Origin of the sequence: Stenotrophomonas sp. MMGLT7 (assembly GCF_021168555.1) — a bacterium.
GTDB lineage: Bacteria > Pseudomonadota > Gammaproteobacteria > Xanthomonadales > Xanthomonadaceae > MMGLT7.
In genome coordinates this window covers 57,672-111,743 of sequence record NZ_JAJOZS010000001.1, presented here as the reverse complement: position 1 = coordinate 111,743, position 54,072 = coordinate 57,672, and the positions used below count along the sequence as shown (strand labels likewise).

Annotated in this window: 59 protein-coding genes and 1 tRNA gene (1 of these 60 cut by a window edge); 36 read left to right on the top strand and 24 right to left on the bottom strand. The window is 68.8% G+C overall.

What is annotated here, in order from left to right; translation table 11 throughout:
• The 4 genes in view from LRX76_RS00535 to LRX76_RS00520 are tightly spaced (at most 1 nt apart) and all read left to right on the top strand, a layout consistent with a single transcriptional unit that may run on beyond the window.
• On the top strand, positions 1-482 hold the 3' portion of the coding sequence (locus tag LRX76_RS00535) for a hypothetical protein (RefSeq protein WP_231800575.1). Its footprint begins 67 nt before the window's first position; the window shows 482 of its 549 coding nt (coding positions 68-549); its start codon lies off the left edge, out of view; the stop codon is at positions 480-482.
• Complete coding sequence (locus LRX76_RS00530) at positions 479-943, top strand: hypothetical protein (protein WP_231800574.1); 465 nt, start codon at positions 479-481, stop codon at positions 941-943. Before LRX76_RS00535 ends, LRX76_RS00530 begins: the two co-directional genes overlap by 4 nt.
• Positions 940-1,413: a hypothetical protein gene (locus tag LRX76_RS00525; protein WP_231800570.1), complete on the top strand. Its 474-nt coding sequence runs from the start codon at positions 940-942 to the stop codon at positions 1,411-1,413. Before LRX76_RS00530 ends, LRX76_RS00525 begins: the two co-directional genes overlap by 4 nt.
• Before the next feature lies 1 nt (position 1,414).
• Positions 1,415-1,684 carry a hypothetical protein gene (locus LRX76_RS00520; protein WP_231800569.1) on the top strand — a complete coding sequence of 90 codons (270 nt, stop codon included), beginning with the start codon at positions 1,415-1,417 and terminating at the stop codon, positions 1,682-1,684.
• 47 nt (positions 1,685-1,731) lie between these two features.
• Here the strand turns inward: LRX76_RS00520 and LRX76_RS00515 are convergent, their stop codons facing one another.
• On the bottom strand, positions 1,732-2,040 hold the full coding sequence (locus LRX76_RS00515) for a helix-turn-helix transcriptional regulator (RefSeq protein WP_231800568.1): 309 nt from the start codon (positions 2,038-2,040) through the stop codon (positions 1,732-1,734).
• 113 nt (positions 2,041-2,153) lie between these two features.
• Here LRX76_RS00515 and LRX76_RS00510 point away from each other — a divergent pair, with 113 nt between their 5' ends.
• The 22 genes from LRX76_RS00510 (at position 2,154) to ssb (ending at position 15,933) form a co-directional block, all read left to right on the top strand.
• Positions 2,154-2,351: a hypothetical protein gene (locus tag LRX76_RS00510; protein ID WP_231800567.1), complete on the top strand. Its 198-nt coding sequence runs from the start codon at positions 2,154-2,156 to the stop codon at positions 2,349-2,351.
• Positions 2,351-3,109 (top strand): recombinase family protein, encoded by a 759-nt coding sequence (locus LRX76_RS00505; protein ID WP_231800566.1) that lies wholly within the window; start codon positions 2,351-2,353, stop codon positions 3,107-3,109. The genes LRX76_RS00510 and LRX76_RS00505 overlap by 1 nt, the downstream gene beginning before the upstream one ends.
• Complete coding sequence (locus LRX76_RS00500; protein ID WP_231800565.1) at positions 3,106-3,357, top strand: hypothetical protein; 252 nt, start codon at positions 3,106-3,108, stop codon at positions 3,355-3,357. Before LRX76_RS00505 ends, LRX76_RS00500 begins: the two co-directional genes overlap by 4 nt.
• 12 nt (positions 3,358-3,369) lie before the next feature.
• On the top strand, positions 3,370-3,945 hold the full coding sequence (locus tag LRX76_RS00495) for a hypothetical protein (protein WP_231800564.1): 576 nt from the start codon (positions 3,370-3,372) through the stop codon (positions 3,943-3,945).
• A gap of 112 nt (positions 3,946-4,057) precedes the next feature.
• The gene (locus tag LRX76_RS00490; RefSeq protein ID WP_231800563.1) at positions 4,058-4,291 is read left to right on the top strand and encodes a hypothetical protein; all 234 of its coding nucleotides are present in this window, start codon (positions 4,058-4,060) and stop codon (positions 4,289-4,291) included.
• A 1-nt stretch (position 4,292) separates the two neighbouring features.
• Positions 4,293-4,610: a hypothetical protein gene (locus LRX76_RS00485; protein WP_231800562.1), complete on the top strand. Its 318-nt coding sequence runs from the start codon at positions 4,293-4,295 to the stop codon at positions 4,608-4,610.
• Positions 4,611-4,634: 24 nt separating this feature from the next.
• Positions 4,635-4,874 carry a hypothetical protein gene (locus LRX76_RS00480; protein WP_231800561.1) on the top strand — a complete coding sequence of 80 codons (240 nt, stop codon included), beginning with the start codon at positions 4,635-4,637 and terminating at the stop codon, positions 4,872-4,874.
• Between the two features lie 122 nt (positions 4,875-4,996).
• Positions 4,997-5,905, top strand: a complete 909-nt coding sequence (locus tag LRX76_RS00475) for a recombination-associated protein RdgC (RefSeq protein WP_231800560.1) — start codon at positions 4,997-4,999, stop codon at positions 5,903-5,905.
• 3 nt (positions 5,906-5,908) lie between these two features.
• The gene (locus LRX76_RS00470) at positions 5,909-6,871 is read left to right on the top strand and encodes a tyrosine-type recombinase/integrase (protein WP_231800559.1); all 963 of its coding nucleotides are present in this window, start codon (positions 5,909-5,911) and stop codon (positions 6,869-6,871) included.
• Positions 6,859-7,122, top strand: a complete 264-nt coding sequence (locus LRX76_RS00465) for a hypothetical protein (protein WP_231800550.1) — start codon at positions 6,859-6,861, stop codon at positions 7,120-7,122. The genes LRX76_RS00470 and LRX76_RS00465 overlap by 13 nt, the downstream gene beginning before the upstream one ends.
• Positions 7,112-7,378 (top strand): helix-turn-helix domain-containing protein, encoded by a 267-nt coding sequence (locus LRX76_RS00460; protein ID WP_231800548.1) that lies wholly within the window; start codon positions 7,112-7,114, stop codon positions 7,376-7,378. The genes LRX76_RS00465 and LRX76_RS00460 overlap by 11 nt, the downstream gene beginning before the upstream one ends.
• A gap of 35 nt (positions 7,379-7,413) precedes the next feature.
• Positions 7,414-7,968 carry a DUF1566 domain-containing protein gene (locus LRX76_RS00455; RefSeq protein WP_231800546.1) on the top strand — a complete coding sequence of 185 codons (555 nt, stop codon included), beginning with the start codon at positions 7,414-7,416 and terminating at the stop codon, positions 7,966-7,968.
• A 39-nt stretch (positions 7,969-8,007) separates the two neighbouring features.
• Positions 8,008-8,475, top strand: coding sequence for a DUF1566 domain-containing protein (locus LRX76_RS00450; RefSeq protein ID WP_231800544.1), 468 nt, complete (start codon positions 8,008-8,010; stop codon positions 8,473-8,475).
• A gap of 25 nt (positions 8,476-8,500) precedes the next feature.
• Positions 8,501-8,947 (top strand): four helix bundle protein, encoded by a 447-nt coding sequence (locus LRX76_RS00445; protein ID WP_231800542.1) that lies wholly within the window; start codon positions 8,501-8,503, stop codon positions 8,945-8,947.
• A complete protein-coding gene (locus tag LRX76_RS00440; protein ID WP_231800540.1) occupies positions 8,944-10,302 on the top strand; it encodes a reverse transcriptase domain-containing protein in 1,359 nt (452 codons plus the stop codon). The genes LRX76_RS00445 and LRX76_RS00440 overlap by 4 nt, the downstream gene beginning before the upstream one ends.
• Positions 10,299-11,153 carry a hypothetical protein gene (locus tag LRX76_RS00435; protein WP_231800539.1) on the top strand — a complete coding sequence of 285 codons (855 nt, stop codon included), beginning with the start codon at positions 10,299-10,301 and terminating at the stop codon, positions 11,151-11,153. The genes LRX76_RS00440 and LRX76_RS00435 overlap by 4 nt, the downstream gene beginning before the upstream one ends.
• Positions 11,146-11,421: a hypothetical protein gene (locus LRX76_RS00430; RefSeq protein ID WP_231800538.1), complete on the top strand. Its 276-nt coding sequence runs from the start codon at positions 11,146-11,148 to the stop codon at positions 11,419-11,421. The genes LRX76_RS00435 and LRX76_RS00430 overlap by 8 nt, the downstream gene beginning before the upstream one ends.
• Positions 11,411-12,559, top strand: a complete 1,149-nt coding sequence (locus tag LRX76_RS00425; protein ID WP_231800537.1) for a hypothetical protein — start codon at positions 11,411-11,413, stop codon at positions 12,557-12,559. Before LRX76_RS00430 ends, LRX76_RS00425 begins: the two co-directional genes overlap by 11 nt.
• On the top strand, positions 12,552-13,166 hold the full coding sequence (locus tag LRX76_RS00420) for a hypothetical protein (RefSeq protein WP_231800536.1): 615 nt from the start codon (positions 12,552-12,554) through the stop codon (positions 13,164-13,166). The genes LRX76_RS00425 and LRX76_RS00420 overlap by 8 nt, the downstream gene beginning before the upstream one ends.
• A gap of 202 nt (positions 13,167-13,368) precedes the next feature.
• Complete coding sequence (locus LRX76_RS00415; RefSeq protein WP_231800535.1) at positions 13,369-13,665, top strand: hypothetical protein; 297 nt, start codon at positions 13,369-13,371, stop codon at positions 13,663-13,665.
• Positions 13,658-15,496, top strand: coding sequence for a DNA cytosine methyltransferase (locus LRX76_RS00410; RefSeq protein ID WP_231800532.1), 1,839 nt, complete (start codon positions 13,658-13,660; stop codon positions 15,494-15,496). Before LRX76_RS00415 ends, LRX76_RS00410 begins: the two co-directional genes overlap by 8 nt.
• On the top strand, positions 15,493-15,933 hold the full coding sequence (gene ssb / locus LRX76_RS00405; RefSeq protein ID WP_231800531.1) for a single-stranded DNA-binding protein: 441 nt from the start codon (positions 15,493-15,495) through the stop codon (positions 15,931-15,933). Before LRX76_RS00410 ends, ssb begins: the two co-directional genes overlap by 4 nt.
• A 1-nt stretch (position 15,934) precedes the next feature.
• On the opposite strand, the gene LRX76_RS00400 is transcribed toward ssb, so the two are convergent.
• From LRX76_RS00400 to LRX76_RS00365, 8 genes are all read right to left on the bottom strand, one after another.
• A complete protein-coding gene (locus LRX76_RS00400) occupies positions 15,935-16,840 on the bottom strand; it encodes a tyrosine-type recombinase/integrase (protein WP_231800530.1) in 906 nt (301 codons plus the stop codon).
• A 291-nt stretch (positions 16,841-17,131) separates the two neighbouring features.
• Positions 17,132-17,548 carry a hypothetical protein gene (locus tag LRX76_RS00395; RefSeq protein WP_231800528.1) on the bottom strand — a complete coding sequence of 139 codons (417 nt, stop codon included), beginning with the start codon at positions 17,546-17,548 and terminating at the stop codon, positions 17,132-17,134.
• A gap of 208 nt (positions 17,549-17,756) precedes the next feature.
• Positions 17,757-17,969: a hypothetical protein gene (locus LRX76_RS00390; RefSeq protein WP_231800526.1), complete on the bottom strand. Its 213-nt coding sequence runs from the start codon at positions 17,967-17,969 to the stop codon at positions 17,757-17,759.
• A gap of 91 nt (positions 17,970-18,060) precedes the next feature.
• Positions 18,061-18,948 (bottom strand): 3-hydroxyisobutyrate dehydrogenase, encoded by an 888-nt coding sequence (gene mmsB, locus LRX76_RS00385; RefSeq protein WP_231800525.1) that lies wholly within the window; start codon positions 18,946-18,948, stop codon positions 18,061-18,063.
• Positions 18,945-20,132 carry an enoyl-CoA hydratase/isomerase family protein gene (locus LRX76_RS00380; RefSeq protein ID WP_231800523.1) on the bottom strand — a complete coding sequence of 396 codons (1,188 nt, stop codon included), beginning with the start codon at positions 20,130-20,132 and terminating at the stop codon, positions 18,945-18,947. The genes mmsB and LRX76_RS00380 overlap by 4 nt, the downstream gene beginning before the upstream one ends.
• On the bottom strand, positions 20,129-20,911 hold the full coding sequence (locus LRX76_RS00375) for an enoyl-CoA hydratase (RefSeq protein WP_231800522.1): 783 nt from the start codon (positions 20,909-20,911) through the stop codon (positions 20,129-20,131). The genes LRX76_RS00380 and LRX76_RS00375 overlap by 4 nt, the downstream gene beginning before the upstream one ends.
• Positions 20,908-22,062 (bottom strand): acyl-CoA dehydrogenase family protein, encoded by a 1,155-nt coding sequence (locus LRX76_RS00370; protein ID WP_231800520.1) that lies wholly within the window; start codon positions 22,060-22,062, stop codon positions 20,908-20,910. The genes LRX76_RS00375 and LRX76_RS00370 overlap by 4 nt, the downstream gene beginning before the upstream one ends.
• 8 nt (positions 22,063-22,070) lie before the next feature.
• Positions 22,071-23,573, bottom strand: coding sequence for a CoA-acylating methylmalonate-semialdehyde dehydrogenase (locus LRX76_RS00365; protein WP_231800516.1), 1,503 nt, complete (start codon positions 23,571-23,573; stop codon positions 22,071-22,073).
• A gap of 117 nt (positions 23,574-23,690) precedes the next feature.
• Here LRX76_RS00365 and LRX76_RS00360 point away from each other — a divergent pair, with 117 nt between their 5' ends.
• Positions 23,691-25,079: a short-chain fatty acyl-CoA regulator family protein gene (locus tag LRX76_RS00360; RefSeq protein WP_231800514.1), complete on the top strand. Its 1,389-nt coding sequence runs from the start codon at positions 23,691-23,693 to the stop codon at positions 25,077-25,079.
• Positions 25,080-25,529: 450 nt separating this feature from the next.
• On the top strand, positions 25,530-26,648 hold the full coding sequence (locus tag LRX76_RS00355) for a hypothetical protein (RefSeq protein ID WP_231800505.1): 1,119 nt from the start codon (positions 25,530-25,532) through the stop codon (positions 26,646-26,648).
• Positions 26,649-26,684: 36 nt separating this feature from the next.
• Here LRX76_RS00355 and LRX76_RS00350 read toward each other — a convergent pair whose 3' ends face one another.
• The 4 genes from LRX76_RS00350 to serS all read right to left on the bottom strand — a co-directional run bounded on the left by LRX76_RS00350 (position 26,685) and on the right by serS (position 30,463).
• Positions 26,685-27,575, bottom strand: coding sequence for a universal stress protein (locus LRX76_RS00350; protein WP_231800503.1), 891 nt, complete (start codon positions 27,573-27,575; stop codon positions 26,685-26,687).
• 307 nt (positions 27,576-27,882) lie between these two features.
• A tRNA-Ser gene (locus LRX76_RS00345) sits at positions 27,883-27,972 on the bottom strand.
• An 88-nt stretch (positions 27,973-28,060) separates the two neighbouring features.
• Entirely contained in the window at positions 28,061-29,053 is a 993-nt protein-coding gene (locus LRX76_RS00340; protein WP_231800501.1) for a LysR family transcriptional regulator, read from the bottom strand.
• Between the two features lie 129 nt (positions 29,054-29,182).
• A complete protein-coding gene (gene serS / locus LRX76_RS00335) occupies positions 29,183-30,463 on the bottom strand; it encodes a serine--tRNA ligase (RefSeq protein WP_231800500.1) in 1,281 nt (426 codons plus the stop codon).
• Positions 30,464-30,575: 112 nt separating this feature from the next.
• Between serS and LRX76_RS00330 the strand changes: the two genes are divergently transcribed.
• Complete coding sequence (locus tag LRX76_RS00330) at positions 30,576-31,241, top strand: energy transducer TonB (RefSeq protein WP_231800499.1); 666 nt, start codon at positions 30,576-30,578, stop codon at positions 31,239-31,241.
• Positions 31,242-31,275: 34 nt separating this feature from the next.
• Here the strand turns inward: LRX76_RS00330 and LRX76_RS00325 are convergent, their stop codons facing one another.
• Positions 31,276-32,025, bottom strand: a complete 750-nt coding sequence (locus LRX76_RS00325; RefSeq protein ID WP_231800498.1) for a hypothetical protein — start codon at positions 32,023-32,025, stop codon at positions 31,276-31,278.
• A 140-nt stretch (positions 32,026-32,165) separates the two neighbouring features.
• Between LRX76_RS00325 and LRX76_RS00320 the strand changes: the two genes are divergently transcribed.
• Complete coding sequence (locus LRX76_RS00320) at positions 32,166-32,753, top strand: phasin family protein (protein WP_231800497.1); 588 nt, start codon at positions 32,166-32,168, stop codon at positions 32,751-32,753.
• Between the two features lie 531 nt (positions 32,754-33,284).
• On the opposite strand, the gene hutC is transcribed toward LRX76_RS00320, so the two are convergent.
• Positions 33,285-34,010 (bottom strand): histidine utilization repressor, encoded by a 726-nt coding sequence (gene hutC, locus LRX76_RS00315; protein WP_231800496.1) that lies wholly within the window; start codon positions 34,008-34,010, stop codon positions 33,285-33,287.
• A gap of 47 nt (positions 34,011-34,057) precedes the next feature.
• Positions 34,058-35,419 carry a formimidoylglutamate deiminase gene (locus LRX76_RS00310; protein WP_231800495.1) on the bottom strand — a complete coding sequence of 454 codons (1,362 nt, stop codon included), beginning with the start codon at positions 35,417-35,419 and terminating at the stop codon, positions 34,058-34,060.
• Between the two features lie 81 nt (positions 35,420-35,500).
• Here LRX76_RS00310 and hutI point away from each other — a divergent pair, with 81 nt between their 5' ends.
• The 5 genes from hutI (at position 35,501) to LRX76_RS00285 (ending at position 42,660) form a co-directional block, all read left to right on the top strand.
• Entirely contained in the window at positions 35,501-36,727 is a 1,227-nt protein-coding gene (gene hutI / locus LRX76_RS00305; protein WP_231800493.1) for an imidazolonepropionase, read from the top strand.
• A 116-nt stretch (positions 36,728-36,843) separates the two neighbouring features.
• The gene (gene hutH / locus LRX76_RS00300; RefSeq protein WP_231800492.1) at positions 36,844-38,385 is read left to right on the top strand and encodes a histidine ammonia-lyase; all 1,542 of its coding nucleotides are present in this window, start codon (positions 36,844-36,846) and stop codon (positions 38,383-38,385) included.
• Between the two features lie 259 nt (positions 38,386-38,644).
• Positions 38,645-39,493, top strand: a complete 849-nt coding sequence (hutG, locus tag LRX76_RS00295; protein ID WP_231800491.1) for an N-formylglutamate deformylase — start codon at positions 38,645-38,647, stop codon at positions 39,491-39,493.
• Between the two features lie 102 nt (positions 39,494-39,595).
• The gene (gene hutU, locus LRX76_RS00290; RefSeq protein ID WP_231800490.1) at positions 39,596-41,263 is read left to right on the top strand and encodes a urocanate hydratase; all 1,668 of its coding nucleotides are present in this window, start codon (positions 39,596-39,598) and stop codon (positions 41,261-41,263) included.
• 422 nt (positions 41,264-41,685) lie between these two features.
• Complete coding sequence (locus LRX76_RS00285; protein ID WP_231800489.1) at positions 41,686-42,660, top strand: aldo/keto reductase; 975 nt, start codon at positions 41,686-41,688, stop codon at positions 42,658-42,660.
• A gap of 189 nt (positions 42,661-42,849) precedes the next feature.
• Here LRX76_RS00285 and LRX76_RS00280 read toward each other — a convergent pair whose 3' ends face one another.
• The 8 genes from LRX76_RS00280 to LRX76_RS00245 form a co-directional block, all read right to left on the bottom strand.
• Positions 42,850-44,373 carry a fatty acyl-CoA synthetase gene (locus LRX76_RS00280; protein WP_231800487.1) on the bottom strand — a complete coding sequence of 508 codons (1,524 nt, stop codon included), beginning with the start codon at positions 44,371-44,373 and terminating at the stop codon, positions 42,850-42,852.
• A gap of 176 nt (positions 44,374-44,549) precedes the next feature.
• Positions 44,550-45,152, bottom strand: coding sequence for a TetR/AcrR family transcriptional regulator (locus LRX76_RS00275; protein WP_231800485.1), 603 nt, complete (start codon positions 45,150-45,152; stop codon positions 44,550-44,552).
• A gap of 18 nt (positions 45,153-45,170) precedes the next feature.
• Positions 45,171-45,767 carry an NAD(P)H-dependent oxidoreductase gene (locus LRX76_RS00270; protein ID WP_231800484.1) on the bottom strand — a complete coding sequence of 199 codons (597 nt, stop codon included), beginning with the start codon at positions 45,765-45,767 and terminating at the stop codon, positions 45,171-45,173.
• 245 nt (positions 45,768-46,012) lie between these two features.
• Positions 46,013-48,487, bottom strand: coding sequence for a prolyl oligopeptidase family serine peptidase (locus LRX76_RS00265; protein ID WP_231800483.1), 2,475 nt, complete (start codon positions 48,485-48,487; stop codon positions 46,013-46,015).
• Between the two features lie 226 nt (positions 48,488-48,713).
• The gene (locus tag LRX76_RS00260; RefSeq protein WP_231800482.1) at positions 48,714-49,526 is read right to left on the bottom strand and encodes an ABC transporter permease subunit; all 813 of its coding nucleotides are present in this window, start codon (positions 49,524-49,526) and stop codon (positions 48,714-48,716) included.
• Positions 49,523-50,380, bottom strand: coding sequence for an ABC transporter permease subunit (locus LRX76_RS00255; protein WP_231801726.1), 858 nt, complete (start codon positions 50,378-50,380; stop codon positions 49,523-49,525). Before LRX76_RS00255 ends, LRX76_RS00260 begins: the two co-directional genes overlap by 4 nt.
• Positions 50,381-50,511: 131 nt before the next feature.
• A complete protein-coding gene (gene potA, locus LRX76_RS00250; RefSeq protein ID WP_231800481.1) occupies positions 50,512-51,657 on the bottom strand; it encodes a polyamine ABC transporter ATP-binding protein in 1,146 nt (381 codons plus the stop codon).
• 196 nt (positions 51,658-51,853) lie between these two features.
• On the bottom strand, positions 51,854-53,002 hold the full coding sequence (locus LRX76_RS00245) for a polyamine ABC transporter substrate-binding protein (RefSeq protein ID WP_231800480.1): 1,149 nt from the start codon (positions 53,000-53,002) through the stop codon (positions 51,854-51,856).
• A 161-nt stretch (positions 53,003-53,163) separates the two neighbouring features.
• Here LRX76_RS00245 and LRX76_RS00240 point away from each other — a divergent pair, with 161 nt between their 5' ends.
• Positions 53,164-53,892: a TorF family putative porin gene (locus tag LRX76_RS00240; protein WP_231800479.1), complete on the top strand. Its 729-nt coding sequence runs from the start codon at positions 53,164-53,166 to the stop codon at positions 53,890-53,892.
• The last annotated feature ends 180 nt before the right edge of the window (positions 53,893-54,072 follow it).

The following is a 54,072-nucleotide window of genomic DNA, read 5'->3' as shown; positions in this document are numbered from 1 at the left end:
GCCCCGCGCTGGCGACGCTGCCGGCGCGGATGACGTCTGCGCCGGCGGAAGTGATGATCCTGGCGATCATGCTGCAGGAGAGCCGGCTAGCGCACCGCTGGCAGGTGGTCGACCTCAAGCGCCCCGAAGTTAAGGGCCCGGCGCGAGGCCTGGCGCAGTTCGAGCTGGGCACGCAGGTCAGCCGCGGCGGCGTGTGGGGCATCTACCAGCACGCGGCAAGCCGGACGTACCTGCAGCGCGCCTGCGCGGCGCGTGGCGTGGCGTTCGAGCCGCGCGCGATCTGGCTGGCCCTGGAGCGGGATGACATCCTCGCCGCAGTCTGTGCGCGCCTGCTGCTTTGGACGGACCCGCAGGCGCTGCCGGCCCTGGACGACTCCGGGACCGCATGGGCGCTGTACATCCGGACGTGGCGCCCGGGTAAGCCCAAGCCGGAGACGTGGACGGGCAACTACCGCACGGCGCTGCAGGCGGTCGCGCCGTGACAGAGCCCGTCAGCGCCATCAAGCTGTTGCTGCTTTCCCTGGCCGCGGTGACCGTTGCGCCGGCAGCGGCCGACCAGGCCCAGCACATCGAGCGGATGATCCTCGGCGCGCGACAGTCGGTGTTCCTGGTGGCGCTGGCCGGCTCCTTCATCGGCGCCGGCATCCTGCCCGGGCATGTGATCGCGCAACTGATGCCCGATGCCGGCGCTGGCGTGGCCCGCTGCGCCGGGCAGTTGTGCATCCGCTTCGTCGGTTTCGCGTTCGGCGTGGTCGGCTACGCGCTGGCGGCGGCGTGGCTGGTGGATCTGCTGCCGCTGATGTGGTCCAAGCTCACCGGTGCGCCGCAGCTGCCGCTGGCCGGCATGCTCGGCATCGCCGTGCGGCCGTTGCTGCCGCGCTATCTGGAGTTCCTCGGCACCCGTGCGCCCATGCCTGGGCGCGACCAAGGAGACGCCCCATGATCAATGCGCTGCGCGCCATCTGGGCGTGGTTCTGGAAGCTGCTGGCGCGGTTTTTCAGCTGGCTGCGGAAGCGCGGCAACGGGCTCAAGGTGCTGTGTGCGGTGCTGGCGTTCGCCAGCGCGGTGGCGGGGCTGCTTGCATTCGAGCGTGAGCAGCGGGTGCGCAGCCTGGGCCAGCAGATCGTCACGATCGAGACCGAGTGCAAGACCACTACGTCGCAGTTGCAGGACGCGGTGGCCGCCCGCGATGCGCGCCTGGGTGAGATCGCTGCGGCGCTGCGGGCCGAAGCCGAAAAGCTCAAGGCCCTGCAGGCCGAAAACGCCGCGGCACTGGAACAGTTGGCCGGGCAGATCGAGGCTGCGGAACAGGACGCGGCGACCTGGCGTGAGCGCTACAGCCAGCGCCCCGCCGATTGCGAGGCCGTGCTGCAGCTGCTGGACGCGGCGTGCCCGGCGTTGAAGGGGTATTGAGATGCGCGCGATACTGATCCTGCTGCCACTCGCCTTGGCCGCCTGCACGGCTGCCAGGACCAGGGCGCCGCCGCCGGCGCCCACGGTCATCGAGGTGCCGGTCAAGACCTACGTGCCGATCGACAAGGCGCTCACCGCCCGCTGCAAGTGGATGCGGGAGGGCAAGCCCTCGCAGGTGTTCGAGGTCAGCAACGGTCGCAAGCGGTGCCTGGTGCAGTACGAGAGCCAGTTCGAGGCGATTGAGCAGGTGCAGGGGGGGGCGGTTCCCTAACTACTGGGGAACTCCTGGTCCAGAATGTTCCGCCTGCCAAGCAGAATCTAGCTCGACGTGAACTCACGGATCATGGCCAACAATGCCCGTTGCTGCCCTTTGGTCAACCTCGCAATTTCTTCGTGCAAAGCCGGCGTCCCATCTCCGTAGACCGCCGCTTGTTCCCGAACACCGTCAACGGGAGGCCTGAGCAACTCCCAGGGCTCCATCCGGAAATAGCGGGCGATCTTGTCCACAACGTCGATGGTGGGATTGGCCTTGCCGTACTTGATGCGGCCCAAGGTGCCGTCGGCCACCCCCATGCGCTTGGCTAACTCGATCCGCGCGACGTCCTGGCCGCTCAACAGGCGGTTCAAGTGGTCTGTAAGTGCTTGATTTGAATCGGCTAGCCTCATAAGGCTAGATTGGCAAAAATATCTAGCCATTTGGGGCTTGACGCTTAGGCCATATGTGGCTAGATTTCCTAGCCATGGACAACGTCGAAGCCACCCGAATCAACCTGCGCAGCCACCGTGGCACTTGGCCGGACATCGCCCAAGCCGCTGGCTTGTCGTACTGGTGGCTATTGAAGTTCGCCCAAGGGCAGATCAAGGAGCCCGGCGCGGCCAAGATCGAGAAGTTGCGTACTGAACTTGCATTGCGCAAGCCGAAGGGTAGGGCTGCCTGATGCGCGCCCTCGGTTACATCCGGGTCAGCACAGAAGAGCAGGCCAGCAACGGCCACAGCTTGGAGGCGCAGCACGCTCGGCTGCAGGCATGGTGCGTGGCGCGCGACCTGGAACTGGTGGATGTCGTGATCGACGCAGGCGTCAGCGCCGGCAAGCCGCTGGCCCGGCGCAAGGGTGGGGCGGACCTGTTGCGGCGGATGGCCGCCGGCGCCGCCGACGTGGTGGTGGTGGTGGCGATCGACCGGATGTTCCGCGATGCGCAGGACGGCCTGAACACCCTCAACGGGCAGGGCGGCCAGGCTGGGATGGCGGTGCAGTCGGTCACCGAGCCGCTGGATACCACCAGCGCGATGGGCCGTTTCATTCTGACAGTGTGGCTTGCGCGTGCGCAGTTGGAGCGCGAGCAGACCTGCGAGCGCAACCTGGCGATCAGCAGCAGCCTGCGCGCGGCCGGCCGTACCTACGGCAGCACGCCCTACGGCACAGTGGCGCGCGACGGGCGGCTGTACCGCGACCCGCGCACCTGGCCGCACCGCGAGCTGATCGTGGCGCTGCGGGCAGGGCAGGGCGGTGCCCGGCCGACGCTGGACGTGATCGCCCGCGAACTGTACCGGCGCGGCATCCCGTCGCCGGATGGCGCCGAGCGCTGGCAGCGGTCTTCGATCAATCGCGTGGTCCGTACTCATGGCGGGCTGAACCATATCCCGGCGCTGCCGGCCATTCACGAAACCGCGGTTTCGGAGGCCGCAGCCGCATGAACACTTTTCCGCTGGAAAACCCCACCGCATTGATCCCGCTGCCCTCGGCCGAGGCGCGCGAACTGGCCGCCGAGATCCGCGGCCTGCGCCAGGCACTGCATGCCGTGGCTGGCGACACCGTCAGCAGCTATGGCCGCATCGACGGGCTGATCGTCGAGAAGCAGGAGCAACTGGTGGCCCTGTACCACGCCCACTGCGCCGGCCTGTCGCCTGGCGAGGTGCTGGCGCAGATCAATGCCCGCGGCTGAGAGGAGACTGCCATGCCCAACTACCGCCCCCCACGCAGCCAGGTGATCGGCACGCTGATCCAGCAGGCCGTGCTGGAACTCCGCTTGCAGTGGAATGCCTACGCCGCCGCCGTGGTTGAGCACTACCACGACACCGTGGCGATGGAGGACTGCATCGTCGAATTCCATGTGGCCTGCACCTCCGATCAGCACGAGCACGCCACGCGCATGAACACGCAAACCGTGCGTCGCTTGCTGTCCGGCGAGATCCGCATGCCGGTGGACATCGAAGATTCATTGATTGCGGCCTTGCCGCCTGCGGCGGGCGAGCGCGTGGCACGGGTGCTGCTGGAACGCAATGGACTGCTGTTCGCACGCCAGCCCGCCGGCGGAGCCGGCGGAGCATTTGTGGGCCCGTGCGACCTGATGCGCCACGTTGCGGACGTCATCCAGCCTTTGGCGCAGGCATTGGCCGATGGCGCGATAGAGCCGCACGAGTTGCCACTGTGCCGGCTGGCCGCGCAGGAGCTGGAGAAACTGATGGGCGTGTGCATCACGCTGCAGGCGCAGCTCAAGGCCGCCACCGGCCTGCGCGAGGCACGGGCATGAGCGCCTTCATGGTGGGCATGCTGGTCGGCAGCGTCATCGGCGCCTTCGCGTTCCTGGGCGTGCTGATGGCGATGGATGCGATCGAGGATCGGCGGATGGGAGGGCGGCGTTCATGAGCAGCTTGCCTGATTCCCGTCCGGCTATCGACTGGACCCGCTGGTTCGCGGCCGGGGCACCACAGGGCGGCTGGCGCCTGCTGCGCTTCGAGCGCGTGGATGCAAATACAGGGCAACCGGTGGGCAAGCCCCAGGTCGCGCTGACGCCGTCGCTGCGCGAGCGCACGTTCCGCAACGAGCGCCTGGCTGAGCTGGCCGCCGAGGGTCTGAACATCGAGGAGGACCGCTGAGATGCGCGACATGCTGGCCCGCAAGTTCGAGCAATGCGCGCGCCATGCCGGCTTCCACCCGGTGCCGGCCGCCGGCCTGTACGTGAGCGACGACGGCCTGCGCGTGTGGCCGGTACTCAAGGGGGACCATTTCAACGGCACCGTGGCCGTCAACCGCCGCGCCACGCTGCAGCGGCTGCTGGCGGTACGCAGGGCACACACCGAGAAGCTGGCGGCGGGAGACGGGCCAGCGAATGAGGACCGCGCTGCACCCGCCAGCGGCCCGCTCCGCCAAGACGAGGAAGCCACCGGCGCTGGCACGCCGATGGCTTCGGGTTGATCCATCACCGCAAGGAGAAGAATCGTGCATCAGTGCATCACACCCGCGGCCAGGCCGCAAGCCCTGCCGGTCTACCCGGTGGTCAGCCACCGCCTGCTGGTGCGCCAGCAGGCCCGCAACGATGCCCACCGCCACGGCGTGGCACCAGCGCCAGCCATCGCCGCCGCCGAGGCCGAGTACCGCGCCACCGGTGGGAATCGGTTCGCCGCGCGCCGTGCTGCCTGGCTGGCGGTGGACCTGCAGTGCGGACGGGGGAGGGCATAGACATGGCCCGTCTCCGGATTTTCACGATTCGCGTGCCGCTGTGGGCGGTGTTCCTTGGTGTCTACGCCGTTTCGGCCGGCCTGATGTGGGCGCTGGCAGCTATGGCTACGGGGGGCTGAGCCATGTTCTTCCGCAATTTGACATTTTTCCGTTTCCCGTCAGCCATCGACTTCTCGGCTGTCGACGCCCTGCTGCCCCATGCGCAGCTCAAGCCGGTCGGCCCGCTGGAGATGACCTCGCGCGGCTTCATCTCCCCGTTCGGCCGCGACGAGCAGGAGGTGCTCAGCCACCGCACCGGCGAGTTCCTGTGGCTGACCATTGGCGGCGAGGACAAGATTCTGCCCGGCTCGGTGGTCAACGAGTTGCTGGCCCGCAAGCTGGCCGAGATTGAGGAAAGGGAAGGTCGCAAGCTTAGCGGCCGGGCGCGGAAGCGGCTCAAGGACGACCTGGTGCACGAGTTGCTGCCGCGCGCCTTCGTCAAGGTGAGCCGCACCGACGTGTTGCTCGACCTGCAGCACGGCTATGCCGCTGTGGATACCTCCAGCCGCAGGACGGGCGAAGGCGTCGTCAGCGAGATCCGGGCCCTGCTCGGGAGCTTCCCGGCGCTGCCGCTCAATGCCGAAGTCGCGCCGCGCTCTATCCTTACCGGCTGGATCGCCGGCGAGCCGCTACCCGAGGGCCTGTCGCTGGGCGAGGAGGCCGAGTTGCAAGATCCCTGCGAGGGTGGCGGCAAGGTCAAGGTCACCCACCTCGAGTTGCGCAGCGACGAGATCGGCAAGCACCTGGAGGCCGGCAAGCAGGTCACCAAGCTGGCATTGAACCTGGACGACCACGTCTCCTTCGTGCTCGGCGACGACCTGGTGATCCGCAAGCTCAAGTTCCTCGACGGTGCCCTCGACCAGCTGGAGGACAGCGACGCCGATGGCGTGCGCGCAGAGCTGAACGCGCGCTTCGCGCTGATGAGCGGCGAAGTGCGGCGACTGTTCCTGCTGCTGGAACAGGCACTGCACCTGTCTAAGGCGGAGGGCTGAGCCATGGCGAAGCTTGATCCCAGTGACCTCATCCCCGGCGATATCGCAACCCTCGTCGACGACTACCTGGACCACCGCCGCCTGCGCGGCGCAGCGGCCAACACGCTAGCCGCCTACCGCGCGGATCTGGTGCGGCTGGCGGGCTTCCTGCGCCGCTTCGACGTGACCCTGGTGCAGTTGGTGAGCGAGCGCCTGATCAACCAGTGGCTGGACTACGGCCTGGGCCACGAAGGCTGGTCGCGGCGCACTGCGGCGCGGCGGCTGGCGGCGGTGCGCACGTTCATGGCCTGGTGCCGCGGGCAGGGCTTGATGCGTCACGACGCTACGGCCGACGTGCGCATTAAGTTCAGGCCCCGCCTCGTGGTGGCGCCGGAGCTGGAGCCGCTCAAGCAGATGATCGCCGGCATCGGCCAGCGCGAGCCGGTGGATCTGCGCGACCGCGCCATGTTGCTGCTGATGCTGGACGCGGCACTGCGCGCTGGCGAGGTGGTGCTGCTGGACGATGCACCGCTCAATCCGCGTGGCTACACGGTGTTGGAGGAGGCGAGCCGCGTCTACGTCAAGCCGAAGGGCGGCGACGAGGGCGAGTTCGAGGTGGTGGGTATCGAACAGGTGACCGTGGCCGCCGTGCAGGCGTGGCGACGGGTGCGGGCGAAGATGGCGCGACCGGACGAGCCGGCGCTGTTCGTGAACCTGCATGGCCGCCGGCTGTCGCGCCAGGCGCTGTACCTGGCCGTGCGTGACCGCGGCGCGGCAGCGGGCCTTCCGCATCTGCATCCGCACCTGCTGCGGCACCGCCGCCTGGGCGAGGTGGTGGAGAAGGCCGGGTTGGACGCCGGCAGCGCGCTGGCGCGGCACAAGCACAAGTCCACCACGGTCAACGTCTACGGCGCCCACGCCGCGGCGGTGCAGCGCGCCGCCATCCGCACGTTGGCGCCCCTGGGGGAATTGCCATGCAACGCATGATCAGCCACCCCATGCCGCTGCCACCGTGCCGTCACGGCCACGCATCGCGCCATATCCACGATCTGCGCGCAGCGCGGGCCGGTGGCGGGCACTTCGTCGAGTGTGCCTGCAGCGCCACCAGCAAGCACGGCACTTACGACGAGGCGCTGCGCGAGTGGTGCCGCCAGCAAGGCCAGCGCTACCCGGCAAACGGGCAGGGCTGCCTGCCGCTCAACGTCACCCCTATGCGGAGGAATCGCCATGTCCCATAGCCGGCAGAACGAGCGGTTGCTGGCTGCGCTCAAGCAGCGCCCGATGACCGCCGCCGAGATCTGGCGTGACCTGGGCATCGCCCGCGCCAGCGCCCGCGTTCACGACCTGCGCAACGAGGGCCACGACATCGTCAGCACCCCGATCACGGTGCCCAACCGCGATGGCGAGCCCTGTCGTGTAGCGCAATACCGGCTGGCCGATGCCCAGCTCAACCTGCTGCCGCAGTTGCCGGGCAGGGGAGTGATGGCGGCATGAACGCTGGACCAACCTACAACCGGAGCCACAACCACATGGGCGACATCACCATCAGCACGGCGGACGCGGAAATCATCATCCGTCACCGCGCGCCACCGCTCGTCGAGCTGGAATCCACGATTGAAACCCCGCTCGCCTTCGAGCGCGGGAGCGTCACCAGCCCGCGCTGGATCAAGGTGGCCGCCGATGGAGGCCACCTACCCGCAGACAGCACCCGTACGGACCACGTCGCCGTACTGGACACGCACCGCCGCAAGCTGATCTACCCGCACTCCATCGGGGTTGACGGAAAGCGGGCACAGGCCAAGGAGCTGCTGAAGTCCGTCACCGCCCTCGACGCACTCGGCGGCGGCTGGCAAATGGCCGGACGCGAGGATGCCGAATCGATCCTCGATCTGTCGCGGCACAACCCCGCCGTCGATCCCAACCTATTCCCCGGCATCAAACCGGAATGGCATGTCACGTCCACGCCGGCGGCGTGGGCTCCGGCCTCTGCCGCCTGGTGGGTCGACTTCCTCTACGGCGGCGTCAGCGACTACGACCTCGGCTACGACGGTTGGGCGTTGGCGGTTCGTCCGGCCGGTCAGTAATTGGCCTCTTTGCATCCACTCGATCCCGACAGGAAACCCATGAACACACAGACCAAGACCGCTCCCACGAGCGAGCAGTACTTCAAGGTGCTGGCCGACGGCAGTCAGGTACCGGCTTCCGATCCACGCATCGACCACGTTGCCGTGCTCGATACCGTGCGGAACCTGCTGATCCATCCGCATTCGATCGGCATCAACGGCAAGGCCGCGAGCGGCTATCGCCTGAAGGAGGAGAACGTCGTCGCCCAGGTCGATGCGCTCGGCGGCGGTTGGCGCTTCGCCGACGATGAAGAAGCGGCGTCGATCATCCGCCGTGATCGCTACGCCCCTGCCGTCGATCCGAACCTTTTCCCCGGCATCAAGCCCGATTGGCACCTCACGTCCACGCCGGCGGCGTGGGCTCCGGCCTCTGCCGCCTGGTGGGTCGTCTTCGGCAGCGGCGTCGTCTGCGGCTTCGACCTCGACCTCGGCGGTTGGGCGTTGGCGGTTCGTCCGGCCGGTCAGTAATTGGCCTCTTTGCTAAGGGCATCCGATGACATCGCGCTTCCAGCCACCCCCGATCATGAAGGCCGCGGAGAACCTGTGGCTCGCGCTCGAAGAAGCGGTGAGCCGCTTCCCCGCGCGCAAGCACCGCTATGGAATCGGCGCGCGGCTCAACGACACCGCGGCCGAGGTCTACTCGCTGGCGAACCGGGCCTGGCGCGACAGGCGCCAGCAGCGGTACTTGGTCGAGCGGCTGCGCTGGAAGGTGGATGACCTGAAACTGTGCATGACGATGGCAAAGCGCCTGCAGGCGTTCGGCGGGAAGCGCGAATTCTTCCATCTGGCCCTGCAGGCCGAACAGTTGGGCGCCCAGGTGGGCGGCTGGCTGAAGACGCTCTCCCCTAGTGCCCAGAATGCGCAGGTCGCCAATGGCCATGTGCAGCGTGGCCAGAAACTGAGTGCCCGCGACGCCTCCTACCGGGGGGCCAATCCATGACGACGCAGCGCTACCGCAACGGATGCACGGCCGGGTCGCAAGATCGCGGGAACACGGCGGCGTGGGCTCCGGCCTCTGCCGCCTGGTGGGTCAACTTCAACAACGGCAACGTCAACGACAACAACCTCGACAACGACGGTTGGGCGTTGGCGGTTCGTCCGGCCGGTGAGTTTCAAGGGGAACTGGAGCAGGTGTTCCACGCGCTTTATCGCGCGTGGCAGAAAGCACGCCGCAGGAAGGCGCCGAGTTGGGGACAGATGCAGTTCGAGGCCCACCTCACCGACAACCTGCTGGCGCTGGCCCGGCAGATCCTTGCCGGCAGCTGGGAGCCGCGGCGCTCCACCAGCTTCATGGCCATCAAGCCGAAGGCGCGCGAGATCCATGCGCCGGACTTTGCCGACCGCGTGGTGCATCACTGGCTGATCGAGCAACTGGAGCCGGTCTATGCAGCGGTCTTCATCCACGACACGTATGCCGGCCGGCGAGGCAAGGGCGTGCACGCCGCCGTTGATCGCGCACAGCAGTTCGCCCGCCAGGTCGCTTCCGGCCAGGGCGATGGCTGGTACCTCCAACTCGACATCCACAACTTCTTCAATACGGTCCCGCGCGAGATCCTGTGGGCGCTACTCAAGCGCAGGATGCTACGCGCCGGCATGTCGCGCCCGGCGATGCAGGTGGCCCATGCACTACTGCGGCGATCGCCACTGCACGCTGGCGTGGACTACCGCGGCACTCCGGACCAGTACGCCCTCGTGCCGCCGCACAAGCGCCTCAAGAACGCCCCTCCGGGCCGGGGCATGCCCAGCGGCAACTACTCCAGCCAGTTCCTTGCCGAGGTGCTATTGAACGAACTGGATCAGTTCTGCAAGCACCAGCTGAAGGCCCGCCGATATCTGCGTTTCGTGGACGACTTCGTGCTGTTCCATGAAAGCCGCGAGCAACTCCAGGCATGGCTGGTCGAGATCGAGCAGTTCCTGCACCAGAAACTGCAGCTGCGGCTGAAGCCCGACATCCGACTGCGCCCGCTGCGCGAAGGGCTGGACTTCCTCGGCTACGTCGTGTTCCCGACCCATCGACTGCCGCGCCGCCGGGTTGTCGCCAGTGCGCGGGCGGCCCTGGCGGCATGGGAAGACACGCACGTCCGCAGCCACGCCATGCACGGCACGCCGGCCGACTTCCGGCTGATACAGGCCCGCGTCAACAGCTACCTGGGCCACCTGCGTCACGCCAACGCCTGGCGCCTGCAACGCTCACTCCATCGCCGCTTCGGCTGGCTCACCGCCGCCACGTTCCCGCGGCATTTCCCTCTGCGCGCGGAAGGCCGGCGCATCAAGATCAGGATCTGCAAACGATGATCAACGACACCAATCTGGCATGCCGCAGCCATGAGTGCCGCCGCCTGCGTGAGGAGATGCGAGCCGAGATCGACCGGTTGCGCGCCGTCATGCCGTCCGCTCCGGTGGCGCGGGACGATGCGCTGGCGCTGATCAAGAAGTTGACCAGCGCCGCTGGCCTGATGATCTCCGAGATCGACACCGGCGGGCATGAGGTCGATCCAGCCTACCGCCTCGCGCTTTATGAGGCATGGGAAGAAGGCAAGCAATTCTCGGCCGCCCCGCCCGCAGCGCAGGCCGCCACGGATGAGCAGTACGCCGACGCCGACGCCCTGATTGCTCATCTTGATGAGTTGATGGACGACGGCGGACAGGGTGGCGAGAAGTGGGAGCCAGCACAAGCCGCTATCGCCGGCATCCGTCGCTGGCAAGCCAATCCCACAGCGCAGGCCGACCCTAGCTATGACATCGCGTGCGCGACGATTCGGCGCCTGCGTGCGGCACTTGAACTGATCGCGGCACAAGGGGCCAACGCTGGCCCCGACGGTACTCGCACTTCCTGGCGGCACTGGAGCGACATTGCTAGCGAGGCCCTAGCGGTGCCCCCAGCCAGTCTTCTGGCCGACGTTGCAGTGCAGGCCGACCATTCCCCCGGCGCCGGGGAAAAGGGTGCGGCGCAGGCCGTGGACCTAGAGCAGTACCGCAAGCTGTATCGAGCCTACGTCCACCTTCTGGAATCCGGCCGGGATCGAATCATCTCGCTGGGCGGGGGCTGCGACCCGGTTGACGTGATGGAGCGACGCGACCCGAACTTGCGCGAAGCACGCGCCCTCATCGACCAGCAGGCCGGCAAGGGGGTGGATCGTGGCTGAGCAGCCCAAGTTCATCGTTTTCGACAAGCGCCAATCCCTAGTCGAGTCGATCGTCAGCGACCTTTGCACCTTCATGCCGCTGGCGCTCCTCGTCTGGATCAGCCATGGGAGCCGCTGGTGGACGTTCTTCTCGGGCGCGCTGGCTCTGATGTGGGTGCTCTGCCGGCTGTGCTCCGGCGTCTCTCGGCGCCACACGTTCACCAGTGCCGACGCCCTGTGCGCATGGGCCCACCAGGAAGCCGAAAAGGAGGCCAACGATGGCAAGTGACCTGGAGAAGAAGGCACGCAAGATTCTGGCGGCGGAGTACGAAGCGGACGGGCGCATGGGGCTCGCCGAGGCAATCCGATCTTCTGCCCCAAGTCTTGCTGGGGAGACTCGTGCTATCGGAGCACCGCTCCGCGCCATCGTCGCCGCCCTGCGCGCTGCCCCTGCTACCGCCGGCGACGAACCGAGGCTTCCCCCGCTACCGAAGCCAAGTCTCCCGGCTGACACTGGATCTGCCATTGAGCGGACCCACGGCTACACGGCAAAGCAGATGGGCGAGTACGCATTGGAGGCGCTACGTGCTGCCCCTGCTGCCGCTGGCGTGCCGGAGGGACGGGCTGTGGCCTTCCTCGATCTCGGCGTCGGCGGCTACATGGATGTCGGCACGGACCTGAGCGACGAGCAGTTGGCGCAGATACCGAAGGGGCGGCACATGCTCGGCATCATCGGCACCTACGGCGTGGACGGGTACGTTCCTGCCGCCCCCGAGCAGCGGGTAGTGCCGGTAGCGGCCGAAGCGAACGACACGATGGTCGATCGCGTGATCGACGCCCTGGGCAGGGCAGGACTCCAGCCGCCGGACCGTCCACGCGTTCAGCTCATCCTGCACGCCGCTCTGACTGCTGCCTCCGAGCAGCGGGCAGCACCATGCTCTTGCCACGACCACGCTGACGCTATCTGCCCGGAGCACCCAAAGAAGACCGCCCCCGAGCAGCGGGCAGTGCCCACAGCGCTGTACGGGCCTCACGGGAGCGTCGCGTTCACTGCCGATGGGCGTACAGCAGTGAAGAAAAATTGCCCGCCTCCCTCTTGGATGTTCCCGGAAGATGGCGATCAGGATGGTAAACAGGAAGTGCCGGCCATCGTGGAGCAATCCGCGATGTCCAGGCATACCCGCGCCATGCTGCTGAACATTATCTGGCACCACCAGGGCAGCGGCAGCACCGTGGGCCAGCCGCTGCGAGCCATGCTCGGCATCGGCAAGCATGATCGGCTCAGCGACGAGCAGCTTGCCGAGGCGAAGTGGATCGAAGGCCTGCTCGTAGCCGGTGACCATGATCCGGCCGAGCAGCAGGGCGCGGGGAGCGAGGAGCCCACCGGCCTGCCGCCGATCGACCCGCCGGAGGTGCCCCATGCGTGAGCGACCGATCCTGTTCAAGGGTCCGATGGTGCGCGCGATCCTCGAAGGCCGGAAGACGCAGACCCGGCGGGCGGTTCATCCGCGGCATCTTCGGCAGATCAACCCCGGAGTATCAGGCTGCCGCCCGCACTGGACGAATCCGATGCCCTTCGGCCATCCCGGCGACCGGCTGTGGGTGCGAGAGACGCATGCCATCTTCCCGACACACGGCCAGCACCGCGCAGATGGCGAGCGCTGGGGGCCGTGGGGAGGTCTCCCAACGGCAGTGTCGCCGGACGGCAGGCAGATCGCCTACTTCCGCGAGGGCTTCGACCGTTGCGATCCGGGCAGCTGGCACCCCAGCATCCACATGCCGCGCTGGGCCTGCCGCCTGGTGCTGGAGATCACCGACGTGCGCGTCGAGCGGCTGCAGGAGATCAGTGATGCAGATGCTCTCGCCGAAGGCATCCAAGAACTCAACGGGCGCTACACCTACAACGGCGGGCTCCAGTGCCGCACCGCGGTCGGTTCCTTCTGCGCACTGTGGGAGAGCACCGGCGGCGACTGGGAAGCGAACCCATGGGTGTGGGTGATCGGATTCAAGCGCGTCGAGGGCATTGACCAATGACATGGTTAAGCAAGCCCCTCGTCAAGGCACTACGCCGCTTTGCCCACGGTCAGAAAGGGCTGGACGAAGCCACATACCGCCTGCATCTGCAAGCCGTCGGCGCGCGCAGCACGCTGGAGCTTACGCGTGTCCAGCACCAGGCGCTGCTGCAGCGCCTGTGCTCGCTGCCCGATCGCCCGCGGGGGCAGGGGAGCGCAACGCAATGACCTTCCTCACTGTGCGTAACGTTCTCACCGTGGCCGCCGCACCGCAGAGCACCACCGCCCGCCGCATCGGCCAGGTGCTGGGCATCAACCCGGAGCGCGCTCGCAAGCTCAAGGCCCTCGCCGTGGCTGCCACCACGCCGACGCTGCAGGAGTACTCGCTGATGCGCCAGTGCGGCATCAACCTGGCCGAGGCGCGGGCCTACATCGAAATCACTACGCGCACACCGCCCTGCGTACCGGTCGCGGCCGGCTCGAACCTGCATACATGGCTCAAGGATATTTCCCATGGCTGATGGAAACTGCTACAGCCTCCCGTTCCAGAAAGAACTGGTGGTCGACCTGTTCGCCGGCGCCGGCGGCGCCAGCGCGGGCATCGAGGATGCCTACCGCGCGCCCGACGTCGCAGTGAACCACAATCCCATCGCGATCGCGGTGCATCGCGCCAACCACCCGGGCACGCGGCACTACATGGCGGACGTGTTCGAGGTGGACCCCATCGAGGCCACCGGCGGCCAGCCCGTAGGCATCCTCTGGGCCTCGCCGGACTGCCGGCACCACTCCAAGGCCAAGGGCGGCAAGCCGCGCAGTCGCAAGATCCGCGGGTTGGCTTGGGTGATCGTGCGCTGGGCCTATGCCGTGCGCCCTCGCACCATCTACATGGAGAACGTGGAGGAGTTCCGCGACTGGGGCCCGCTGGGCGAGGACGACATGCCCATCCGGGCCCTGCGTGGGCGCACCTTCGAGGCGTTTCGTGCGGTGATGACCACCGGCATGGCCGCCGATCACCCCGATATGGACGAGATACTGGCCGAGATCGGCGAGTACGTGCCCAAGGCGGCGCTCGTGCGCGGGCTGGGCTACACGGCGGACTTCCGCGAGCTGGTGGCCGCGAACTACAAGACCCCCACCATCCGCAAGCGCCTGTACGGCGTGATGCGCTGCGATGGACGACCCATCGTCTGGCCGGAGGCCGAGGCGTTCCGAGATGCCAAGGACCCGGCGCGCCGCTGGCGCACCGCGGCCGAGTGCATCGACTTCTCCGACCTGGGCCGGTCGATCTTCGGCCGCAAGAAGCCGTTGGCCGACGCCAGCCAGCGCCGCATCGCCCGGGGCTGCTGGCGGCATGTCCTATCCGCGGCGCAGCCGTTCATTGTGCCGGCGCACAACGCCGTGACGCCGGCGCCGTTCCTGACCGAGTACGCCAACGCCAGTACCCAGCGCACGTTCGCCGCCGACGAGCCGCTACGCACTCAGGTGGCCCAGGTGAAGGGCGGGCACTTCGCAGTAGCCGCGGCCAACCTCATGACCATCGGCTATGGCGAGCGGGCAGGGCAGGAGGCGCGCTCGCAACCGGTAGGGGCGCCGCTGGGCACCGTCGTCGGCAGTAACAAGCATGCGCTGGTGGCCAGCCACGTGGTCAAGTTTCGCGGCGATAGCATCGGCCACCGCATCGACGTACCGATGCCGACGATCACCGCCGGCGGCGACATGGCCCGGCCTGCCGGCGCCGCTCATGCCTTGGGCATCGCCAGCGCGTTCCTCGAGCAGGCCAACGGCGGTTTCTACGACGGCGACGGCCGCAGCCTGCATGACCCGTGCTCCACCGTGGTGGGCAGCGGCAGCCAGCAGCGCCTGGTGAGCGCCTACCTGGTCAAGTACTACCGCGAAGGCGGCCAATGGCAAGCCTGCGACGAGCCGATGCACACAATACCAACCAAGGCACGCATGGGGCTGGTGCAAGTGATACAGGTGCCGGCGGATATCCTGCCGCCCGAGCAGATGGTCAAGGCCAGGCAATGCGCCGAGTTCCTGCACCGCTGGCTGCCCGAGCACTTCCCCGAGCCGGCCGATCTGGTGCTGGTGGGCGACTACGTGCTCGTGGACATCACCCTGCGCATGCTGCAGCCGGACGAACTGAAGCGCGCCCAGGGATTTCGACCGGACTACATCCTTGATCGAGGGTTGTTCCTGGATCCGGCTACAGGTGCAGTTGAATGGCGGCCGATCACCAAGACCGACCAGGTGCGCCTCATCGGCAACAGCGTGTGCCGCCAACCCGCCGCGGCGTTGGTGCGCGCGAACAACAAGGATCTGATCGACCTGTACGAAAGGATCGCCGCATGAGCCGCGGGCAACAGGTCGTCACGGTGACAGGCACGCTCTCGGCCGATCCCGTCATCCGGGCGCCGCAGGCAGGTGGCCTGGTTGCCGAACTCACCATCCCGGTATCGGAATTCTTCACCGACCGGGCCGGCGAACGGCAGGAGCACACCGAATGGATGCGCATCAAACTGTTCGGCCGGCAAGCCGAGGTGGCGCAGCAGTACCTGGCAAAGGGCCGGCTGGTATCCGTCAAGGGCCGCCAGCACACGGAGACCTGGCAGCAGGACGGCGAGACGCGCTACAGCACATGGATCTATGCCGACGTGCGCAACGGCCTGACGCTGTACGGCGATCGCGAGCACGCCCGCACAGCATCGGCACACCAGGGTAGGGCGGTGCAGCGCTCCGCACCGGATTTCCCACCAGACGAGCGAGGCCTCAATGACTTCGAGTTCTAATTCACGCGCCGGCGGCGCGCATGGCGCGCGGGTGCTGGCTTACCGCGGTACGCAGGTGCTGCAGGTCGACGCCCAGGTACAGCGCCGTGGTGACCGCACTGGCGTGGCCCAGCAATTGCGACAACGCGATGATGTTCACCCCGCGCCGGTGCAACTCGGTGGCGAAGCTGGCACGCAGCAGGTGGGGGTAGTGGCCTTGCCACGGCCGGCCACCGGTGTTCGCTTCCAGCCGGGCGTAGCCGCAAGCCAAGCCGAGTGCTCGGCGGGCGTAGCGGTTCACGATCACCCAGACGCTGCGCGCGTCGCGCAGAGGCCGGCCCTGCGCGGTCAGGAACAGCGCGTTGCGCTTGCCCGGCTTTGTGGTCGAGCGCTGCCGCAGGTAGGTCTCCAGCAGCCCGCGCCAGTGCTTCCCGTACGGCACCAGTCGCTCCTTGTTTCCCTTGCCGAACACCAGCAGGAAGCCGTCATCCAGCACGCTGCCCAGCTGCAGGCCGGCCAGTTCGCCGGCCCGCAGGCCGCATTGGTACAGCGTGGCCATGATCACGTGGTCGCGCAGCCCCACGTAGGTGCTCAGGTCCGGCGCTGCCAGCAGCAGCCCAACCTCGGCATCGCTGAGCGCGCGCACCAGGCGCGGCGCACCGCGCTTTCCCTTGGGCCAGTGCGACGGCTGCCACGCATCGGGCGCCACGTCACGCAGCCAGGCAAACCAGCGGCGCAAGGCGCTGATCTCCAAGTTCACCGACGCCGGTCGCAGCGCATCGCGCCGCGCCGCCACGAACCGCATCAGCGGATCGATGTCGCTGCCGTTATCCGGCACCGTCGCACTGAACGCCACGAAGCGATCGACGGCGGCCACGTACTTGCGCGCCGTCTCGTTGGACCGGCCGAGCGCACGGAGGTACCGCACGAACCGTTCCCGTAGCGCCTCAGCGGGGGCAACGTCCGCCGAACCATAACCCTGTTTTACCACCACCATCCGCCAGCCACCCACGAAATAAGGCCTGGCCTCTGGATCTGAAAATGCGCTGTAAGCAGTTGAAGACCGTGGAATTTGCGCAGGAGCGGATCGCTCCAACCAGCACCACGACCCAATTTCTTACATAATATACATTATGCGAAATTGCATGGACGGCCTATCGCTGGCTGTGGCCTGATCTGGCTGTCGCTCATCGCGCTGCGCACCTTCTCCCATCCCTGGCTACTGCTCCCGACAACGCTGCCAGCCGCCGGATGGCGAAGACACCTGTTCCCAGCCGTTGGGCAGCTTGCGCATCGCCTGGCCGCCTATGCAGGCCATGCCCGATGACTTCGCTGCCGGTGATCCCATGGCAGGCAGCGCGATCACGGAAGTCGAAGGTCCGGGCCTGCCGGCACGCCGGGCTTCGTTGCTCAAGGTGCTGGCTTCCAGCCCTTCGCACAGTCCTACCATGCCCGGATGCGGATGCCTCTTGTAGGCCTCGCAGTTGAATGGCGTGGTGTCCTTCGCCGTGGAGTTATAGGCTGCCCTGGGCGTGCTGGTGATCCGATCGACACCGCCGCCGGTTGCGGCCCGCACTTGGGCCACTGCAGGAACCGCAACGAGCGCGAGCAACGCCCCGAGATATCGAACGTCCATGATTCCCCCTGTAGTCAGGCGGATCATATCCAGTGACGAAGCAGTTTCTCCAGGGCCGCTGTGGGCAAGGCCCGCTGATCCGACGGCCGACGCGAATTCCACATCCGGCTCGTCACGCCTCGCCGCCGCTACCCACGACACCAACCTGGACGCACGCCGCCGCGGAACGCGCCAGCCACACGTCGCCGACCTGCGACAGGAAACGCGTCTACAGCTTCAGCGCCTTGTCCACCGCACCCAGCTGTTCGGCGATCGCGGCCAGCCGGTTGGCTACCGCGATCTTGGAACCGTCCTGTTCCGTCATGCGTACGAGGACGCGCTGATAGTCGTCCCAGAACATGGCGCTTTTCCCATGGGTCCTGTAGCTGGCCGACAACTCAACCCCGGCCAGATCGGACAGATGTCCCGTTCTGCTCTCCATAAGGCCTCCGTATCGGATGCCCCCCGTGAAAGAGACGTTATCCCACAAAGTGTTGCGTTTTCGTTACTGGTGATGCGCCAGCCTAAACGGTTCAGTTTCCGGCGACGACCTTGACGACGCTGGAGAAGTCCAGGCCCCCGTTGCCGGCGCGGCTGTTCATCGCATAGAGGTTGCGGGCCAGTTCGCCCAGCGGGATCGAGGCGCCCACGCCCACCGCCGCCTCCGCCGCCAATCCCAGGTCCTTGAGCATGAGGTCGTTGCCGAAGCCGCCGCTGTAGCCACGCGATGCGGGCGCATTGTCCAGCACGCCCGGCCAGGGATTGCAGACCTCGGTCGCCCAGCTGCGGCCGGTGCTGACCGCCATCATCTGCGACAGCACCTTTGCATCCAGGCCATGGGCCACGCCCAGGGCCAGGGCCTCGCCGGTGACGGCCATGATCACGCCCAGCGCCATGTTGTTGCACAGCTTGGCCACCTGCCCTGCACCGCTGTCGCCGACGTGGAAGATGTTCTTGCCCATGTCGGCCAGGATCGGCCGGGCGCGCTCAAGTACTTCGGTCTCGCCGCCGACGATGAAGGTCAGTGTGCCCGCCGTGGCGCCGGCGGTGCCGCCGGACACAGGTGCATCCAGCATCGCCAGCCCGCGCTGGGCGGCCGCCGCGGCGACCTTGCGCGCCGCGGCGGGTGCGATCGTGCTGCAATCGATGACCAGCGCGTCTGCCGGGATCTTCGCCAGCAATCCGCCCTCGCCCAGGTACAGGCCTTCGACGTGGCGGCTTGCCGGCAGCATCGAGATCACCACCTCGGCATCGACCACGGCGGCGGCGGCGCTGGCGGCGGCCCGCGCGCCGGCTTCGGCGATGCTGGTGACGGCGGTGCCGTTGAGGTCGTAGACGTTCAGCGCGTGGCCTGCCTTGAGCAGGTTCAGGGCCATCGGCCCGCCCATGTTGCCCAGGCCGATGAAGGCGATCTTGCTCATGCGTATGTCCTCCCGTTGGGTGATGGCCCGCTGCCGAGATCGGCCAGCGGGTGCGCGTCGCCGGCCGGCCAGGGGGCCTGGAAGAAGGTCTCGGACCACGCAGGCGTGGCCTCGGCCAGTGTCGCGGGGTTCCAGCGCGGCTGCCGGTCCTTGTCGATCAGCAATGCGCGGATGCCTTCGGCGAAATCGCCATGGGCGGCGCAGTGCAATGCCGCGATGTACTCCATGCGGAAGACATCGGCCAGCGATAACGCCGATGCGCGGCGTTGCAGTTCGAAACCCAGCCGTGCCGAGCCGGGCGATCCGGCGGCCAGGGCCTGCCGCGCGTTGGCCAGCCAGGGATCCTCGTCGCCGATGGCCAGGATCGAGGCGACGATCTCGTCCAGCGTCCTGTCCGCGGCGCACAGGCCGGCGATCAGGCCGCGGTGCCGCTGCAGCGGTCCCGGCCCGGCGCTTCCGGCGTGCTGCCGGAGTACGCCGGTCAGTCGCTCGCGGTTCTCGCCGGCATCGTCCGACCACTCGGCCGCGGCCAGCGCGGCATGGACGGCGGCACGCTGCGCTTCGGCGACGAAGTGGTCGGCCAGGCCGGCATGGATCGCGTCGCCCGCCGCCAGCGGCGCGCCGGTCAGTGCCAGGAACACGCCGCCGCGGTCCGCCACGCGCTGCAGCAGCCAGCTGCCGCCGACGTCCGGGAACAGGCCGATGCCGATCTCGGGAAAGGCCAGCTTCGAGCGCTCGCTGACCACGCGATGGCTGGCGCCGGCCATCAGGCCGATGCCGCCGCCCATGACGATGCCATGGCCCCAGCACAGGATCGGCTTGCGATAGGTATGGATGCGGTAGTCCAGCCGGTACTCGACCTGGAAGAACTCGCTGGCGTAGCCGTTGCTGCGGACATCGGTGCTGCCGCTTGCCTCGTAGTCTCGCATGCCGCGGTACAGTCCGTGCAGGTCGCCGCCGGCGCAGAAGGCCTTGTCGCCCGCGCCCTGCAGGATGACCAGCGCGATGCCGTCGTCGTCGGACCAGGCACGCAGGCGGTCGTCCAGCAGGTGCGACATCGCCAGCGACAGGCCGTTGAGCGTCCCGGGCGCGTTGAGCGTGGCGATGCCGATGCGCTTGCCGCCGCCGGCCGGGCGTTCCTCGAACAGGACCGGCATCCCGGCCGGCGCGGTGCCGCCGTTCATGCGTTCTTCCAGTGTGCCGCGCGCTTCTCCAGGAAGGCGTTGACGCCCTCCACCTGGTCGGCGCTGTCGAACAGGTCGACGAAGGCCTCGCGCTCGCCGGCCAGCGCGCTGGCGTGGGTCTGCGTGCGAGTGGCCTGAACCAGTTTCTTGCAGGCGGCGATGCTGGTCGGGCTCTGCTTCGCCGCCCTGCCCGCCCATTCGAGCGAGCGCGCCAGCGCCTGGCCGGCGGGCACCACCTCCTCGACCAGGCCGATGCGCAGCGCGGTGGCGGCATCGACGCGCTCTCCCAGCAGGATCATGCGCTTGGCCCAGCCCTCGCCCACCAGCCGCGGCAGGTTCTGGGTGCCGCCGGCGCAGGGCAGCAGTCCGACGGTGGCCTCCGGCAAGGCCATCTGCGCCTGTTCCTCGGCGATGCGCAGGTCGCAGGCCAGCGCCCATTCCAGCCCGCCGCCCATGGCGTAGCCGTTGATCGCGGCAATGGAGACGCCGCGGAATGCACTCAGTGTCTCGAATGCCTCGCCGAAGCGGCGTGCCGCCTCGCGTGCCAGCGCCTTGTCGCCTCCGGCGAACTGCTTGAGATCGGCGCCGGCGCAGAAGAACTTCTCGCCCTGGCCGGTGACGACCAGCGCGTAGACGTCGCGGTCGGCATCGAGGTCGCGCACCAGATCGCGCAGCGCGGCCAGGCTGTCGCGCGTCCAGGTGTTGGCCGGCGGGTTGGCGAGGGTGACGATGGCGGTGTGGCCATCGATGGCGACGTCCAGGCTGTGATAGGTCTTCAACGCAGTTCCTCGTCGGTCTTGAGCAGGGCGCGGCTGACGATCATCCGCATGATCTCGTTGGTGCCTTCCAGGATCTGGTGCACCCGCACGTCGCGCAGCAGCCGCTCGATCGGGTATTCGCGGATGTAGCCGTAGCCGCCATGCAGCTGCAGTGCCTCGTTGACGATGCGGAAGCCGGCGTCGGTGGCGAAGGTCTTGGCCATGGCGCAGTAGGTGGTGGCATCGGCGCAGCCGGCGTCCAGGCGGCTGGCCGCCAGCCGTACCATCTGCCGCGCTGCGGTGAGCTGGATCTGCATGTCGGCCAGCTTGAACTGCAGGGCCTGGAAATCGGCGAGATGCCGGCCGAACTGGCGGCGCTCGCCCAGGTAGCGGCGCGCGGCATCGAGCGCGCCCTGCGCCGCGCCCACCGAGCAGATGGCGATGTTGATGCGGCCGCCGTCCAGGCCCTTCATCGCGATCCGGAAGCCCTCGCCCTCCTCGCCCAGCAGGTGGTCGGCCGGCACGCGCACGTTGTCGAAGGTGATGCCGCGCGTGGGCTGCGAGTTCCAGCCCATCTTCTCCTCCTTGCGCCCATAGGAAACGCCGGGCGCATCGGCCGGCACCACGAAGGCGCTGATGCCGCGCGCGCCTTCGCCGCCGGTGCGCGCCATCACCACCAGCACCTGGGTGGCGCCGGCGCCGGAGATGAACGCCTTGGCGCCACTGATCACGTAGTCGTCGCCGGCGCGCCGGGCCTGGGTCTTGAGCGAGGCGGCGTCGGAGCCGGCGCCCGGCTCGGTCAGGCAGTAGGAAGCCAGCTGCCGTCCGCTGGTCAGCGCCGGGCCCCACTGCTCGCGCAATGCCGGCGTGGCCCAGCGCGAGATCATCCAGGTCGCCATGTTGTGGATGGTGATGAAGGCGGTGGTGGAAGGATCGGCCGCGGCCAGCTCCTCGAACACGAGCGTGGCATCCAGCCGCGGCAGTGCCAGGCCGCCGGCCTCCTCGCTCGAGTACAGCCCGCAGAATCCAAGTTCGCCCGCCTTGGCGAACGCCTCGACCGGGAAGATGCCTTCCGCATCCCAGTGCGCGGCATGCGGCGCCAGCTCGGCGGCGGCGAATTCGCGCGCGGCCTGCTGGAAGGCGCGCTGTTCGTCGTTGAGTTCGAAATCCACGTGCGCTCCTACTTCAGCGAAATGGTGGTGTTGACGCCGTGGCCCAGGGTGTCGTCGTCGAACCAGCGCGCCGTCACCGTCTTGGTCTGGGTGTAGAACGTCACCACCTGCTTGCCGTACGGGCCGAGGTCGCCCAGCTTGGAGGCACGCGAGCCGGTGAACGAGAACAGCGGCACCGGCACCGGGATCGGCACGTTGATCCCCACCTGGCCCACGTCGATGTCCTCCTGGAAGCGCCGCGCGGCCGCGCCGGACTGGGTGAACACCGCGGTGCCGTTGCCGTTGGGATTGGCGTTGACCAGCGCGATGGCCTCCTCCAGCGTCGCCGCCTCCAGGATCACCAGTACCGGTCCGAAGATCTCCTCGTCGTAGATGCGCATGCCCGGCCTGACGCCGGAGAAGATCGTCGGCCCGACGAAGTTGCCCTTCTCGAAGCCCTCCACCCGCGGGTTGCGGCCGTCCAGTTCCAGCGTGGCCCCCTGCTCCACGCCCGACGCGATCAGGCCCTCCACCCGCTCGCGCGCGGCGCAGGAGATGACCGGGCCGACATCGGTGCCGGCCGCGCTGCCGGCGCCGACCTTCAGGCCCTTCGCCTTGGCCACCAGGTCCGGGATCCACTCGCGTGCCTCGCCCACCAGCACCAGCGTGGAGGCGGCCATGCAGCGCTGGCCGGCGGCGCCGAACGCCGCGCCGACCATCGCGTTGAGGGTCTGCTCCCTGTTGGCATCGGGCAGGACCACCGCGTGGTTCTTGGCCCCCATCATGCATTGCACGCGCTTGCCCGCCTGCGAGGCGCGGTGGTAGACGTGCGTGCCCACGCGGGTGGAGCCGACGAACGACACCGCCTTGATGTCCGGGTGGTCGCAGATGGCGTTGACCACCTCCTCGCCGCCGTGGACGACATTGAGCACGCCCTTGGGGATGCCCGCCTCCAGCGCCAGCTCGACCAGGCGCATGGTCACCATCGGGTCCTGCTCGGACGGCTTGAGCACGAATGTGTTGCCGGTGGCGATGGCCATCGGGAACATCCACAGCGGAATCATCGCCGGGAAGTTGAACGGAGTGATGCCGGCGCACACGCCCAGCGGTTGCAGCAGCGTGTAGGTATCCACGCCGTTGGCCACGTTGTTGGCCAGCTCGCCCAGCTGCAGGTTGCCGATCGCGGCGGCGTGCTCGACCACCTCCAGGCCGCGGAACACGTCGCCCTCGGCATCGGGCAGGGTCTTGCCCTGCTCGGCGCTGAGGATCGCCGCCAGCTCGTCCATGTGCTCGCGGATCAGCTGCTGGTACCTGAGGAAGATGCGCGCGCGCGTGCCGATCGGGGTCTTGCGCCAGCTCTTGAACGCCTCCTGCGCGGCGGCGACGGCGGCGCCCACCTCGTCCACGGTGGCGAACGGCACCTGCGCCAGCACCTCCTGCGTGGCGGGATTGGTCACGTCGCGCCACTGCCGGGCCTGCGAAGCAACGAACCGGCCATCGATCAGCAAGGGGATGCGGGGTGTTTCGGTCATGGCATGACTCACGGGGTGCACGGGAATTCGCATTATTCGCATCCGGATTCATATGAAAATGTGGGAAAATGCTTAATCGTGCGAAGATCGCGCAAGCTTTTGCGAATACTGCGAATCATGAACACGGGCAAACGCCACATTGGCCTGCGGCTGCAGAGGCTGCGCGAGCAGCAGGGCCTGAACCAGGCAGCACTGGCACGGGCACTGGGCATCTCCCCCAGCTACCTGAACCAGATCGAGCGCAACCAGCGGCCGCTGACCGTGGCCGTGCAGTTCCGCATCGAGGCGCTGTTCGGCGCCCAGCCCGCCCTGTTCGATGACGGCAACACCGGCGCACTGGCGATCCAGCTGCGCGAGGCGATGGCCGACCTGGGCCGCAGCGGCGCCACGGCCACCGAACTGAAATCGCTGGCCGGCAACTTCCCCGACATCGCCCATCTGCTGCTCGAACTGCACCGTGCCCAGCGCGCCAACAAGGAGCGCGCCGACGCGCTGGCCCTGCAGCTGGGCGACGCCGCGCATCCCGCCGCAGGGCCGGACGTCGGCGACCGCGTGCGCGACTACTTCAACCGTCGCCAGAACCACATCGCCGAGCTCGACGATTTGGCCGAGGCCCTGTTCCGCGAACAGGGCTTCGTGGTCGGCCAGGTGGCCCCGCGCATCCGCCAGCGCCTGCTCGACCGCCACGGCGTGCTGACCGAAGTCGTCGACGATGGCGACACCGCCGGCGCCGCCGGCAAGCGCCGCTACGACGCGCAGTCGCGCGTGCTGCGCCTGCCCGGCTACCTGCGCTCGGGCCAGCGGGCGTTCCAGATGGCTGCGCAGCTGGCACTGCTGGAACAGGGCGAACTGATCGACCGGCTGATCGCCAGCGCCGGCTTCGACGACGCCGAGCATGTCGCGCAGGCCCGCATCGGCCTGTCCAACTACTTCGCCGGCGCGCTGGTGATGCCCTATGGCGAATTCCTGCGCAGCGCCGCCGGTTGCCGCTACGACATCGAATGGCTGGCGCAGCACTTCGGCGTCGGCTTCGAGGCGATCTGCCACCGCCTCAGCACCCTGCACCGCCGCAGCGATCCCGGCCTGCCGTTCTTCTTCATGCGCGTGGACCGCGCCGGCAACGTCTCCAAGCGGCACTCGGCCACCGACTTCCACTTCTCCCATGTCGGCGGTTCGTGCCCGCTGTGGATCGTCTACGAGGCGTTCAACCAGCCCGGCCGCGTGCTCACCCAGGTCGCACGCATGCCCGATGGCCGCCGCCACTTCTGGATCGCGCGCCAGGTCAGCAGCGGTGCGGCCGGCTACGGCAAGCCGCGCAAGACCTTCGCCGTCAGCCTGGGTTGCGACCTGCGCCACGCCGGCCATCTCGTGTACTCGGACGGCCTGGACCTGGAGAACCCGCAATCGGTCACTCCGATCGGCCCCGGCTGCCGTGTCTGCGAGCGCGGCGATTGCATCCAGCGGGCATTCCCGGCGCTGCCGGGGGTGGCGGCTGTCCCGCAGTGATCGACGATGGCGGATCGGGGAAGTGGTGGGCGCGCGCGGGAACTGCGTCTGCTCCATGGCCCTACTGCGCATTCCAGATGCTCCTGGCCACGAAACCTTGCTGCGGATCGGCGCTTCCGCCACTTCAGGCTGGAGGAGCCGCAAGACCGGTCTATCTGCAACGAAAACCCGGCATTTCCAAGCGGCTTTGGCGAAGTTCCAATAGCCCCGCATCTCAAAGCATCCGGCATGCCATACAACCGAGGTTCATGTTCGAGGCAACAGGCTCCGAGGACCAGCCGCAGCGTTGCGACCGGATTCGGATGGGGCGACCCGGGTGCCCAGGGGCCGGGCGGGCCGCCGACACGGGGCGATTGCCGATCACCGGACGAGCAGGTTTCGCCCTTGCCACTACGCCTCGCAAGCGGCTTTCAAGCCCTACGTGATCCATCGACCCGAAGGAGCTACCGCATGCTTTATCTCGATACCCCGACGTCCCGTGACCTGGACTCCCTGAACACGCTGCGTGCGGATGCCTGCGTGTCGATCTACCTGCCGACGACACCGATCACCCAGGACATCCAGCAGGCGCGGATCACGCTTTCCAACCTGTCGAAGGAGGCGGTCAGGCAGCTTCGCGAGGCCGGGACGGACAAGCGGCGGCTGGCGGCGCTGCAGGAGTACCTGGACGATCTCGCCGACGACGAGGAATTCTGGCGGTTCCAGGCGCACAGCCTTGCCGTCTTCGCCACCCCGGATTCGCTGCGCACGTACCGGCTGGCCAACAGGCTGAGCGAGATGGTGGAGGTGTCGGACCGCTTCCACCTCAAGCCGCTGATCCGCTCCATCACCTTCCCGCATGCGGCCTACGTGCTGGCGATATCGGAGAACGCGGTGCGGCTGGTGGAAATCTCGCCGGACCTGCCGGCGGCGGCGTTGAAGGTCCCCGACCTGCCCACGGATGCGGCCAGCGCCGTCTACAAGTCCACCGTCAACGAGCGTTCTCCGAGCGGGCGCCTGCAGGGCAGCGAGGGCCAGAAGACCCGCCTGACACAGTATGCGCGCAAGGTCGACGCCGCCCTGCGCCCGTTCCTCGCCGGCAGCGAGCTCCCCGTGATCCTCGCCGCGACGCAGCCCGTGGAGGCCATCTTCCGCTCCGTCGGTTCCATCCAGGCCCTGCCGCAGGCGATCAGCGGAAGCCACGACCGCACCAGCGAAGCCGATCTCGCAACGGCCGCGCGCCCCATCCTCGATGCCCACTACGAGAAGCAGATCGCCGACTTCCACGCCCTGTTCGACACCCGCAAGGGCCAGAGCCGCGCCACGACCGACATCTCCGACGCCGCACGGGCCGCGACCTTCGGCAACATCGAGCAGCTGCTGATCGACATCGACAACGTGGTGAACGGCAGCGTGGACGAGGAGACCGGCATGGTGACCTTCGACGAAGCCGGCGATGCCCGCAACTACGGTGTCGTCGACGAGATCGCCAGCCGTGCGCTGCGCTCGGGCGCGAAGGTGTTCGGGGCGCGCAAGGACGACATCCCCGGCCGCGAGTCCCTCGCCGCGATCCTGCGCAGCCCGGTCTGAGCTTGCGTCAGGGCGGACTCCGCCCGGTGCCTGCGGTCATTGCCGGCGGGTCGCGACGAGAACGTCGCAGGCGGCCTCGCCCAGCACCCGCCGCGCGACACTGCCGAGAAGCGCCTGCATGGCGGCGCCCCGGCCCTGCGATCCCAGCGCCAGCAGGTCGATGCGCGAGCCTTTCGAGAAGCGCACGAGCGCGGGCCCGGGATCGCCGTCGAGGATGCGAACGGCGGGCCCCTTCCCTCCCAGGATGTGGCGCTTGAATGCGGAGAGATCCTCGCGGGCCTTGTCGGCCAGCATCGCGCGGTATCGATTCATCTCGGCCTGCGACGTCCCGGCGCGCAGCAGCGCCTGCCGGAACGGGAGCGGGATGTCGACGGCCTGCACCATTTGGACGGCTGCGTCCGGGGCCAGCGTGCGCGCCTGCGCCAACGCTCTTTCCGACAGCGGCGAGCCATCGATGGCGACGGCCATGCGCCGATAGGGCCCTGCCGACGGTTTCCTGGCGACGAGGACCGGTGCGGTGGATGTCCTGACTACCCGGTCCGCCGTCGAACCCAGGATCCTGTCCTTGAGCGACTGCCCCTTGCCAGGCCCGATGACCACGACATCCGCGTGCCGCTCGTGCGCCGTATGCGTTATGACCTCGTGCGGCGACCCGAATGCCACGCGTAGCTCGGTTCGTGCCATCCGGCCGTTTTCGAGCAGTTTCGCTTCCATCGCCGCAATTGCCTGTCGTTCGAGCTGGGCGCGCAATTCGCTCTGGGTGAGCTTCATGTGGGCGGCCGTCGACGGCAGCGGTTCCTCCTCGATGACGTGCAACGCGACCAGTCGGGCCCCGTGCGCAGCTGCGAGCTGCACCGCCCGGGCCAGCACCGCATCGCTGCCGGCCTCGAGATCGAGAGCGACGAGGACCGTGTTCACCTTTTCCATCGTCTCTGCCTCTTGGGCTGCGGATTGGCAAGTGGAACACATGCGTCCCGCCATCGCAGGCGGAGACTTCGGCACAGCGTTCCGGAGGATGGTGGCGCACGTGGCCTGCTCGGCGGCGTCCGGCGGCATATCCTTCGCTCCACTTGCCGGACCGGCTCCAGGACGTGGCGCTCCGGCCACGCTCCGAGTATGTAATGACATCGCTGCCGCCCGCATACGTGAGGGATCACGAAATCACGTGACCCGAGCCCGTCGGGGTGGACGAGGAAAATCAGCGGGAACCGGCGTTCCCAGTCTTGTATCGAAGTGGCGGAGAGAGTGGGATTCGAACCCACGGAAGGTTTGACCCTTCGCCGGTTTTCAAGACCGGTGCCTTAAACCGCTCGGCCATCTCTCCGTATGTGGCACGGGGCCTTGCGCCCTGTGCCCGTGGCGCCGCGCCGATGCGTGGCGGAGGCGCATTCTCGCACGCCGTGCCGGCGAATTCAGCCCGCTTCCACCGCCATCGCGCTGGCGCGCGACACCTTGATCTGTTCCTTGGCGCGCTGGCAGGCGCCGTCGCAGTCCAGGCGCGAGGCCTCCAGCTGCTGCGGCAGGTGCTCGGCCAGGAAGTCGATGAACACCCGCACCGCCGGCAGCAGGCCGCGGCGCGAGGCGAACACGGCATGGCAGATGCCCTGCGGCAGCGACCATTCCGGAAGCACCACCTCCAGCTCGCCGTTGCGCACGGCCTCGGCGCAGACCGTCTCCGGCAGCATGGTGATGCCGAAGCCGTCCTTGACCATCGACTGCAGCAGCGGGAAGTCGAAGCCGGCCACGCGCGGCTGCAGGTCCACGCGGCGCACTTCGCCGTCCGGCCCGTGCAGTTCCCAGCGCTGGCGCGCCTCGTCCTCGCTGATGCTCAGGGTGACGTGTGCGGCCAGTTCGTCCGGGTCCTTGGGGCGGCCGGCGCGGTTGAGGTACTTGGGGCTGGCCACCAGCAGTTCCTGCACCTGGCCGAAGCTGCGCATCACCAGGCTGCCGTCGTCGTCCAGGCGCGAGCGCACGCGCAGGGCGACGTCGAAGCCTTCGTTGATCAGGTCCACGCGGCGGTTGCTGATGGTCAGCTGCAGGCGCACCTTGGGATACAGGTCCAGGAACTTCGGCAGCAGCTTGGGCAGTTGCATCTGCGCCAGCGAGACCGGGACGCTGGCGCGCACGACGCCCCGCGGTTCGGCACTGAGCCGGTCGACCACTTCCCTCGCCGCCTGCGCCTCGGCCAGCATCGTCTGCGCGTGGCGGTGCACGCTCATGCCGACGTCGGTGACCGCGAAGCGGCGCGTGGAGCGCTGCAGCAGGCGCACGCCCAGCTCGGTCTCCAGCTGGCTGATGCGCCGGCTCAGGCGCGACTTGGGGATGCCCAGCGCGCGTTCGGCCGCGGCAAAGCCGCCGTGGTCCACGACCATGGCAAAGTAGTACAGATCATTGAGGTCATGCATGCCGGGTTCCACCATCAGAACGATAAGTGGAATTCAAACACCTTTATCCCAACACAGCAACAATATCCCGGGGCGCCCCACACCGGTGCGGGCACGGCTTCCCTGCCGTACCGATCCGGCGATCGAAACTCAGCCGATGCGCTCGGCGCCGCCCAGGTAGGGGCGCAGTACCTCCGGCACGGTTATCGAGCCGTCGGCATTCTGGTAGTTCTCCATCACCGCGATCATCGCCCGGCCGATCGCCACGCCGGAGCCGTTGAGGGTATGCACCAGCTCGGGCTTGCCGGTTTCCGGGTTGCGCCAGCGCGCCTGCATGCGCCGGGCCTGGAAGTCGCCGCAGTTCGAGCACGAGGAGATCTCGCGGTAGGTGTCCTGCGAGGGCAGCCACACTTCCAGGTCGTAGGTCTTGGTCGCCGAGAAGCCCATGTCGCCGGTGCACAGCAGCACCTTGCGGTACGGCAGCCCCAGCCTGCGCAACACGGTCTCGGCGCAGGTGGTCATGCGCTCGTGCTCGGCGTCGCTGTCCTGCGGACGCACGATGCTGACCAGCTCGACCTTCTCGAACTGGTGCTGGCGGATCATGCCGCGGGTGTCGCGGCCGCTGCTGCCGGCCTCGGCGCGGAAGCACATCGAGTCGGCGGTCATGCGCAACGGCAGGCGTTCGGCGTCGATGATCTCGTCGCGCACGCTGTTGGTCAGCGGCACTTCCGCGGTCGGGATCAGGTAGCGGCGCGAATCGCCCACCGAGGTGCGGAACAGGTCGTCCTCGAACTTGGGCAGCTGGCCGGTGCCGCGCATGGAGTCCACGTTCACCAGCAGCGGCACGTTGGTCTCCTCGTAGCCGTGCTCGCCGGTATGCAGGTCGAGCATGAACTGCGCCAGCGCCCGGTGCAGCCGTGCGACCGGCCCGCGCAGCACGGTGAAGCGGGCACCCGACAGCTTGGCCCCGGCCTCCCCGTCCAGCCAGCCGTTGCGCGCGCCGAGTTCGACGTGGTCCTTGACCGGGAAGTCGAATACGCCCGGCTCGCCCCAGCGCGACACCTCGACGTTGTCGTGCTCGTCCGCGCCGGCCGGCACGTCGTCCTGCGGCAGGTTGGGAATGCCCAGCGCCAGCGCTTCCAGCTCGCCGCGGATGCGCTCCAGTTCCAGTTCCGAGGCCTTCAGCTCGTCGCCGAAGCCGGCGACCTCGGCCATCAACGCCGAAGCGTCCTCGCCCCTGGCCTTGGCCTGGCCGATGGCCTTGGAATGGCTGTTGCGCAGTGTCTGCAGTTCCTGGGTGCGCACCTGGATGCGCTTGCGCTCGCTCTCCAGCAGCTCCACCGCGGCGACATCGAGTTCGTAGCCGCGCGTGGCGCGCAGGCGTTCGGCCAGTTCGGCCGGTTGTTGGCGTAGCAGGACAGGATCGAGCATGGAAACGACACGCAGGTTGAACGAAGGCGGCGATTATCGCCTGTTATGCGATTTCCTGCCCTGCCCACGATGCAGGCTATGCCAGAATCCGTGCGATCAACCAGGTGTCGCCATGTCAGATTCCCGCTCCGCATCCGACCAGACCATCGTCTTCCACCTGCCGCGCAAGGCGCTCAAGATCGCCGGCATCGCCTTCGGCGTGGGCGTGCTGCTGTTCGTGCTGGTATGGCTGGGCGGACGCAAGGACGACTTCTACCGCCCTGCCCCGGCAACGGAACAGAAGCCCCTGGCCGAAGAGGAACCGCTGCCTGCGCCGCTGCCCGCCAGCGCCGGGGCCAGCGACATGCCCGATGCCAGGCCGGACGCGGCCGACGCGGCGCCGCAACTGGTCGAGGAGGTGCCGCCGGCGCCTGTCGACCAGGCCGCTGCGCCCGGAGGCGCGCCCGTCGCGCTGGCCGAACCGGGCCAGGCGCCGCCGCAGGCGCCGAACCTGGCGCCCGGCCCGCAGCCGGTGCCGCTGCCGGGACAGATGCCGTCGCCGCAATACCCCGCCGCCGCCCTGCGCCGCGGCGACCAGGGCACCGTGGTGGTGCGGGTGGAGGTCGATGCGACCGGCTATCCGTCCGCGGTGACGCTGATCGGGCGCAGCGGCTCGCGCGAACTCGATCGCGCGGCGATGGAGACGGTACGGCGCTGGCGCTTCCGTCCGGCCCAGCAGAACGGACAGGCCACCACCGGCAGCATCGATATCCCGTTCGACTTCAAGCCGGGTCCCTGATCGATACGGGGATCAACTGTTGCCGGCGGCGGTCTCAGTCCATCCCCAGCACCGCCGCGTCGCCGGCGAACAGCCGCCGCGAGATCCGCCGCTCGGTACGATCGATGTCGTCCAGGAAGGTCGCGGCGTCGCCCAGGCGCGAGAACGCATCGAAGCCCCGCTCCAGGAAGCCCTGCAGTTCGGATACGCCGGCGGCCCGGGCCGGGGCGCGCGCCAGCTTGAGCAGGATGCGTACGCCCGGCGTGCCCACCGCTTTCGCAAGCCCCGTTCCCACCTGGCCGATCAACCCGATCTGGCGGGCACGCAGGCGCGGCAATCCCGCCTGCCGGTAGGCCTGCGCGTACAGTGCCGCGTCCAGCCGCCGCCGGCGCGGTGCGATCCGGCGCAAGGTCGCGGCCATGCGCAGGTCCAGCGCGTGGGTGAGCGCGGCCAGTTCGATGCCGTCGGCCACCGTCGCCAGCAGCGAGGCCGGCATCAGCTTGCGCATGGTCGGCAGCACCTTCAGCAGGTCGGCGTCGCGCCGGCTGAAATCGCGGTCGCCGTAGACATCGTCGAGGAAGAACATCGCCGCCGGGCGGCGCCGCGGATCCTCCAGGAAATGCTCGAAGCTGCGCTCCAGCCGCAGCGCCTGCCAGCGGCGCACCTCCTGCAGCCAGCGCAGGCGGTTGCGCGGATCGCGCTGCGGATCGTGCAGGGCCTGGTGCCACGCCAGCCGACGGGCCAGCCGGTCCACGGCGGGCTGGCCCGAGGCGGCCGGTGCGGAAGCGGGAGTGCGGCGTGCCATGCGCCGATCATGGTGATGCAGGCCAACTGCCGCAAGCGCAAACTCCCTCACATTCCAGCAAGCCTGACACGTTTATGTTCCACAGTTGCGGCAGCCGCAGCGCCGCTGCAGCTTCCTCCCACGTCGAAAGGAGCACATGCATGGCGACCACCAAGAAAACCACGGGCACCCGCAAGACCGGAACGACGGGCACTGGCCGTCGCCGCAGCACCGCCACCGCCACCGCCACCGCTGCCGACAAGGCCGGGCTGGTCGGCTCCGCGCAGCAGATCTGGCTGGCGGGCCTGGGAGCGCTGGGACGCGCGCAGAAGGAAGGCGGCAAGCTGTTCGACACGCTTGTACGCGAAGGCCAGGGCGTGCAGAAATCGGTCCGCGGCCGCGCGGATGCGCGTGCCGAGGAACTGCGCAGCGAGGTCGAGTCGCGGGTGGACGAAGCGCGCGAACGCACCTCGCAGGCCTGGGGCTGGCTGGAGAACACGTTCGAACAGCAGCTGCAGGGCGCGTTGCGGCGCTTGAACATCCCCTCGCGCCGCGAGCTGGACGCACTTTCGCGCAAGGTCGACCGGATCGATGCGCGCGTTCCCGACAAGCCGGCAAAGACCGCCAGTCGCACGACCGTCAAGAAGGCCGGCAAGAGCACGGCGAAGAAGACGCCGGCCAAGTCCAGCGCACCCGCCAAGAGCGCCCCGGCCCCCGCCGCGGAAACCGGTTCCGCGGCGACGTCCTGACCCCGGGAACCCGATGTTGCAAAGCAGCATTGTTTCTCGCAGAATCGGGACGGACCCACCAGTCCATGTGAAGACCGTCTGCTCCCCTCCCCTTTCGGCTTCGGACTGGTGGGTCTTCTTTTGGGCTCTTCGCAGGTTCCCGGCATTCCGCACTCAGGCGGTGTCGCGGCATTGCCTGGCAAGGGCGGATTCGAAGCGTCCGCCGGCAGCATCCATCTTGCTCGTTGCCCCCGCGTAGGCGGGGACCCGATGCCGTTGCGTGGCCACCGAAAGTCCTGGAACCCGTCCACGATCGTGGCAGATGCCGGTCGGTCGCTGTGGCTCAGGAATGACAAGCAGCTGTAGCAGCGACTTCAGTCGCGAAGGGCCTTCCCGGTGAAGCCCTTCGCGACTGAAGTCGCTCCTACGGGGGATGGTGAGCAGGTTCCTGGTGCGCTCGATTCCCGCCAACACGGCACGATCCGTTCAATTTCCCGGGCATGAGCCCCGCCGCTACGGCTGCATCCGCGGCGCATCCGCGATACCGGCCCGCTAGCGCGAACCCGGCGCGAAACGGGCGATGAGGTCGTAGGAATCGCCCAGGAACACCTGCCGCACGCTGGTCACCGCCTGCTCGCCGCGCCAGGTCTGGCGATCGATCACCAGGCAGGCGGTACCGACCGCCACCTGCAACAGCCCCGCCTGCAATTCATCGGCGCCGATCGCGCTGATCCGGTGCAGGGCGCGCGTCCACGGCACGTGCTGCAGCAGCCAGCTGCCGGGCGCGACCTGGCTGAAATCCATCTCCACCGCCTCCGGCACCGCTTCGGGATTGATGACGCGGTCTTCCAGCGCGAACGGCCGGCCATCGGCCAGGTGCAGGCTGTGCATCGCCAGCAAGGTGCCGGCGGCGGCGATCTCCAGTTCGTTCGGCTGCCGCCGCGGCTTGCGGCGGCGCTTGGACAACAGCTGGAAGCTGTAGACGTGCCCGCGCGCGGCCACTTCCAGCGGGATGTCCGGGATCTCCAGCGCCACCTGCTCGATGTGCGGATGCGGGCGCGCGACGAACGAGCCGGCACGGCGGCGGCGCTCGATCATGCCGGCGTCGGCCAGCATCGTCAGCACCTTGTTGACCGTCATCCGCGAGCAGTCGTACTGGGTCATCAGCTCGTGCTCGAACGGGATGCGATGGCCGGGCGGCCACTCGCCGCTGCGGATCCTGCCCTCGATGTCGCTGCGGATGCGGTGGTTGAGCGTGGTGGCCGGCTTGGCGTTCAAGCTGTCTTCCCGATCGTGTCCATGCGGTGGGTGGTCCAGGTCCTGCTTCATGCCTGCAGCACCCGTGCCAGCGCCCGCCGGAAGTCGCCGGCGATGCGCTCGCGTTGCAGGTGGCGGCCCTGGCGCACCAGTTCGCGGCCGTTGCGCCACACCGAGCGTACCGCGCCATTGCGCGCGGCGAACACCCAGCTGTCGAGCAGGCTGTCGCCCTGGCGGCAGGCCAGCGCGGGATGCGCGGCGTCCAGTTCCACCAGGTCCGCCGGCGCGCCCACCTGCAACCCCGTGTCCACGCCCAGCGCCTGCGCAGCACCCTGCAGCGCGCCCTGGTACAGGGTGCGGCCGCTGGAAACGCCGGCCTCGGTCGCCAGCACGTTGCGGCCGCGCAGGGTCAGGCGCTGGCCATACTCGAGCAGGCGCAGTTCCTCGGCGGCGTCGATCAGCACGTTGGAATCGGAACCGACACCGAAGCGCCCGCCCGCGCGGACGAACTCCTGCATCGGGAACAGGCCGTCGCCCAGGTTGGCCTCGGTGATCGGGCACAGCCCGGCCACCGCGCCGCTGGCGACGATGGCGGCCAGTTCCTGAGGCTCGACGTGGGTGGCATGCACCAGGCACCAGCGTTCGTCCACCGCTGCATGCGCGTACAGCCACTGCACCGGGCGCTGGCCGGACCAGGCCAGGCAGGCCTGGACCTCCTTCACCTGCTCGGCGATGTGGATGTGCACCGGGCCTTCGACCAGCGCCGGCAGCGCCGCCAGTTGGTCCGGTGCCACCGCGCGCAGGCTGTGCGGGGCCACGCCGAGCACGGCATCGGGCAGCTGGCGCAAGGCGCCGCGGCATCGCTGCAGCAAGGCGGCAAAACCGTCGATGTCGTGGACCAGGCGCTTCTGCGCCGGATTGGGCGGCTGCGCGCCGAAGTCCGAATGCGCGTAGAACACCGGCAGCAGGGTCAGGCCGATGCCGCTGGCCTGCGCCGCCTGCGCCACCCGTGCCGACATCTCCGCGGCATCGGCATACGGGCGCCCATCCGGGGCGTGGTGCAGGTAGTGGAACTCGCCGACGCGGGTGAAGCCGGACTCCAGCATCTCGACATAGGCCATCTGCGCGATGGCCTGGAAGCTGTCCGGATCGAGCCGGTCGAGGAAGCGGTACATCTGCTCGCGCCAGCTCCAGAAGCTGTCGCCGGAAGCGCCACCGACCTCGGTCAGGCCGGCCATGCCGCGCTGGAAGGCATGGCTGTGCAGGTTGCCCAGCCCCGGCAGCACGATCGACAGCCGGGTGTCGTCCGCCTCCGCAGGCATGTCGCACTGCAGCGAGACGATGCGTCCATCCTGTACGCCCAGGCGCACGTCGCGCGCCCAGCCCTGCGGCAGCAAGGCCTGCTCCAGCCAGAAATGCGTATGCACCATGTCTTCGCTCCGCGCCACTGGACACTCCCGCTTTTTCGACATTATTGTATAGACAAATAAATTCCGACGGGCGCTCGCGACATGCATTGCGACACACTCTGGCACAACGCCCACATGATGACGCTCGACGCCGGCGACGGCGGCCTGGGCATCGTCCGCGACGGCGCCATCGCCTGCCACGACGGTCGCATCGCCTACGCCGGACCACTGTCCGCGGTTCCCTCCGGCCTGGTCGCTGAACGCCAGGTCGACTGCGGCGGCCGCTGGATCGGTCCCGGGCTGGTCGATTGCCACACCCACCTGGTCTACGCCGGCAACCGCGCCAACGAGTTCGAGCAGCGGCTGGACGGCGCCAGCTACGCCGACATCGCCCGTGCCGGCGGCGGCATCGTCGCCACGGTGCGCGCCACCCGAGCGGCGTCCGAGGACGAGCTGGTCGCCCAGTCCCTGCCCCGCCTCGATGCGATGCTGGCCGAGGGCGTGACCACGGTCGAGATCAAGTCCGGCTACGGCCTGAGCCTGGAGGACGAGCTCAAGCAGTTGCGCGTGGCGCGGCGGCTGGGCGAACTGCGCCCGGTATCGATGGCGCCGACCTTCCTCGGCGCGCACGCGGTGCCGGATGGGTGGCGGGCGCAGGACTACATCGACGAGGTCTGCGAACGGATGATCCCGGCGGTCGCGGCGGAGGCGCTGGCCGAGGCGGTGGACGTGTTCTGCGAGGACATCGCCTTCTCGCCGGCGCAGGCGGCGCAGGTGTTCGAGGCGGCGCAACGGCACGGGCTGGCGCTGAAGATCCATGCCGAGCAGCTGACAAACCAGCACGGCGCGGCGCTGGCGGCCGGCTTCGGCGCATTGTCGGCCGACCACATCGAGCACCTGGACGCGGCCGGCATCGCCGCGATGGCCGCCGCCGGCACCGTCGCCGTGCTGCTGCCGGGCGCGTTCTACTTCACCCGCGACACCCAGCTGCCGCCGGTGCAGAAGCTGCGCGACGCCGGCGTGGCGCTGGCGCTGGCCACCGACTGCAACCCGGGCACCTCGCCGCTGACCAGCCCGCTGCTGGCGATGAACATGGGCGCCACCCTGTTCCGCCTGACCGTGGCCGAGTGCATCGCCGGCTTCACCCGCGAGGGCGCGCGTGCGCTGGGCCGCTTCGATCGCGTCGGCCGCCTGCATGCGGGCCTGGACTGCGACCTGGCGGTCTGGGACATCGACGCGCCCGCCGATCTCGTCTACCGCATGGGCTTCAACCCCCTGCACGCGCGTGTCCACCAGGGTCGCCATGTGCAGCGCACGGCCCTGTCGTAGAGCCGAGCTAGCTCGGCTGGAGCGTTCCCGGTGCAGCCCCGGCCGAGCCCCCCAAAAGGGGATGCAAGCACAAGCTCGGCTCCACGCAACAACACCATCATTCCCGGAGTAACCGCATGAGTTCGTCCCTCGTCCTGCGCCCCGGCGCCGTCACCCTGGCGCAGTGGCGCGCCATCCATGCCGGCGCCGGCGTCCGCCTCGACCCGACCGCCGCCGCCGGGATCGCGCGCAGTGCCGAGACCGTGGAGGCGATCGTCGCCCGCGGCGAGCCGGTCTACGGCATCAACACCGGCTTCGGCAAGCTGGCCAGCGTGCGCATCGAACCCGACGACCTGGCCACCCTGCAGCGCAATATCGTGCTCTCGCACGCCGCCGGCGTCGGCGAGCCGATGCCGGTCGCGGTGGCACGGCTGATGCTGGCGCTGAAGCTGGCCAGCCTGGCCCAGGGCGCTTCCGGGGTACGGCCGGCCACGATCGAGCTGCTGGAAGCCATGCTCCAGCGCGACGTGGTGCCGGTGGTGCCGGCGCAGGGCTCGGTCGGCGCTTCCGGCGACCTGGCGCCGCTGGCGCACATGGCCGCGGCGATGATCGGCGTCGGCGAGGCGTTCCTGCACGGGCAGCGCCTGCCGGCGGCCGAGGCATTGGCGCGCGCCGGGCTGGAGCCGCTCGAACTCGGCGCCAAGGAAGGGCTGGCGCTGCTCAACGGCACCCAGTTCTCCACCGCGAATGCATTGGCCGGACTGTTCGCCATCGAGGACGTGTTCGCCGCCGCGCTGGTGGCCGGCGCGCTGTCCACCGAAGCGGCCAAGGGTTCGGACACGCCGTTCGACGCGCGCATCCACGCCTTGCGCGGGCAGCCGGGACAGATCGTCGTGGCGGAGGCGCTGCGCACGCTGATGGCCGGCTCGGCGATCCGCGAATCGCACCGCGAGGGCGACGTGCGCGTGCAGGACCCGTACTGCCTGCGCTGCCAGCCGCAGGTGATGGGCGCGGCGCTGGACGTGATCCGTGCCGCCGCGCGCACGCTGGCCACCGAGGCCAACGGCGTGTCCGACAACCCGCTGGTGTTCAGCGATACCGGCGAGGCGCTGTCCGGCGGCAACTTCCATGCCGAGCCTGTGGCCTTCGCCGCCGACATGCTGGCCATGGCGGTGTGCGAGGTCGGCTCGATCAGCGAGCGCCGCATCGCCATGCTGGTGGACCCGGCGCTGTCGGGCCTGCCGGCGTTCCTGACGCCGATGCCGGGCCTCAATTCCGGCTTCATGATCCCGCAGGTCACCGCCGCGGCGCTGGTGTCGGAGAACAAGCAGCGCGCCTACCCGGCCAGCGTCGATTCCATCCCCACCTCGGCCAACCAGGAGGACCACGTGTCGATGGCCGCGCACGGCGCGCGGCGGCTGCTGGCGATGGCGGAGAACGCCGCCAACGTGGTCGGCATCGAACTGCTGGCGGCCGGGCAAGGCTGCGATTTCCATGCCCCGCTGAAGTCCAGCGCGGCACTGGAGGCGGCACGTGCGCTGCTGCGGGAGAAGGTGCCGGCGCTGCAGGACGACCGCTACTTCCATCCGGACCTGTTGGCGGCGGCGCAGCTGGTGCGCTCGCGGGCGTTGGCGGACGCGGTGGCCATCCCGCTGCCTGGTGTGGAGTTGGAGGCATGAACCACTTGCGGTGCGACATGGTGAAGAGCTGCCCTCATCCGGCGCTGCGCGCCACCTTCCACCCCGAGGGTGCCCAGTCCCATAGGCGGGAGAAGGGAACTGCAAGGCGTCCAGTGCATCTCCGATTCTTCCCGGCCAGCGGCATTTATCCCTTCTCCCGCTTGCGGGAGAAGGTGCCCGAAGGGCGGATGAGGGCAGCTCCGCACCATCCGCATCGCCACGCCGACCACGCGCCCGCAGACACCGGAGCACATCGACAATGACCACCACTCCCGACTGGCTGGAAATCCACCGCGGCGAAGCGCCGCTGATCGTCAGCTTCCCGCATACCGGCACCGACCTGCCCGACGACCTCGGCGAGCGCTTCGCCTCGCAGTGGCTGGCGCGCCGCGACGCCGACTGGTGGGTGCACCTGCTCTACGACTTCGCCCAGCAGCTGGGCGCCACCACGCTCCGCACCGCGATCTCGCGCTCGGTGATCGACGTCAACCGCGATCCCAGCGGGGTCTCGCTTTATCCGGGGCAGAACACCACCGGGCTGTGCCCGCTGACCACCTTCGACAACGAGCCGCTGTACCGCGCCGGCGGCGAGCCCGACGCGGCCGAGATCGAGCGCCGCCGCGCCACCTGGTTCGATCCCTACCACGCCGCGCTTGATGCCGAGATCGCCCGCCTGCGCGAGCGGCACCCGGCCATCGTGGTGTACGACGCGCACTCCATCCGCTCGCACATCCCGCACCTGTTCGACGGCGAGCTGCCGCAGTTCAACCTCGGCACCGACTCGGACCGCAGCTGCGCCGATGCGCTGACCGACGCGGTCGAGCGCATCTGCATCGCCAGCGGCCACGCCACCGTGCGCAACGGCCGCTTCAAGGGCGGCTGGATCACCCGCCACCATGCCGATCCGGCCCACGGCGTGCACTCGATCCAGATGGAGCTGGCCTGCCGCGGCTACATGGACGAGCCGCGACATGTGGACGAGGGCAACTGGCCCTCGCCCTGGCGGCCCGAGCGCGCCGCCGCGCTGCGCGCCACGCTGCAGCAGGTGCTCGGCGCCTGCCTCGACTTCGCCCGCGACGCGGCGGCCGTGCCCTCGCCGCCCCGCTGAACCGCATGTCCCGCGCCGGCGGCCGCACCTCGCGTTCCGCCGGATGCCATCCTTCGCAATGCCCCGCACCGCGCGTGCGGACTCTCTGAAGAGGAACCCCGCATGACCCGCCTGGACCCGAACCGCGTCATCCACGCCCCCACCGGCACCACGCTCAACGCCAGGAGCTGGCTGACCGAGGCGCCGCTGCGCATGCTGATGAACAACCTCGACCCGGACGTGGCCGAGCGCCCGCAGGAACTGGTGGTGTACGGCGGCATCGGCCGCGCCGCGCGCGACTGGGAGTCCTTCGACACCATCGTGGAGACGCTCAAGCGGCTGGAGGACGACCAGACCCTGCTGGTGCAGTCCGGCAAGCCGGTCGGCGTGTTCCGCACCCATGCCGACGCGCCGCGGGTGCTGATCGCCAACTCCAACCTGGTGCCGCGCTGGGCCAGCTGGGACCACTTCAACGAGCTCGATCGCAAGGGCCTGGCGATGTACGGGCAGATGACCGCCGGCAGCTGGATCTACATCGGCGCGCAGGGCATCGTCCAGGGCACCTACGAGACCTTCGTGGAGATGGGCCGCCAGCACTTCGGCGGCGACCTTTCCGGCAAGTGGGTATTCACCGCCGGGCTGGGCGGCATGGGCGGCGCGCAGCCGCTGGCCGCGGTGATGGCCGGGCTGTCGTGCCTGGCGGTGGAATGCCGCAAGTCGTCCATCGACATGCGCCTGCGCACCGGCTACCTGGACACCTGGACCGATTCGCTGGACGAGGCGCTGCGCCTGATCGACGAGTCCTGCAAGGCGGGCACGCCGCGCTCGGTGGGCCTGCTCGGCAATGTCGCGCAGATCCTGCCGGAGCTGCTGCGCCGCGGCGTCAAGCCGGACCTGCTCACCGACCAGACCTCCGCCCACGACCCGGTCAACGGCTACCTGCCGATCGGCTGGAGCGTGGAGCAGTGGGAAGAAAAGCGCGCCAGCGAGCCCGAGGCGGTCGAGCGTGCCGCCCGCGCCTCGATGGCCGTGCACGTCAAGGCCATGCTCGGCTTCCACGCGCTCGGCGTGCCGACCGTGGACTACGGCAACAACCTGCGGCAGATGGCGCTGGAGGAAGGCGTGGACAACGCCTTCGACTTCCCCGGCTTCGTGCCGGCCTACATCCGCCCGCTGTTCTGCCGCGGCGTCGGCCCGTTCCGCTGGGCGGCGCTGTCCGGCGACCCGGAGGACATCTACAGGACCGATGCCAAGGTCAAGGAACTGATCCCCGACAACCCGCACCTGCACCGCTGGCTGGACATGGCGCGCGAGCGGATCAAGTTCCAGGGGCTGCCGGCGCGCATCTGCTGGGTCGGCCTGGGCGATCGCGACCGCCTCGGCCTGGCCTTCAACGAGATGGTGCGCAACGGCGAGCTGAAGGCGCCGGTGGTGATCGGCCGCGACCACCTGGACTCGGGCAGCGTGGCCTCGCCCAACCGCGAGACCGAGTCCATGCGCGACGGCTCGGACGCGGTGTCGGACTGGCCGCTGCTCAACGCCCTGCTCAATACCGCCTCCGGCGCCACCTGGGTGTCGCTGCACCATGGCGGCGGCGTCGGCATGGGCTTCTCCCAGCATTCGGGCATGGTCATCGTCTGCGACGGCAGCCAGACCGCCGACAAGCGCATCGGCCGCGTGCTGTGGAACGACCCGGCCACCGGGGTGATGCGCCATGCCGATGCCGGCTACCCCATCGCCATCGAGTGCGCGAAGGAGAAGGGCCTGGACCTGCCGGGGATCCTGGGATGAACGACGGGCGCCGGCGAGCCGGCGCCTTCGCCGGGCCAGGATTGCTTACGCCTGAACGGTCGCAGCTATATCGCTTGGTGCGAAGGCCTCCGCCCCGCCAGTCCCACTATCGGCGCGCCGCCCAGGAGCGTGAACGCAGAAGTGTTCGAGGCGAACACGCTTCGCCACAGCAACGCTGGTAAAACGCTTTACCGCAGCGTAGCTGGTAAAGCGTTCCACCACGGCCAAGCCGGTCGAAGCACGCCGTGCGAGGCCGGTTCCTGTGACGATTCGCAGGCTTGGGCTGCACTACACACCAAGAATCGGCGCAGAAGCGGACCGCACCAGCAGGCTTCGCAGCCCGGGCGGCTTTTGCCGCCCACGCTCAAGGAGCACAATGCGGACGACGGGCCACGCCCGCATCGCATCATGGGAGTTCCTGCATGGAATACGTGAAATTCGGATCGACCGGCCTGGATGTCTCGCGGCTGGTGCTGGGCTGCATGAGCTTCGGCGACTCAGGCCGCGGCACGCACGCCTGGACCCTGGCCGAGGAGCCCAGCCGCGCCCTGATCCGCCAGGCGCTGGAGGCCGGCATCAACTTCCTCGACACCGCCAACATGTACTCGAACGGTTCCTCGGAGGAGATCGTCGGCCGCGCCATCCGCGACTTCGCCCGGCGCGAGGACATCGTGCTGGCGACCAAGGTGTTCCACCGCATGCGTCCCGGCCCCAACGGCGCCGGGCTCTCGCGCAAGGCGATCCTCGCCGAGATCGACAACAGCCTGCGCCGGCTCGGCACCGACTACGTGGACCTGTACCAGATCCACCGCTGGGACCCGCATACCCCGATCGAGGAAACCCTGGAGGCGCTGCACGATGTGGTCAAGGCCGGCAAGGCCCGCTACATCGGCGCCTCGTCGATGGCCGCGTGGCAGTTCTCCAAGGCGCTGTATACCTCGCGGCTGCACGGCTGGACCCGCTTCGCCAGCATGCAGGACCACCTCAACCTGCTCTATCGCGAGGAGGAGCGCGAGATGCTGCCGCTGTGCGCCGACCAGGGCATCGCGGTGATCCCGTGGAGCCCGCTGGCGCGCGGCCGGCTGGCACGGGCCTGGGACGAGCATACCGAGCGCTCGCAGAGCGACGCCTTCGGCAAGACCCTGTACGTCGAGTCCGACGCGCAGATCGTCGAGCAGGTCGGCAAGGTCGCCGAGGCACGCGGCATCCCGCGCGCGCAGGTGGCGCTGGCGTGGCTGCTGCACAAGCCCGGCATCACCGGCCCGATCATCGGCGCGACCCGGCCGCAGCACCTGAGCGACGCCGTCGCCGCGCTGTCGGTGAAGCTGGAGCCGGAAGAGATCCAGGCGCTGGAAGCCCCCTACGTGCCGCACCGGATCTCCGGGCACGCTGGCTGAGCGGTGCCGTCCACGGCCGCGCGAACGAGAGCAGAGCGCCCTGTAGGAGCGACGTAGGAGCGACTTCAGTCGCGATGAGGCTTTATCGGTAGAGCTTCATCGCGACTGAAGTCGCTCCTACGGAAGATCGGGACAGCTCCGAACGGCTCCGGCCACTCCCATTCCCGCCCGGTCCGCCGGACGCGGCCGTCACGAGGTCCCGCGCAGCTCCCGCTTGAGCAGCTTGCCGCTCTGGTTGCGCGGCAGCGACTGCACGAAGCGCACCGTCTTGGGTACCTTGAACGGCGCCAGCAATCCCTTGACGTGGGCGACGATGTCCTCGGTGGATACCGGCGCGGCGTCCTCGCGCAGCACCACCACCGCGGTCACCGCCTCGATCCAGCGCGGGTCCGGGGTGCCGATCACCGCCACCTCGGCCACGGCCGGATGGGTATAGATGGCATCCTCCACCTCGCGCGAGGCGACCAGCACGCCGCCGGTATTGATGACGTCCTTGATCCGGTCCACCACCGTGATGTAGCCCTGCGCATCGCGGACCACCAGGTCGCCGGAGTGGAACCAGCCGTCGCGGAAGGCCTCGGCGGTGGCGTCCGCATCGTTCCAGTAGCCGCGGCACAGCTGCGGCGAGCGGTAGAGGATTTCCCCGGGCTGGTCGTCGGCGGCATCGCGCCCGTGCTCGTCCACCACCCTCGCCTGCACGAACAGCACCGGCCGTCCGCAGGATGCCGGCCGCTCGGCATGCTCGTCCGGCTCAAGCACGGTCGCCAGCGGACCGATCTCGGACTGGCCGAAGCAGTTGTAGAAGCCCGCGTTGGGCAGGCGCGCGCGCAGCCGTTCGAGCACGGTCACCGGCATGATCGAGGCGCCGTACTGCGCCTTGCGCAGGGACGACAGGTCGCGCCGCTCCAGGTCCGGATGGCTGGCCATCGGCACCCACACGGTCGGCGCCAGGAACAGCGAGCCGATCCGTTCCGATTCGATGTGCTCGAGGATCTTCGGGATGTCGGGCGACGCCAGCAGCCGCACGTTCGCGCCCACCGCCAGGTACGGCAGCAGGAACACGTGCATGGCCGCGGAGTGGTAGAGCGGCATGCAGATCAGCGGCGCGTCGTCCCGGTGCAGGCCCAGGGCGACGATCGCCGAGACGTATTCGTGCACCAGCGCGCCGTGGGTCATCATCGCGCCCTTGGGCCGCGACGTGGTGCCGGAGGTGTACAGCAGCTGCGCCAGGTCGTCGCCACCGACGGCCCCGTCCAGCGATGGCGGCACGCCGTCGCGCGCACGTTCGAGCAATGCATCGGGACCGTCGCGCAACGCGACCACATGTTCGAGCGAAGCCGCCCCGGCAACCGGCGCGAACGCCTGCGCCAGTGCCGGATCGACCAGCGCCGCGCGCGCGCCGGACTGCTCGACCAGGTACGACAGTTCCTGGCCGCGCAGCGCATAGTTGATCGGCACGTGCACCAGGCCCGCGCGGGCGCAGGCGAGGAAGCCGAGTGCGTAGGCATCGGAGTTGGCACCGAAGGCGGCGACCCGGTCGCCATGCGCCAGCCCGAGCCCGAGCAGATGGGCGGCGGCCCGGCTCACCGCATCGTCGAGCTCGCGATAGCTCCAGGCACGCTCCTCGAAGCGCAGCGCGATGCGCCCGGGAAAGCGCGCCGCACTGCGGCTCAGGATGCCGTCTACGGTAGTGCTGCGGGGATCGGTCGCCATGGCCCGAGCCTAGCGGCGCCACCGTCTGGCGGTCGAGCCGCAATGCAGCATGCACCGCGAAGCCCCTGCAACAAGTCAGGTCGGCCGGTGCCTCTGCCAGCCGGCCCTGCGCGCGGCGGCCGCGTGGGGCCGACCTGCGCCGTCCTGCAGGCGCTGCCGCGCAGTGGCCGGGGTGCTCACTTGCTGCGCCTGACCATGGCCAGGATGGTCTCGAGCAGTTCGTCCCGTGCATCCTCCACGCCGATGTCTCCGGCCACGGCCGCGTCCGACAATGCGTCGGCCGCGCCGAGCATCGCCCACAGGCTCGCCGTTGCAATGCCCTTCGGCCCGGCGAAAGGCGCAAGGATGTCCCGGCACTTCTCGATGAAGACCTGTTGGTACTGCTTCTTCAAGGCGGCCAGCTGCGGGGATCCGTTCAGTGCGGCAAGGACGCCGGGAATCTCCCGACCTTGTGTCAGCACGCAATCGACGTAGCCCGATGCGATGACGCGTGCCTTGTCCTTCAAGGTCTGCCTGCTGGCCGCGATGGCGCCGTCGATGATCGCGGTCTGGCGCGCATCGAAATCCTGGTAGAGCGCGGCCAGCAGCCCATTGCGCGTGCCGAAATGGTCATAGACCACCGGCTTGGTGACGCCGGCTTCCTCGGCAAGCCGCCCGAGCGTCAACACGTCCGTGCCCCCGTCGCCGACCAGTTTCCAGGCGACATCCAGAAGCTGACGCGTTCGTTCTTCCCGTGGCAGGCGCGAGCGTGGCGTCCTGCCGGCCGAAGGGATCGTCATGGTTCGCTTCTCTCTGGATCAAGGCCGTGAGGCGAAGATTCTGCGCCCGATCGCATGTGCGGCATCGAGATGGGAGGCCGGGAATCCGGCGTCCGAGGCGAGCAACAGCTCGGATGTCGCGACATGCGCGCCGCAATAGTCGAATATCCCATGGTCCATCTGCGTTTTCATGGCTTCACGGTAGCCATGCCGGGTCATGGTCTGCTGATCGGCCCCGCCGATGGCGATGAGATGCACCTGGAGGCGCTGCAGTTTCTTCACCAGCTTGCCGTCCGCTTCTTCGGCATAGGCCCAGCCGTTGCTGAACACCCGGTCGATCCATCCCTTCAACAACCCGGGGAACGACCACCAGTAGACCGGATACACCAGCACCAGCGCGTCGGCCCGGTCGATCCGGGCATGCTCGGCGGCGACATCCGGCGGCGGCCCGGCCTGCCTGCGGAACAGCGCCATGTCGGCCTGGCCGAATCTCGGATCGAAGCCCTCGGCCGCGAGGTCGGCGATCTCGAAGGAATGCCGGGGACTGGATGCGGCAATTCCCTGTGCCACCTGGGCGGAAACGGCATGGGTAAGCGATCCCCGGTCGGGATGGGCGAGGACGATGAGTGCATGCATGGTCGATGGTCTCCGGTGCAGAATGATTACTTACCAATAGTAACCTACTGTTGGTAGGTTTCATCGCCACGGAAGAGACTCCTCACCTGGACAGGGCCGACAAGGTGTCGATCATCCGGGGGAACGGCGACTGGAAACGCAGCCGGGTTCGCTTCCGGCCTGCGGCCCCGCACGCTTCGGAACGGGGATGCAGCAAGGGCGTGACCTCGTCGGCCACGCCCTTGCCCTCTCCGCTTGCCGGCCGCCTACTTCTTCGCCGGTGCGTTCTTCACGTAGGTATCGAACCAGCCCAGCATCTCGTAGACCAGCTGCTGGTTGGACTCCAGCGCGGTGTACCAGTGCGGCTCGTTGGGCAGCATCACCAGGCGGGTGGTGCCGCCGTTGCCGCGGATGGCCTGGAACAGCTTGCGCGACTGGATGGGCTCGGTGCCGGGGTTGGCATCGTCCTCGCCGTGGACCAGCAGCAGCGGCCGCTTGATCCGGTCGGCGTAGAAGAACGGCGAGGCCTTGATGTAGACGTCCTGCGCCTGCCACACCGAGCGGCGTTCGTTCTGGAAGCCGAACGGGGTCAGCGTCTTGTTGTACGAGCCGCTGGTGGCCACGCCGGCACGGAACAGGTCGGTGTGGGCGATCAGGTTGGCGGTCATCAGCGCGCCGTGGCTGTGGCCGGTGACGCCGATGCGGTCGCGGTCCACCACGCCCAGTTCCACCGCCTTGTCCACCGCCGCCTTGGCATCGGCCTCGAGCTGCTCGAGATAGGTGTCGTAGGCGGTCTTGGGATCGCCGACGATCGGGAAGCTGGCGTTGTCGATGATGGCGTAGCCGGCCAGCAGCATCAGCCGGTACGGCGCCAGCCGGGTGAAGGTCTGCTGCGAGCCGGAGACCTGCCCGGCCTGCGCGCTGCTGGCGAAGTCGGCCGGATACGCGTACAGGATCGCCGGCAGGCGCGTGCCTTCCCTGTAGCCCGGCGGGGTGTACAGGGTGAACGACAGGTCCACGCCGTCTGCGCGCTTGTAGGTCACCAGGCGCTTCTTGATCTGCCGCACTTCGGGGGTCGGGTCGGCCAGACGGGTGAGCTGGCTGGTGCTGGAGGCGTACTGCGCCTCGCCCTGGGCCGCGGCGTCGTCGCGCGCGCCGAGCGTGCGCACGAAGGCGTTGGGCGGGTCGATCACCGACTGGTGCCAGGTCAGGAACCTGCCGGGCTGTGCGGTGAAGCCGAGGAACTGCTCGTAGGCGTCGGCACTGCTGCGGAACAGGCGCTCGCTCCTGAGCGTAGCCAGGTCCAGGCGATCGAGGAACGGGCGGTCGCCCTGCGTCGATGCGCCCTGCCCGCGCAGGAACACGGCATCGCCGTCCTGGCGCACGACGTAGGCGCCGTTGGGCAGGCGGCGGTAGACGAAGCGGCCCGGGTCGCCGTACAGCTCGTCGCTGGACAGGTCCCACAGCACCCTGGCCGGCTGCCTGGGGTCGTCGATGTCGACGATGCTGGTGTGGCGCCAGTGGCGGTTCTCGTCGTCCTCGTTGAGGAAGGCCACGCCCGGCTGCTCCGTCCAGTCGAAGCCGTCGAAGCGCTGCGTGGTGCGGGCGATCTCGACCGGCTTGCCGGTGAACGGCGCCGACAGCATCAGCACGCGGTCGCGCGCGGGAACGGTGACGTTCCAGTCGCCCTTGTCCAGCGCCTCGGCCCACACCAGCGTGGCTGGCGCGGTGGCGCGCCAGTCGAAGGCGCGCGGACCTTCCGGCACGCCGTGCACCGGCACGTGGTCGGCCAGCGGCAGCGAGGCGATCGGCGTGGAGGTGTTCTTCGATACGTCCAGCACCGCCACGTCGTTGGCGAAGCGCTGATAGGTCACCGTGTGCGAGAACGGCGGCTTGATCGCCTCGGTCAGCACATGCACGCCGTCGGGGGCGGCGTTGACGCCGTTGTAGATCGCGGGCCGGCCGACGTCGCGCACGCTGCCGGAGGCGGCATCGACCACCGCCAGCTGCGAGGTGCCGTAGTAGGCGAACAGCGCTTCGTCGTGATCGCTGGCCAGCAGGTCGCGCGCCTCGTAGGTGCTGCTCTCGCCCTGCCCGCCCAGCGCCTGCTGGATGTCGGGGCTGGACGGCACGCTGTTGTCCGCCGGGGCCGGGCCCTGGTTGGCCGGCACGCGCTTGACCAGCAGGGTCCTGCTGCCGTCCAGCCACTGCACGGTGCTGTCGAAGATCGGGTTCAAGCGCACGTCCGGCACCTTGCGGATCCGGCCGCTGGCGGCATCGCCGATCCACAGTTCCACCGATTCGGCCGCGGCGTTCTGGAAGGCGAAGCGCTGGCCGTCGGGCGACCACTGCGCCGGGCCGGCACAGGCACCGGCCGGCAGCGGCACCCTGGTTTCCCTGCCGCTGGCGATGTCCACCAGGGTGAAATCGGCCACGCAGGCGGGAATGCCGTAGCCGGCGCGGGTGTCGTGGCGGCTGCGGTTGTGCGGCTCCAGGCGCACGCCGGCCAGCTTGAGGTACGGCCGCGCCACGCGCTCGATGGACGGATAGGTCTGGCTGGTGGTCAGCAGAATGCGCTGGCCGCTGGGATCCACGCTGGGCAGCGGCGGCGGCGGCGCCTTGAGCACCTTGAGCAGGTGTTCCGGCGGCGTGTCGTAGCCGGCGTGGGCCGGCGAGCTTGCCAGCAGCGTGGCGGCGGTCACGGCAAGCGCCGCTGACCAGAGGTTGCGGTGGAGATGCATCGTGCGTTTCCCTTGGGAGAAGACGTAAGCCTGCGCGGCCGCGGCCGCGGCAGGCACCGGCGGAACTCTAGCACCGCTGGACGTGCCCTTCTCCCGCTTGCGGGGGAAGGTGGCGCGCAGCGCCGGATGGGGGAAGCTTTTGCTGTGACTTCCCCATGCTCCAGGCGTCCCCCATCCGCCCTTCGGGCACCTTCCCCCGCACGCGGGAGAAGGAAAAACCTTGCGGCTACGTTTCCTGCTCGCGCTTTTTCTCGACCCGGTGCATGACCAGGCCGGCGATGATCACGCCGATGGCGACCACGCTGATGATCAGCGTCGCCAGCGCGTTGATCTCCGGCGTGATGCCGAGCTTGACCTTGGAATAGATCAGCATCGGCAGGGTGGTCGATCCGGGGCCGGAGGTGAAGCTGGCGATCACCAGGTCGTCCAGCGACAGCGTGAACGCGAGCAGCCAGCCGGCCAGCAGCGCCGGCGCGATCAGCGGCAGCGTGATCAGGAAGAACACCCGCCACGGCCGCGCGCCCAGGTCCATCGCCGCCTCCTCCAGGCTGCGGTCGAGCAGGGTCAGGCGCGAACGCACCACCACGGTGACGTAGCAGGTGGTCAGGGTGATGTGCGCCAGGGTGATCGTGCCCATGCCGCGCTGCGGCCAGCCGAACATCTGCTGCAGGGCCACGAACAGCAGCAGCGAGGACAGGCCGAGGATGACGTCGGGCATCACCATCGGCGCGGAGTTCATCAGGCTCAGCAGCCCGCGCCCGGGGAAGCGGCCGAAGCGCGACAGCGCCATGCCGCTCGCGGTGCCGATGAACACCGACGCGGTGGCCGCGGTGGCCGAGATCAGCAGGCTGCGCCCGAGCGCATCGAGGATCTGCTGGTTGCCGAACAGCTCGCCGTACCAGCGCAGCGAGAAGCCGCCCCAGACCGTGGCCAGGCGCGAGGCGCTGAACGAGTAGACGATCACCGACACGATCGGCACGTACAGGAACGCATAGCCGCCGGCGATCACCGCCCACAGCCACCATGCGCGCCGGTTCATGCCTCGGCCTCGCGCTGCTCGCGCCGGTTCTCGATGTACTCGAACACCAGCGTCGGGATCACGATCAGCAGCAGCATGGCGATCGCCACCGCCGAGGCCAGCGGCCAGTCGCGGTTGGTGAAGAACTCGGTCCACAGCACCCGGCCGATGGTCAGCGCGCCCGGCCCGCCGAGCAGGTCCGGGATCACGAACTCGCCCACCGCGGGGATGAACACCAGCAGGCAGCCGGCGACGATGCCCGGCATCGACAGCGGCACGGTGATGCGCAGGAACGACTGCATGGGCCTGGCGCCGAGGTCGGCGGCCGCTTCGAGCAGGGTGAAGTCCAGCCGCATCAGCGTGGCCGCCAGCGGCAGCACCATGAACGGCAGGTAGTTGTAGACGATGCCGATGTACACGGCCAGGTCGGTGTTGAGCACCGCCTCGCCCGGCTCCAGCACGCCGATCGCGGCCAGCGCCGTGGACAGCCAGCCGTTGGCCTTGAAGATGCCGATCATCGCGTAGGTGCGCAGCAGCGAGCTGGTCCAGAACGGCAGGATCACCAGCATCATCAGCACCACCCGCAGGCCCGGGCGGGCGCGGGCGATGCCGTAGGCCATCGGGTAGCCGAGCAGCAGGCAGAACAGCGTGGACACGCCGGCGAACAGCAGCGAGCGCAGGTAGGCGTCCACGTACAGCGGATCCTGCAGCAGCAACAGGTAGCTGGAGATGTGCAGGCGCAGCGAGGCCGAGCCGTCGGCGGCGCTCTCGATCAGCGAGGTGTACGGGGGTACCTGGCCGAACACCGCCTCGGCCAGGCTGATCTTGGCCACGATCAGGAACGGCACCGCGAAGAACAGTCCCAGCCACAGCATCGGCACCAGCTTGACCAGCAGCCGGCCGCGGCGGGTGCGGAATTCGTCGCGCACCACCCGGAACCAGCCGAACAGGTTGCCGACCACGCCGGCCCACAGGCTCCACCAGGCCTCGCCGCCGCGCGCCTGGCTCATGCCGTCAGCACCACCGCGCTGGACGCCGGCCAGCTCAGCCACAGCGTGCCGTCCCAGTCGTAGTGCGGCTCGGAGCTGCGCTCGACGTGGGTCTCCTGCACCCGGATCACCGCCCCGGCCTCGGTCTGCACGTGGTAGATCGACACGTCGCCCAGATAGGCGATGTCGCGCACCTTGCCGACGGCGACGTTGTCGGCCTGCGGCCGCTGCTCGTGCACGTCGATCTTCTCCGGGCGCACGGCGACGCTGACCGCGGTGCCCTCGGGCACGAAGTCGGTGTGCCGCGCCAGCAGCGGCGCCTCCAGCTGGTCGCACTGCACCCGTACCAGGCCGGCATCGAGGTCCTGCGACAGCACCCTGCCCTCGAACAGGTTGATGCCGCCGATGAACTCGGCCACGAAGCGCGTGGCCGGGAACTCGTACAGCGCCGCCGGCGTGGACACCTGGACGATGCGGCCGGCATCCATCACCGCGATGCGCGAGGACATGGTCATCGCCTCCTCCTGGTCGTGGGTGACCATGATGAAGGTGGTACCGACCTTCTCCTGGATGTTGACCAGCTCGAACTGGGTGTGCTCGCGCAGGCGCTTGTCGAGCGCGCCGAGCGGCTCGTCGAGCAGCAGCAGCTTGGGCTGCTTGGCCAGTGCCCGTGCCAGCGCGGCACGCTGGCGCTGGCCGCCGGAGAGCTGGTCGGGCTTGCGGTTGCCCAGCTGCGGCATCTGCACCAGTTCCAGCATGTGCTGCACGCGGTCGCGGATCTCGCCGGCCGGCAGCCGGTCCTGCTTCAGGCCGAAGGCGATGTTCTGCGCCACGGTCATGTGCGGGAACAGCGCGTAGCTCTGGAACATCATGTTGACCGGACGCTGGTACGGCGGCAGCGCGGTGACGTCGACGCCGTCGATCAGGATGCGACCCTTGTCCGGCGCCTCGAACCCGGCCAGCAGCCGCAGCAGCGTGCTCTTGCCCGAGCCGGAACCGCCGAGGATGGCGAAGAACTCGCCGCGGTAGACGTCCAGCGAGATGTCGTCGCAGGCGTAGAACTTGCCGAAGGTCTTGGTCACGCCCTCGATGCGCACGAACGGCTGCGCACCCGGGTCGCGCCAGGGCTCGACCGGCGGCGCCGGCCTGGCGGGCGCGGCCATCTCAGCGCTCTCCTGCCGCGGTCGCGGCCGCACGTTCGTTCATCGCCATCGTTCTCCTGTTGCTGCGTGCCGGCCGGATGCGGCAGCCGCCTTCGCCGTCCAGTGTGAGGCCCCGCGGAGGGATCCGCATCCGCCATCCCCGCAGGCGCGGACGGCGATGATCCCCTGCCGGGCCCGGTTCGTTACGGCAGCTCCGTCAACGCCCGCTCTTGATCGTGGTCCAGGCACGCACGCGCTGGCGCTGCACGGCCTCGGGCAACGAAGTCGGATCGACCAGCTTGGCGCGCACCTGCTCGGGTGGATAGACGCCCGGGTCGGCGGCGATCGCCGGGTCGACCAGCGCGGTGGCGTCCTTGTTGGCGTTGGCGTAGGCCACGTGGTCGGTGACCTGGGCGATCACCTGCGGCTGCAGCAGGTAGTCGATGAAGGCCAGCGCGTTGTCGGCGTGCGGGGCGTCCTTGGGGATCGCCATCACGTCGACCCAGCGGATCGCGCCCTCCTTCGGGATCACGTAGCGGATGTCCGGCGCCGCCTTGCCGGTCGATTCGGCCGCCTCGGCGGCGACGTCGCGGGCCTGGCCGATGTCGCCGGAATAGCCCATCACCAGGCAGGCGTCGCCATTGGCCAGCGCATCCTTGTACTGGGCGTTGTTGAAGGTGCGGATGTAAGGGCGCACCGCCGCGTAGGTCTGCTTGACCAGCTCGATCTCGTCGGCGCTGCCGGCGTTGGGATCGCGTCCCTTGTAGATCAGCGCCGCGCCGAAAGCCTCCTGGTCGTCGTCGAGCACGCTGATGCCGCAGCTGGCGAGCTTGGCGGCGTTGGCCGGGTCGAACAGCAGCGCCCATGAGTCGAGCGGCGCGGCCTCGCCGAGCGCGGCCTTGACCTTGTCGACGTTGATGCCCAGGCCGGTGGTGCCCCACATGTACGGCACCACGTGGGCATTGCCCGGATCGATGTCGGCCAGGCCCTTGAGCACGTCCGGGTCCAGGTGCCGCCAGTTCGGCAGCTTGTCCTTGTCCAGCTCGGCGTACAGGCCGGCGCGGATCTGCCGCTGCGCGAACGGGCGCGCCGAGGGGAACACCACGTCGTAGCCGGAACTGCCGGTGGTCAGCTTGGTCTCCAGCGTCTCGTTCTCGGAATAGACGTCGTAGTTGACCTTGATGCCGGTGGCCTGCTCGAAATCGCGGATGGTGTCGTCGGCGACGTAGTCGGACCAGTTGTAGACGTTGAGCACCTTCTCCGCGCTCTTGCCGCCGCCGGTTTTTTCCTGCGACTCATTGCCGCAGGCGGCTAGCAGCAGGACGCAGGCGATCGGGGCAATACGGAGCAGGAGTGGACGACGCATCGCGGGATTTCCTGTGGCAGCGTGGAGGAGCGGTCGGCCGCGGGGCCGCCGGAGCCGCGCATGGTACCGCCTGGACATGGCGCTGTGTATCGCGCCGGCCCGCGCCGCGGCGCCCGCGCACGTGTATCGTTTGCGCCCCTTCCAGGCTCCCGGTCCACCTCATGCGTCCTCGCCACCTGTTGCTCGTCCTCGCCTGCAGTCCCGCCCTCGCCCACGCCCAGGATGCGGACCGCGCATGGTCCTTCGAGGGCAACGTCACCGCGGCCAGCGACTTCGTCTGGCGCGGCATCTCGCAGACCGACGGCGATGCCGCGCTGCAGGCCGAGGCGGGCGTGGCGCATGCCAGCGGCGTGTACGCCGGCATCTGGGCATCGCGGGTCAAGTTCACCAGTCCCGGCGACGAGGACGACGGCATCGACCACGAGGTCGACTACACCCTGGGCTGGGCGCGCGAACTGGCCGACGGCATCGAACTGGACCTGTCGGCAACCCGTGCCAGGTATCCGGGCGCCCTGCCCGGCTACGACGTCTCCTACACCGAGTACGTCGCCAGCCTGTCCTTCGCCGGGTACTACACCGCGGCCGTGGCCTATTCGCCCGACATCTTCCGCCTCGGCGGCAAGGGCATCTACTACAGCGCCGCGGCCGAGTACCCGCTGGGCGACAGCGGCTTCGGCCTGAAGCTGCAGACCGGCTGGTACGACCTCGACGATGCCGCCGGCGACAGCTACGGCGACTACATGGTCGGCGTGACCCGCGCGTTCGGCCCGATCGACGCGGAACTGCAGTACACCGATACCTTCAGCTACGGCCAAGCGCTGTCGGACAATCTCGACGACGCCTCCAAGGCCGACGGCCGCATCTCGCTGCTGCTGGGCTGGAGCTTCTGAAACACCCTGTCTGCCGCCCCGTAGGAGCCACTCTGCGTGGCTCGCGACCAGGCCCCCAACTTCCCAGCAGTCGCACCCGACAAGGGCAGCGACAGCCCGCTCCAGGGATGGGCACTCCGTTTGCCGTGCTGTTGCGCCAACTGTGAGTGACGAGGACCTGTCCAGACCCGGAGGGCGCCG

Excerpts from the sequence above, each read along its gene's own strand:
- LRX76_RS00485 (WP_231800562.1), top strand. The coding sequence starts at position 4,293 with ATGCGCGACATGCTGGCCCGCAAGTTCGAGCAATGCGCGCGCCATGCC.
- LRX76_RS00245 (WP_231800480.1), bottom strand. The coding sequence starts at position 53,002 with ATGCGTCGTCCACTCCTGCTCCGTATTGCCCCGATCGCCTGCGTCCTG.
- LRX76_RS00275 (WP_231800485.1), bottom strand. The coding sequence starts at position 45,152 with ATGACGATCCCTTCGGCCGGCAGGACGCCACGCTCGCGCCTGCCACGG.
- LRX76_RS00525 (WP_231800570.1), top strand. The coding sequence starts at position 940 with ATGATCAATGCGCTGCGCGCCATCTGGGCGTGGTTCTGGAAGCTGCTG.
- hutI (WP_231800493.1), top strand. The coding sequence starts at position 35,501 with ATGCATTGCGACACACTCTGGCACAACGCCCACATGATGACGCTCGAC.
- LRX76_RS00445 (WP_231800542.1), top strand. The coding sequence starts at position 8,501 with ATGACATCGCGCTTCCAGCCACCCCCGATCATGAAGGCCGCGGAGAAC.
- LRX76_RS00265 (WP_231800483.1), bottom strand. The coding sequence starts at position 48,487 with ATGCATCTCCACCGCAACCTCTGGTCAGCGGCGCTTGCCGTGACCGCC.
- LRX76_RS00450 (WP_231800544.1), top strand. The coding sequence starts at position 8,008 with ATGAACACACAGACCAAGACCGCTCCCACGAGCGAGCAGTACTTCAAG.
- LRX76_RS00240 (WP_231800479.1), top strand. The coding sequence starts at position 53,164 with ATGCGTCCTCGCCACCTGTTGCTCGTCCTCGCCTGCAGTCCCGCCCTC.
- LRX76_RS00350 (WP_231800503.1), bottom strand. The coding sequence starts at position 27,575 with ATGGAAAAGGTGAACACGGTCCTCGTCGCTCTCGATCTCGAGGCCGGC.
- mmsB (WP_231800525.1), bottom strand. The coding sequence starts at position 18,948 with ATGAGCAAGATCGCCTTCATCGGCCTGGGCAACATGGGCGGGCCGATG.
- LRX76_RS00505 (WP_231800566.1), top strand. The coding sequence starts at position 2,351 with ATGCGCGCCCTCGGTTACATCCGGGTCAGCACAGAAGAGCAGGCCAGC.
- LRX76_RS00510 (WP_231800567.1), top strand. The coding sequence starts at position 2,154 with ATGGACAACGTCGAAGCCACCCGAATCAACCTGCGCAGCCACCGTGGC.
- LRX76_RS00420 (WP_231800536.1), top strand. The coding sequence starts at position 12,552 with ATGCGTGAGCGACCGATCCTGTTCAAGGGTCCGATGGTGCGCGCGATC.
- hutG (WP_231800491.1), top strand. The coding sequence starts at position 38,645 with ATGACCACCACTCCCGACTGGCTGGAAATCCACCGCGGCGAAGCGCCG.
- LRX76_RS00435 (WP_231800539.1), top strand. The coding sequence starts at position 10,299 with ATGATCAACGACACCAATCTGGCATGCCGCAGCCATGAGTGCCGCCGC.
- hutU (WP_231800490.1), top strand. The coding sequence starts at position 39,596 with ATGACCCGCCTGGACCCGAACCGCGTCATCCACGCCCCCACCGGCACC.
- LRX76_RS00365 (WP_231800516.1), bottom strand. The coding sequence starts at position 23,573 with ATGACCGAAACACCCCGCATCCCCTTGCTGATCGATGGCCGGTTCGTT.
- potA (WP_231800481.1), bottom strand. The coding sequence starts at position 51,657 with ATGGCCGCGCCCGCCAGGCCGGCGCCGCCGGTCGAGCCCTGGCGCGAC.
- LRX76_RS00270 (WP_231800484.1), bottom strand. The coding sequence starts at position 45,767 with ATGCATGCACTCATCGTCCTCGCCCATCCCGACCGGGGATCGCTTACC.
- hutH (WP_231800492.1), top strand. The coding sequence starts at position 36,844 with ATGAGTTCGTCCCTCGTCCTGCGCCCCGGCGCCGTCACCCTGGCGCAG.
- LRX76_RS00380 (WP_231800523.1), bottom strand. The coding sequence starts at position 20,132 with ATGAACGGCGGCACCGCGCCGGCCGGGATGCCGGTCCTGTTCGAGGAA.
- LRX76_RS00470 (WP_231800559.1), top strand. The coding sequence starts at position 5,909 with ATGGCGAAGCTTGATCCCAGTGACCTCATCCCCGGCGATATCGCAACC.
- LRX76_RS00260 (WP_231800482.1), bottom strand. The coding sequence starts at position 49,526 with ATGAACCGGCGCGCATGGTGGCTGTGGGCGGTGATCGCCGGCGGCTAT.
- LRX76_RS00340 (WP_231800501.1), bottom strand. The coding sequence starts at position 29,053 with ATGCATGACCTCAATGATCTGTACTACTTTGCCATGGTCGTGGACCAC.
- LRX76_RS00415 (WP_231800535.1), top strand. The coding sequence starts at position 13,369 with ATGACCTTCCTCACTGTGCGTAACGTTCTCACCGTGGCCGCCGCACCG.
- LRX76_RS00395 (WP_231800528.1), bottom strand. The coding sequence starts at position 17,548 with ATGGACGTTCGATATCTCGGGGCGTTGCTCGCGCTCGTTGCGGTTCCT.
- LRX76_RS00460 (WP_231800548.1), top strand. The coding sequence starts at position 7,112 with ATGTCCCATAGCCGGCAGAACGAGCGGTTGCTGGCTGCGCTCAAGCAG.
- LRX76_RS00325 (WP_231800498.1), bottom strand. The coding sequence starts at position 32,025 with ATGGCACGCCGCACTCCCGCTTCCGCACCGGCCGCCTCGGGCCAGCCC.
- LRX76_RS00490 (WP_231800563.1), top strand. The coding sequence starts at position 4,058 with ATGAGCAGCTTGCCTGATTCCCGTCCGGCTATCGACTGGACCCGCTGG.
- serS (WP_231800500.1), bottom strand. The coding sequence starts at position 30,463 with ATGCTCGATCCTGTCCTGCTACGCCAACAACCGGCCGAACTGGCCGAA.
- LRX76_RS00465 (WP_231800550.1), top strand. The coding sequence starts at position 6,859 with ATGCAACGCATGATCAGCCACCCCATGCCGCTGCCACCGTGCCGTCAC.
- LRX76_RS00440 (WP_231800540.1), top strand. The coding sequence starts at position 8,944 with ATGACGACGCAGCGCTACCGCAACGGATGCACGGCCGGGTCGCAAGAT.
- LRX76_RS00330 (WP_231800499.1), top strand. The coding sequence starts at position 30,576 with ATGTCAGATTCCCGCTCCGCATCCGACCAGACCATCGTCTTCCACCTG.
- LRX76_RS00500 (WP_231800565.1), top strand. The coding sequence starts at position 3,106 with ATGAACACTTTTCCGCTGGAAAACCCCACCGCATTGATCCCGCTGCCC.
- LRX76_RS00495 (WP_231800564.1), top strand. The coding sequence starts at position 3,370 with ATGCCCAACTACCGCCCCCCACGCAGCCAGGTGATCGGCACGCTGATC.
- LRX76_RS00455 (WP_231800546.1), top strand. The coding sequence starts at position 7,414 with ATGGGCGACATCACCATCAGCACGGCGGACGCGGAAATCATCATCCGT.
- LRX76_RS00360 (WP_231800514.1), top strand. The coding sequence starts at position 23,691 with ATGAACACGGGCAAACGCCACATTGGCCTGCGGCTGCAGAGGCTGCGC.
- LRX76_RS00425 (WP_231800537.1), top strand. The coding sequence starts at position 11,411 with ATGGCAAGTGACCTGGAGAAGAAGGCACGCAAGATTCTGGCGGCGGAG.
- LRX76_RS00390 (WP_231800526.1), bottom strand. The coding sequence starts at position 17,969 with ATGGAGAGCAGAACGGGACATCTGTCCGATCTGGCCGGGGTTGAGTTG.
- LRX76_RS00320 (WP_231800497.1), top strand. The coding sequence starts at position 32,166 with ATGGCGACCACCAAGAAAACCACGGGCACCCGCAAGACCGGAACGACG.
- LRX76_RS00355 (WP_231800505.1), top strand. The coding sequence starts at position 25,530 with ATGCTTTATCTCGATACCCCGACGTCCCGTGACCTGGACTCCCTGAAC.
- LRX76_RS00410 (WP_231800532.1), top strand. The coding sequence starts at position 13,658 with ATGGCTGATGGAAACTGCTACAGCCTCCCGTTCCAGAAAGAACTGGTG.
- ssb (WP_231800531.1), top strand. The coding sequence starts at position 15,493 with ATGAGCCGCGGGCAACAGGTCGTCACGGTGACAGGCACGCTCTCGGCC.
- LRX76_RS00310 (WP_231800495.1), bottom strand. The coding sequence starts at position 35,419 with ATGGTGCATACGCATTTCTGGCTGGAGCAGGCCTTGCTGCCGCAGGGC.
- LRX76_RS00255 (WP_231801726.1), bottom strand. The coding sequence starts at position 50,380 with ATGCTGTGGCTGGGACTGTTCTTCGCGGTGCCGTTCCTGATCGTGGCC.
- LRX76_RS00285 (WP_231800489.1), top strand. The coding sequence starts at position 41,686 with ATGGAATACGTGAAATTCGGATCGACCGGCCTGGATGTCTCGCGGCTG.
- LRX76_RS00280 (WP_231800487.1), bottom strand. The coding sequence starts at position 44,373 with ATGGCGACCGATCCCCGCAGCACTACCGTAGACGGCATCCTGAGCCGC.
- LRX76_RS00475 (WP_231800560.1), top strand. The coding sequence starts at position 4,997 with ATGTTCTTCCGCAATTTGACATTTTTCCGTTTCCCGTCAGCCATCGAC.
- LRX76_RS00520 (WP_231800569.1), top strand. The coding sequence starts at position 1,415 with ATGCGCGCGATACTGATCCTGCTGCCACTCGCCTTGGCCGCCTGCACG.